The following is a 56621-nucleotide window of genomic DNA, read 5'->3' as shown; positions in this document are numbered from 1 at the left end:
TGGGCTGGGCGGCGATGTTCGGGCACATGTCCGACGTCGGCGGCAAGACGCCGGCGTCGATGCCGACGGATGCCCGCACCATCTTCGAGGAGGGCGTGGTGATCCCGCCCTTCAAGCTGTACAAGAAGGGAGAGCTGGCCGAGGACGCTCTGCGGATCATCCTCAACCAGGTGCGGAAGCCCGACTGGAACCGTGCCGACCTCAACGGGATCGTCGCGGCGTGCCGGACGGCTTCCCGGCGGGTCCAGGAGATGTGCGCCCGGTTCGGGGTGGACACCTACAACTCCGCGCTCGACCAACTCCTGGACCGCAACTACCGGGCGATGAAGACCCTGCTCGCAGCGGTCTTCAGAGAAGGCGAGACGCTGTCGTTCACCGACTACATCTGCGACGACGGCCTCGGCTACGGCCCCTACGAGCTCAGGCTCAGTCTGACCCGTACCGGTGAGAAGGTGCTGCTGGACTTCACCGGCAGCAGCCCGCAGGCGCAGGGCCCGATCAACTACTACATCAACGAGAACCTCGTCCGAATGTTCTTCGGGATCTACATGATCACCGTGGCCGATCCGCAGATCCTCTGGAACGACGGCTTCTATCCGCTGGTCGACGTCACGATCCCCGACGACTCGTTCTGGAAGCCCGCGTACCCGGCCGCCCTCAACGCGCGCAACCACGGCATCGGTCGCGTCTTCGACCTGTTCGGTGGCCTGCTCGGTCAGACGAACCCCGGGCTGCTCAACGCCGCCGGCTTCTCATCGTCGCCGCACTTCATGTATTCGGGCACCTACGGGCCCGGTGAGCGCAAGGGCGAGTGGTTCCAGCTGTACTCGATCGGATTCGGCGGGATTCCCGGCCGGCCGCTGGGGGACGGCCCGGACGGCCACTCACTGTGGCCGTCGTTCGTCAACATCCCGTGCGAGTACCTGGAGTCCTACTACCCCCTGCGGATCGAACGCTGGGAGACCATCGCGGACACCGGTGGCGCCGGGCTCCACCGCGGCGGGAACGGCGTCGACGTGGCGTACCGGTTCCTGGAGGCCGGCACGATCGCGATCCACGACGACCGCTGGCTCACGTACCCGTGGGGGGTCAACGGCGGCGAGCCCGGCGCCCGCGGCCGCAAGTGGCTCGAACGTGCCGACGGCGGCACCGAGATCCTGGGCAGCAAGGTCCACGACGTCCCCGTGGCGCCCGGGGACGTGCTGCACTTCGTCACCTGGGGTGGTGGCGGATGGGGTGACCCGCTCGCCCGCGATCCGGAACTCGTCGGCCTCGAGGTCCGCCGGGGCCTGGTCACCCCCGAAGGCGCCCGCCGCTTCGGCGTCGTCTGCGACGAGGCCGGCACCGTCGACGTCGCGGCCACCGAGGGGGTACGGGCCGAGCTGCGCCACGGACGCCCGGACCCGCTGCCCACGTTCGACATGGGGCCGCCGATGGAGACCATCCTGGAGCGGTGCCTGGAGGAGACCGGTCTTCCTGCTCCTCGCCCGCCTGTCGCCCGATGACCCACGTGTCGGACAGCGGCGACGACGGATTCGGGGGCACGCTCCCGCCCGGTGCCCGTCCCGCCGTGCTCGTCATCGACCTGATGCGGGCCTACTTCGACCCGGCCAGCCCACTGTGCCTGCCGTCCGCGGACTGCCTGCGGTCGGCTGGCCGGGTCATCGCCTCGGCCCGCGACCACCGGGTTCCCGTGCTGCACACCCGAGTCGCGTACGGGCCCGGCGGGGTCGACGGAGGCCTGTTCGTCCGGAAGGTCACCGCCCTTCGGCAACTCTTCTCCGGCGGCGGCGCGATGGGTGAGCTAATGCCGCAGGTCTCCCCCGCCGAGGATGAACTGGTGCTGGTCAAGCAGTACGCCAGCGCCTTCTTCGGCACGTCGCTGGCGTCCACTCTGCGCGCGGAGCGCATCGACACCGTCGTGCTGGTCGGCGTGAGCACGAGCGGTTGCATCCGCGCCACCGCGGTGGACGCGATCCAGCACGGTCTCGTCCCGCTGGTGGTTTCCGAAGCGGTAGCGGACCGCGCCACCGGTCCGCACGAGGCGAGCCTGTATGACCTGCAAGCCAAGTACGCCGAGGTGATCAGCGAGGCCAGGGCCGTCGCGTACCTGTCGGAGGAGCGATGACAACCATGATCGACATCGTCGAGGTCTCGCCCCGCGACGGCCTGCAGAACGAGGCGACGCTGCTCACCACCGGCGACAAGGTAGAACTCGTCGAGCGGGCGGTACGCGCGGGAGCCCGGCGAGTGGAGGTGACCAGCTTCGTCAACCCCGCCCGCGTTCCTCAGATGGCGGATGCGGACGAGTTGATGGCCGCGCTCCCCCGCCACGACGGCGTCCGGTACGCGGGCCTGGTGATGAACCGCCGCGGCCTGGACCGGGCTCTGGCCGCGGGCGTCGACGAGATCAACGTCGTCGTCGTGGCCACGGACACCTTCTGCGGCCGCAACCAGGGCATGACCACCGCCCACGCCTGTGACACGGCCGCAGTACTTGTGCAGGCGGCTCGCGAGGCAGGGGTGTTCACGACGGTGACCGTGGGTGCCTCGTTCGGATGCCCGTTCGAAGGCGAGGTCCCGCCGAACCAGCTGCGGGAGGTACTCACCCGGGTGCGGGATACAGGTCCGGACGAACTGGCCCTCGCCGACACCATCGGAGTGGCCGTACCCTCCGACGTCACCGAACGGCTGACGCTCGCTCGGGAGATCACGCAATCCCGGACACCGCTGCGGCTGCACCTGCACGACACCCGACACACCGGCGTGGCCAACGCGGTCGCGGCAGTCCAAGCGGGCGTCACCACCCTCGACGCCAGCATCGGCGGAACAGGCGGTTGCCCGTTCGCACCGGCGGCGACCGGAAACGTCGCCACCGAGGATCTCGTCTACCTCTTCGACCGCTTGGGGCGGCCCACCGGCCTGAATTTGGAGGAACTCACCTCGGCCGTCTCCTGGCTGGAACGGAGACTCGGCAAGCAACTCCCCGGCGCTCTGCTCCGGGCGGGCGGTTTTCCCACCTGAGCCCGACCTGGACGCCGGAGAGTCTGCCCGGCACATGGCTCGCTGGCCGTCGGCTTCGACCAGCTGAAGCTTCCCTGCCGCGAAGTCGACGATGAGCCCGTCGGTGCCCCGCCCCGCGGCTTTCTCATGTCTGTCCGAAACGTCCAGTGAGGATCAGGGGCATATCAGACGGTCACCTCGCCGCGTACGAGCGCCTTCGCGACGACGGTCCGGAGGATGTCGTTCGTGCCCTCGCCGATGCTCATCAGGATCGAGTCCCGGTAGAGGCGTTCGACCTCGAACTCGGTGGAGTAGCCGTAGCCGCCGTGCACCTTCATCGCGTCGATCGCGGCCTCCAGGGCGACCTCCGAGCAGAACACCTTGGCCATCCCGGTCTGCCCGTCGGCGCGACCGCGCCGGACCGCGTCGGCAGCCCAGTACGCCATCAGGCGGGCGGCCTGGAGCTGGATCGCGATGGTGGCGAGCTTGAGCTGGATCGCCTGGAACTCGGCGATGGGCTTGCCGAACGCCTTGCGCTGCCGGGCGTAGGCCAGCGCCTCGTCGTGGGCGCGCTGCGCGATGCCGACCGACCGGGCGGCGATGTTGACCCGGCCCCACTCCAGGGCGGACAACGCCTGCTTGAGGCCGACGCCCTCGACGCCGCCGAGCAACCGGCCCTTCGGTACCCGCACGTTGTCGAGGAGGATCTCGCAGGACTCGGTGCCCTTGTAGCCGAGCTTCGGGATGTCCCGCAGGACCTGGAAGCCGTCCAGCGTCGCGTCGACGAGCAGCACGCTCATGCCGGTGTGCGTGGGCGTGGCGTGCGGGTCGGTCTTGACCAGCACCGGCAGGGGGTCGGCGTACCGCGCGTTGGTGATCCACATTTTGGTGCCGTTGACGACGTAGTGGTCGCCGTCGAGGCGGGCGGTGGTGCGGATGCCCTGCAGGTCGGTGCCGGCGTCCGGCTCGGTGAGGCCGATGCCGGTCCGCCGGGCGCCGGTGGCGAGGTCGGGCAGGTATGCCTGCTTCTGCTCCTCGGTGCCGTGCACGGCGATCATCCGGCAGGCCAGGGAGTGGCTGCCGAGGATGCCGGCGATGCCCATCCAGCCGCGAGCGAGTTCCTCGAACACCAGCGCGAACGAGACCGGGTCGAGGTCGAGGCCGCCGTACTGTTCCGGCACGGTGATGCCGAACAGCCCCATCTCGGCCATCCCCCGCACGATCTCCGTCGGGTACCGCCCGGTTTGCTCCCACTCGCGCGCGACCGGGATGATCTCCCGGTCGACGAACGTGCGGAGCAGGGCACGGAAGTCCTGTTGCTCCTCGGTGAGCGTGAAGTCCATGGATAGCCTCCGTCAGCGGTGGAAGACCGGCAGCGCCCGGCCGTCGTCGAGGTCGAGCCAACCGACACGGACCGGGTCGCCGATCCGCCAGTCCTGCCCTTCGAGGGTGGACAGCACGACTGGTCCCTCGGCGAGCCGGATCCGTGCGATCGTGTACGGCACGGCAGCCTCCGGCACGGGTGCCCGGTGCACCACGGTGAACGTGTCCACGACGCCGTGGCCGGACGCCTCGACGAACCCGAGATCCACCATCGACGAGCAGGCGGTGCACAGCGCACGCGGCGGATGCTGGACGTGCCCGCAGGACCCGCAGGACTGCAGCGTGTAGCGGTGCTCCCGGGTGGCGTCCCACCAGCCGGCCGTCACGTCGTCGGGCGGCGGTACGTGCATCACCGCACCCCCAGCACGACCGTCGCGTGCGTGGACAGGATCCCGCCGGTGCCGTGCGCCACGGCCACCCGGGCGTCGGGCACCTGCCGGGCTCCCGCCTCGCCGCGCAGTTGGCGGACCGCCTCCACCAACAGCAGCACCCCGTACTGACCGGGATGGCAGTACGACAGGCCGCCGCCGGAGGTGTTCAACGCCAGCTCGCCGCCGGGACGGATCCGGCCGTCCTGGATGAAGTCGAGCACCTCCCCCGGTCCGCAGAAGCCCAGCGCCTCGATGCTGAGCGCGGCGGTGATGGTGAACGAGTCGTAAACCTCCAGCACGTCCACGTCGGAGGGTGTGATGCCGGCCCGGGCGAACGCCTCCCGACCCGACTCGCGCGCACCGGTGACCGTCAGGTCCTCGACGGCGGTCATCGACGTGTTCGTCGACCGTTCGCCGTACCCGAGGACCCGCACCGGCGGGTGCCGCAGGTCGCGGGCCCGGTCGAGCGTGGTGAGCACGACCGCCCCGCCGCCGTCGGTCACCAGGCAGCAGTCGGCGACGGTCAACGGGCTGGAGACCATCGGCGCGGCGAGCACGTCGTCGACGGTCAGCGGCCCGGCGTCGTAGCGGAACGCGGCCGGGTTGAGCAGCGCCCACTGCCTGGCGGCGACCGCGATCTCGGCCAGCTTCTCCCGCGTGCCGCCGTACCGGTGGAAGTACTGTTGCGCCGCCATCGCGTAGTACGACAGCGGGTACAGCGGGCCGTACGGCGCCTCGAACTGGGCCTCCGGGGTGTGCTCCTCGACGATCCCGCCAAGGCTGCGCGAGCGCGCGGAGCGCTGGTTCGACGCGAAGCTGATGACCACGGTGGAAGCCTGGCCGGCGTCGATCGCCTGCGTGGCGCGGGCGACCATCATCTCGGCGGCCGACCCGCCGACGAACGTCGAGTCGACCCAGCGGGGCCGCAGCCCGAGGTACTCGGCGAGCTGTGTGGTGGAGAAGCGGGACACTCCGGTGGTGGCCAGTCCGTCGACGTCGGCGAGGGTGAGCCCGGCGTCGGCGAGCGCCCGTGTGACGGCCTGGGTCTGAAGCGTGAGCGTGGACTTCCCGGTGCTGCCGAGGTCGCACTCGGCCGCACCGACGATCGCAACGCCGGTCACCGGGCGCCCGGCCCGTCGGCCGTGCCCAGCAGCACCGTCGCGTGGGCAGGGCGGGCGGCGGGCCGTTGCGGGCCGTACTCGCTGGCCAGGATCGTGGCGGAGAGGTCCACCCGGATGCGGTCGGCACCGACCTCGACCACCGTGCCCTCGCACCGGACCGTCTCGCCGGCGAACATCAGGTTGCGGAACGTGAACGACAGCTCGTGCACGAAGCAGCGCGGGCCGAGCGTGTCCTGGAGCAGCTCGACGAAGAGCGCCCCGAACACCTGCCCGTCCACGACCGGGCCCGGGACCCGCGCGGCGGCCACGAACTCGGGGTCGAAGTGCAGGCGGTACCAGTCCCAGGTGGCACCGGCGTAGGCGACCATGTCGGTGAGCGTGATGGTGCGCTCCAGCGCGGGCAGCGCATCCCCGACGTTCGGTGGCACCCGGGATGTCATGCGGCACCGTCCAGGCTGACCAGGATGATCGTCTCCTCGTTGACGGCGAGCAGCTCGCCGTCGTGGTTGGTGTACGTCGCGCGCGAGGAGACCACGAGCATGTCCGCGCCGGTGCGGGTCTGCTTCTCGGTCAGGTCGTGGATCTCCCAGGTCGCGGTGATGACGTCGTCGGGGCGTACCCGGCGGTGGAACGTGTAGCTGTTGCCGCCGCGCACCTGGCGGGTGCCGGGGACATCGAGGTGCCAGGAGTGTCCGGCGTAGCCGTCGCCGTCCATCGGGAGGTTCGCGTACTGGTTGGTCTCGCAGATGAGCGTCGGCGGAGCGGTCACGCCCGGCAGGCCCTGCGCGCGGGCGAACCCGGGGTCCGAATACAGCGGGTTGTCGTCACCGATGGCCAGGCCGAAGTACCGGCCGGCCGCGGCGCCGAGCGGTTCCGGCGCGGTGTAGACCTTCCGCGTGCCCAACAGGGCGCGCAGGTCGTCGGTCAGCAGGCTCACGCCGTCTCCTCCGCTCCGCTGATGTTCGGATACACCGCCGTCGGGAATACCTCGAACAGGAACTCGGGGCGCAGCAGGGCCTTGCAGATCGCCCCGGTCGACGCCGGCCAGGGCGCGCTGAGCAGTCGTTCCCGCACGCCGGCCACGCCCCGGTACGCCGGCAGCGCGGACTCGACGCAGTACTCGGTCGTCTCCAGCAGGTGCTCCGGTCCGAGGCCGGCGTGGCGCAGCAGGTGCAGGATCGCGCCGTACGTCGCCTCGGCCTGCGCCACGATGTCGCCGGGGTGCAGGGCCTGCTGCGTCTGCATGTCCAGCGCCGCGAACCCGGACATGTACAGGGTCCGGCCGGCCCTGACCCCGGGGGCGTAGGTGAGCGTGTCGTAGCGCGACCAGCCCGGGTTGACCAGCTCCAACCGGTGCCGGGAGGCGGTGACGTCGATCGCGACGAGGGCGTCCGGGTGGTGCAGCCGGCTCATCAGGATGCCGCCCGCGCCCGGGTAGACACCGGCGCCACCGAGGCGTTCCCTGCGCACCCGGTGCGTACGGCGGTAGACGTCGCGGGTCGCCGGGGTCGAGTAGTCGTAGGTCGTGACCACCGCGTCGAGGGAGAGCCCGGCCGCCTTGAGCAGGTCTCCCGCCCGGTCCAGGCAGTAGGCGTACTGGGCGGCGAAGTCGCCGGGGTGGACCACCGCGCCGGTGGCGTCGAGCGGGAGCATCGTCGGCAGGTACACCGCGCCGTCGTGGCCGGTGCCCACGGTGGCGGCCCGCCAGGTGCCGGCCTGCCGGGGTTCGCTGGCGACCAGCACCTCGCCGCCGCCGCGGACCGCGTGCAGCTCGACCTCCAGCAGCGCGGTACGCCGCACGAGCCGCTCGACGACGACCGTCCGCAGCACGGGCTCGTGGTCGCCGAAGACCTCCCGCCGGACCGCTGCGGCCGCCTCGTACTCGGCGAGCCCGGCGACCGTCACGTTCTCGGTGACCCGGGTGACGTCCTGCGGCCCGAACCCGGCGGCCGCCAGGATCGTCAGCACCTTCTCGTACGCGGTGCGCGCCTGCGCCGCCATGTCCCCGGTGACCGTCATCCTGCCGACGGCCTCGTCGAACGCGGCGGAGGTGTGGCCGGAGGTCCAGGCCGCGTCGCCTTCGGCGAGGCCGAGGCAGAACGTGAAGCCGTCGTACGGGAACCAGCGGAAGGAGGGCGGTTTGATGGCGTGTGGTGTCACGGGCGGTCCCTGCCTGTACCGGCGGCGGCCAGCGCCGCCATGAGCGGTTCGATGGTGTCCAGCTCGTCGAGACGGGACAGCAGGTCGACGACGTCTGTGGTGTCGCCACCGGCGTTGCTGTGGAACTTCGCGACGAGCTGCTCGTCGGTCAGCGGGTTGTCCGGGCCGCCCGCGCTGCGTGGCACGCTGCCGGGAACGGCCGAGCCGTCGACGAGCGTGATGCGGGCGGTGCCGGGCGCGTCGGCTGCGGGGCCGCCGGTGGGGGCAACGTGCCAACGCACCAGCCGGGCAACGCGTTCCACCTCGGGTCGGCCGAGCGAGTCCGGCTCGTACGTTGCGGTGGTCAGGTCACCGTCGACGACGGCGGCGGCGATGCTCCACGGCAGCGAGAACTTCGCCGCGTACGGCGACGCCGGTCGCGCCAGGTCCCGCCGGGTGTCGCAGACCGTGGGCACCGAGTCGGGGTGCACGTCGACGTCGATCGCGGCGACGTCGCCGGAACGGACACCGCCGCGGCGCACCGCGTCGCGGACCGCGTCGATCGCGGCGTGGGAGAGTTGGCACGCCGGGTACGGCTTGATGCCGATCCGGGTGGTCTCCCAGCGTGTGCCGAGCTCGGCGGTGATGGACGCGAGGTCGACCGCGCCGGCGGCCAGTGCGTCGTAGACACCGTGCGGGCCGTCGAGGACGTTCGCCGGGCCGCCGGCCCCGGCCGCGGCCAGCCGGGCGGCGAGGATGCCGGCGTGCCCGGCGAATCCCGGGTGCAGCTGCTTCGTCGAGGCTCCACTGTGCAGGAACGCGAGGAGCCCGCCGGCCTGGCTGCCGGCGATGCCGAGCGCGTCGGTCGTCCGCGCGGCGTCGAGGCCGAGCAGCCGGGACGCGACGATCGCCGAGGAGAACACGCCGGCCACCATCGTGGCGTGCAGCCCGCGGGCGTGGAATCCGTGCGACGCGGCGGCGGCGACCCGGCACACGGTTTCGTAGCCGACGACGGCGGCCTCGATCACGGCCCGGCCAGGCGCGCCGACGTGCTCGCCGACGGCGAACGCGGCCGGCAGCACCACGGCTGTGGCGTGCACGAGGCCGCCAGCGTGGGTGTCGTCGAAGTCCAGTGCGTGCACGAGGGTGCCGTTGGCGAGCGCGGCGGCCGGCGCACCGACCCGGCCCCGCGACCCGATGATCGTCGCCTCCGGAGGCCCGCCGAGTTCCCGGGCGACGACGACGGCCGGTATCGGCGACGGCTCACCGGGCTCCCCCGTCATGGGGCTGGCGCTCAGCCCACCCAGCGCCGTTCCGACCCCGTCGAGCAGGTGCCGCAGCGCTGCGGCCCGGACCGCGGCCGGCACTTCGACGTGGCCCGTGCCCCACTCGGCAAGCTCCTCGGCGATCATCGTGACGTGGCTGTTGTGTCGAGGCTGTCAGGGGTGTCGGGGGTGTCGGGGGTGTTCGCGCCGTGTGCCGGCTCGGCATCGCCGAACGCGCCGGCCGCCCGCAGCGCCACCACCTGAGACGCGTCCAGGCCCAGGATCTCCTCGGTGACGAGTGCGAGGTCCTCGTTGCGCTGCGGTGCCCGGCGGTAGGTGGGCGTCTCGTCGCCGACCCGCACCGGGGACGCGAGCTGCCGTACCTCGCCGTAGCGGGGGTGGTCGGTGGTGACCACGAGGTTCCGGGCGGCGGTGTGCTCGTCCACCAGGGCCGCGCCGACGTCGTTGATCGGGCCGCACGGGATCGACCCGGCGTAGAGCTGCGTGAGCCAGTCGTCGACGGTCTTCTGCCGGAAGATCGCCTCCAACCGGGGCACCAGGTCGGCGCTGTGCTCCCGCCGGCCGGCGAAGGTCGCGTACGGCGAGCCGGCCTCGGCCCACTCCGGGTGGCCGACGATCTGGCACAGCCGGGCCCAGAACTTCTCCTTCGCGCAGCCGACGACCATCCAGCCGTCCTTGGCCTCGAACGCCTGGAACGGCACGAGCGACGGGTGGGCCGAGTGGTGTGTGCGGACCGGCTGGAACCCGGCGTTCAGGTGCCACGTCGCGGGATAGGTCAGCATCGACACCGCGGTGTCGTAGAGGCTGACGTCGCAGTCCATCCCGACGCCGTCGCGGCGGGCGGCGTGCACCCCGGCCAGCAGCGAGATCGCGGCCACGAAGCCGCCCGAGTAGTCCACCAGTGACAGTCCGGACTTGGTGGGCGGTCCATCCGGCTCACCGGTCAGCTCCATCCAGCCGGCGAGACCCTGCAACACGTAGTCGTAGCCGGGTTCCTGCTTGCGGGGCCCGGTCATCCCGAACCCGGTCAGCGACACGCACACGATGCGCGGGTTGAGGTGCTTGAGGTCGTCGTACCGGATGCGCAGTTTCTCCGGCACGTCCCCGCGCAGGTTGGAGTAGACGACGTCGGAGACCGCGACGAGTTGTTCGAAGACGTCGCGCCCGGCGGCGGTGTTCAGGTCGAGGGAGATGCTGCGCTTGTTGCGGTTGAACGTCTCGAAGAAGAGCGAGTCCTCGTCCTCGGCGTACGGCGGCACGTACCGGCCGACGTCGCCGCCGGCCTGCGGGTCCTCGATCTTGATGACCTGGGCGCCGAGGTCGGCCAGGTGCACGCTGCCGAACGGCCCGGCGCCGTACTGCTCGACCGCGATGATGCGCAGGTCCTCCAGCGGTCTCACGTGGTCGCTCCCGTCAGCTCACCGATCAGCGCGATGATCTCGTCCTGGGCCGCGCGGATCTCGACGGCCGGCAGCCCGTGGGTCGGCGGGCTCAGCTTCACGGTGTCGGCGATGCCGTCATAGGCCGCGATCCGGGCGGCGACGTCGTCGTGGGTGCCGGACATGGTGAGCGCGTCGACCATCCGGTCGCTGACGCTGCCCGCGAGGTGGTCCGCTCCGGCACCGGCCCGGAACGCGTCGATGACGGCCTGCTGGTCCTCGGCGAGGCCGTGGAACGCGAAGAAGTCGGCGTAGGTGCGGACCGTGGCGTAGAAGCCGACCACACCGGCGGCGCGGCGGCGGGCGAGCGCGGGGTCGGCGGCCACCGAGCAGCACGCGGAGACGACGACGTCGACGTCGTGGCGCGTTTTGCCGTCCGCGCGGTCGATGCCGAGCGTGAGGTCGGGCAGGATGTGCTCCCGCAGGTACCCCGGTGAGCACAGCTCGTGGCTGATCCAGCCGTCGCCGATCTCGCCGGCCAGCCGGGTCATCAGCGGGCCCATCGCGGCCAGGTACACCGGGATCGGCCGCTCCGGAACGGCGTACGGCCGCTCGTAACCGCGGATGTGCATCGGCTCGAACTCGCCGTCGGCCCGGATCTCGGCGCCGGTGGTGCAGGCGTCCCAGAACAGCCGGATGTTGTGGACCGTCTCGCGCAGGTGACCGACCGGCTTGCCGAACGGCACGTTGTGCCATTGCTCGTTGAGCCGGCGCACCCCGGAGCCGAGGCCGATCACGAACCGGCCGCCGGACAGCTCGTCCAGGTCGAGCGCCTCCAGCGCGGTGATCATCGGGCTGCGGGTGAACGCCAGGATGATCGAGGTGCCGATCCGTGCGGTCGACGTCGCCCCGGCCAGGGCCGCGGCGGTGCCGGTCGCGCTGCGGTGCAGCTCCGAGGCCCACAGCACCTCGGCGCCCGCGCGTTCCGCCCGGCGCCCGGCGTCGGCCAGCTCCGCGAGCGTCTCCCCCCACGGCTGGTACGTGAGCCTCATGCCGTTTCCTTGCTGTCGCCGTCGAGGGAAAGTGGGGACTTCCCCACCGGGAAGAGGTTTTCCAGCTGTTCGGCGCCCCGGCGGTACACATAGAACGTGCGCTTGAAGGAGCAGACCTCGTCGCCGTGCTGGTTCAGCGTGCGGGTGCGCACCGTGACGATGCCGGCATGCGGGCGGGACGCGGACTCGCGCTTCTCCAGCACGAGTGACTCGCTGTAGAGCGTGTCACCGGCGAACACCGGGTGGGTCATCCGGATCTCGTCCCAGCCGAGGTTCGCGAACGCGTTCTGGGTCAGGTCGGTGACGCTCTGCCCGACCGCGATGGCCACCGTGAGTGTCGACACCACGAGCGGCTTGCCGAACTCCGACCGTGCGGCGTACTCGGCGTTGAAGTGCATCTCGTTGGTGTTCATGGTCAGCAGCGTGAACCAGGTGTTGTCGGTCTCCGTGACGGTGCGTCCCAGGGGATGCTGGTAGACGTCTCCGATCTCGAAGTCCTCGAAGAACCGCCCGGTCCAGCCTTGCTTGAGCCCCATCAGCCAATCTCCTTCTGACGACGCGCGAGGTACCCGTCGCGGATCATCCGCTTGAGGATCTTGCCGCTCGGATTACGCGGCAACGCGTCGACGACGTGCCACTCGCGGGGCACCTTGTAGCGCGCCACGTGCTGCCGGACGTGGCCCTCCAGGGCTCCGACGTCGATCCGCGTCCCCGGGCGGCCCACCACGAACGCGGCGATGCGCTCGCCGTACACCTCGTCGGGCACACCGATGACGGCGACCTCGTCGACCGGCTGGTGGCGGGCGATGACCTCCTCGATCTCGCGCGGGAAGATGTTCACCCCGCCCGCGATGATCATGTCGTTCTTTCGATCGAAGATGGTGATGAAGCCCTCCTCATCGCGCACGGCCACGTCGCCGACGGAGAAGAACCCGTCGGCGTCGTATCCGGCCCGGGTGGCCTCCTCGTCGTCGAGGTACCCGGCCAGCAGCAGCGGCGAGCGGGCGAACAGCTCGCCGGGCTCACCCGGGGAGACCTCGTTGCCGTCGTCGTCCTTGAGCCGGATCTCGTTCCAGAACCAGGGATGCCCGACACTGCCGGCCCGTTCCAGGGCGAACTCGGGGCGCAGGTTGGTGACGATGGAGCACTCGGTCGAGCCGTACAGCTCGTGCACGTCGACGCCGGGGAACGCGGCGATCACCCACTCCTTCAGCGCGACCGGCAACGCGGCGGCGTTGAAGTAGAGCGTCCGCAGCGCCGACAGGTCGTACCGGGCGGCCGGCTCCTCGCAGAACCGGCGGAGGTGCTGGGCGTGCGTGGGTACCAGGAACACCGTGGAGGCGCGACTGGAGGCCATCAGGTCCAACAGCCGCTCCGGATCCCAGGTCGGCAGCACGCTGCACGAGCCGCCGAGCATCGGGGCGGTGTAGGCGAACGCGAACCCCGCGCCGTGGTACATCGGTGCGACGGCGATCGTGCTGCGGTTGGGGCCGAGCCCGTAGTCCAGCCCGACTCCGAACGCGGTGAGGACCCGTCCCCGGTGGGTCAGCAGGACGCCCTTGGGCCGCCCGGTCGTGCCGGAGGTGTAGGTGACGCAGAACGGGTCGAGTTCGTCGACGGGGACCTGCGGATCGACCGCGCGGCCCTGTCCCAGGAACGTCTCGTACCGCTGGCCGACCTCGCCGGCGAAGCTGAGCACGAGCGGCAGGTCGTCGAGCAGGCCGTCGACGTTGCCGGCCAGCTCGTCGGCCAGGATGATCCCCCTCGCCCGGGAGTGGGCGAGGATGTAGGCGTTGTCCGAGCTGTTGTTCTTCGTGTTCAACGGCACGGTCGGGATGCCGGCCTTGGCCATCGCCGCCGATATCTCGAAGTACTCGTAGCGGTTGTTGCTCAGCACCGCGATCCGCTCACCGGGGGCGATGCCGTGCGCGAGCGTCGCGGACGCGAGCCGGTTGGAGCGCTCGTCGAGCGCGCCGAACGTCACGGCGTGGTCGCCGTCGACGACCGCGACCCGGCCGGGCGTGGCCCGGCCGAACTCGCGGATCCCGGCGGCCATGTTGAGCTGCACACCCTTCACCCGGTGCCGTCCTTCCTGAGTCGGTCAGAGTCCGTAGCGGGCGAGCACGTCCCGCTTGCCGGGCGTGAGGAACTTGCGGGTCATCCGGGCGGTGGTGAGCCACGCGATCGCGTCGCCGTTGCGGGTGCTCGCCAACATCCGGTCGACCAGGTACGGCGCTACGTCGTCGACGTGGTCGCACAGGATGTTGAGCTGCCGGCGCTGCCGCGCCACCTGCTCCGGTGCGGCGGCGGCTTCGCGCAGCCACCCCTCGGTGATGAGGATGCCGGGGCGGATCTGGCCGATCCGCACGCCGGTACCGGTGACCTCCTTGGCCAGTGCCCGGGTGAAGGAGTCCAGGCCGCGCTTGGTGGCCGAGTAGACCCCCATGCCGGGGCGGATCGCGCCGTCGCTGCCACCGCCGAGCACGTTGAAGACCTGGCCGCCGCCGGTGGCGAGCATGCCGCGGACGGCGACCTGCGACCCGTACACGGTGCCGAGCATGTTCGTGGTGACCATCGTCCGGACGTCCTCCGGCGCGGTGTCAACGATCGGCCGGGTGGTGTTGGCGACACCGGCGTTGTTGATCCACAGGTCGACGCCGCCCAGCGCGTCGACCGCGGCACTCCATATCCGCTCGACCTGCGCGGCGTCGGTGACGTCCGCGGCGATTCCATGGACGGTGGCCGCCGCGGCGGCCTGCGGGCGCAGCCGCGCGACGGCATCGTCCACGGCCGTTCGTGAGCGCCCCGACACGACGACGGAGTGGCCCCGCGAGAGCAGCTCGCGGGCGAGCGCGAAGCCGATCCCCTTGGTGCTGCCGGTGATGACTGCCTTACGCATGACTGCTCCTGCCCACTCAAGTCGGGGGGAAGGAAGGGGCCCTTCCTAACGTCTGGTGTATAGGAAGGGCCCCTTCCTAACGGTCCGGTCAGTCGCCGGCCAACCGGGCGACCGCGTCGGCCAGCGGCACCACGTCGGCATACTTGGCGTCGAGGTCGAAGAGGTTGGCCTCGTGCGGCCCTGGATCGCGGTCGGCGCACGCCTCGCGCACCACCATCGGACGGAACCCGTGTTGCAGGGCGTCGACCGCCGACGCGCGGACGCAGCCGCTGGTGGAGAAGCCGCCGAGCACCACCGTGTCGACGCCGGCCGCGGTGAGCCAGGCGGCCAGCGCGGTGCCGGCGAAGGCGCTGGCGTAGTGCTTGTAGACGATGTATTCGCCCCGGGCGGGCGTCAATTGGGCCGGGAAGTCGCCGAGCGGGTTGCCGGCGGCGAACGCGGCCAGCGCCGGCACCTTCGCGGCGAACAGGGGCGCCTCTGCGCAGGACTCGTCGACGTACCGCACCGCGGTGAAGGCCACCGGGACCCGGGCCGCGCGGGCCGCCGCCACCATCTCGGCCATCGCGGCCAGCGCGGCCTGCGCGTCGGCCAGGAACAACGGCGACGAGGGTACGGCGTACGCGGCGACCGGGTCGACCAGCACGAGCGCGGGCCGGGTGCCCCAGCCGAGGCGGCGGGCGAAACCGGCGGTCGTGTAGTCGGCATCGAGCGTGCCGGTCCCCAGGACCCTGGCGTCGGAGCGTGCCCCATTCATTCGACGCATCGTATGCGCTGGATACACCGTTTCGCTAGGGGGAACATTGCGGGAGGACGGGCTTGCCGTGCCCGTGGAAACAGTGTTTCCATTGCAGCCATGCTGGTCCCGGACGGCATCGATCTCACCATCGCCGGCTGCCGGGCGCCCCGGCACCTCCGGCCGGGGGCGCCGCCCGCAAACGCCGCCGGGAAGACCCTGAAACGCGAAGTGAGGAGCAGCGGGTGCGAGCGCACGTCGAACTGATTCACGAGAATGACTACATCTGGCACGTCGGGGAGCTGCCGCACGGCGAGGGCGGGGCCCGCGAACGTCGACTATCGGTGGACGAGGAGGACGGGTCGTCCTCGCTGTCGCTGAGCTTCGACAGCGACTGGGGGCGCGGGCCGGGCGTGCCGCACGCCGACACGGAGTTCTACGTGCAGTCCGGCTCGCTGAACTACGGCGGTCAGGAGATCGGCCCCGGCGGCTACCTGCAGGTGCCGCGGGGCGTGCCGATGGACTGGATCAAGATCCGCGAGGGCTCGTCGGTGCTGCACTGGCGCGAGTACGGCGACTGCGGTTTCGACGTCGAGAAGGCACAGTGGAATCCGGCCTCAGCACGGTGGGAGACCGCCGTCGGCGAGGTGACGGTGGTGGATTCCAACGACATGGAGTGGACCGCCGCCCCGACGGTCGGGCCGATCACCCCGCTCTACATCAAGTTGCTGCACCGCGACCCGGTGACCAACTTCTACACCCGGCTGATCCGGGCCCACAAGGGCTGGAGCGACCACCGGCTGGCCCATCACCCCTGCTACGAGGAGTTCTACACGCTCGGCGGGAAGATGGCGTACAACTTCGGCGACATCGACGAGGGCACCTACTGCTTCCGGCCGGCCGGGGTGAAGCACGGCCACTTCGTGGCCGAGACCGACATCGACTGGATCATCCGATCGGACGGCGAGCTGATCAACTGGTACACCACCGACGAGTGGGTCAAGTGGGGTGGCACGGCGACCAATTACCACGAACACGACGAGGCGCCGGTCATCTCCAGCCTGCCGGTGCGGTCCCGTTCGCGCGGCCCCTGGTCCGGCGACGGGATGTGATGGCGACGGGGTGTGACGTGGCCACGACCACCGCCGCGTCACACCCGGTCACACCTAGCGGGTGACGTACACCCCCTGCGGCACTCCGGTGACCGCGCCGTCGCGATATGCGACGTGCCCGCGGACCACCGTCACAACCGGCCAGCCGCGGACCTTGCGCCCCTCGAACGGACAGTGGTCCTGCCCGGACAGCAGCAGGTCGGTCGTCACCTCCCGCTCCAGGTCAGGGTCGACGATCGCGAGGTCGGCGTCCGCGCCCACCACGAGGTTGCCCTTGCGCCCCCACAGGCCGTACGCCCGCGCGGGGTTCGCCGAGGCCAGCTCCGCGATCCGGGCCGGCGACAGCCCACGCTTGTGCATCCCCTCGCTGATCAGCAGCGGGTAGAGCAGCGCGGTGCCGCCGAAGCCGGGCAGGGCCGGCCAGAGCGCGTCGCCCTTGTGCTCCTCGGTGCAGCACGCGTGGTCGGAGGCCACCCAGTCGACCGAACCGTCGAGCACGCCGGCCCACAACGCCTCGGTGTCGGCCACCGTGCGGATCGGGGGGTTCACCTTGCCGCCCAGCCCGGTCAACGCGTCGTAGGACAGGCAGAGGTGGTGCAGGGTGACCTCGGTCCGGATGTCGGCGCCGGGCAGCGCGGCGCGGGCCGCCCGGGCCGCGTCCAGCGCGTCGGCCGAGGACAGGTGCAGCAGGTTGACCGGGCAGCCGGTGGCGCCGGCCAGGGTGGTGGCCTCGCCGATGGCGACCCGCTCGGTGAGCGGCGGGCGGGCGTCGGAGTATGCCTTGAGGGTCTGCGGGTCACCGGCTGCCCGGACCCGGTCGATGAACAGCCGCATCAGCTCGGACTGCTCGCAGTGCAGCGACAGCGACACGCGCCGGTCCGGGCCGTTGGCCGCCGCGACCGCCTCCATGATCTGGTAAAGGTGCCCCAGGTCGTATTCGTCGCTCATCGTGAAGGACTTGGCGTCGCGGGAGTCCGCGCTGAGGTTGAAGCCCTTGTAGAACATGTAGTACTTGAACGACGACACCCCATGCTCGCCGACCAGTGTGGGCACCTCGCCGACCTGCGCGGTGTCCATCGGCGCGAGGTGGAAGCCGTAGTCGGTGTAGGCGCGCCCGCCCACGGCCGCGAGCACCTCCGGGAAGATGTCGGCGTACGCGCCGGTGCGGTTGAGGTAGTGCTGCCCGGTCCGGAAGTAGGACAGCACCGTGGTCGCCCCGCCGACCAGGGAGGAGCGGGTCTCCTCGGCGGCGTCCTCGGCGAGCGACCGGTAGATGCCCAGGTGGTAGTGCGCGTCCACCGCCCCGGGGAAGACCAGCCTGGCGTCGGCGTCGAGCACCTCGGCGGCGTCGGCCGGGTCGAGGTCGGCCCCGATGGCGGCGATCCGGCCGTCACGGGTGGCGAGATCAGCCCGGATCGTTCCCACGTACGGCAGCACCAGCGTGCCGCCCTTGACCAGCAGGTCGTAACGCGCCACCGCGCACCCCCTTCACCTTGTGCGTTTCGGACAATGTAACGGGGTTTCCATTATGGATAAAGCCCGGTTAGATTGGCGTCCAAACCTCGATCGGTCCCCGCGGAGGTCCCGTGCCCGGTGCACTGAACGCGTGGACCGGGCGTCCGCCCGGTTCCGACAACCAGTCCGTGTACGGCGACCAGCTCGGCCTCAGCGCCGACGAGCTCGCCGACCTGCAATCGAGAGGCGTGATCTGAGTGGGCCCACCCACCGCTGGACCGCAACCCGACCTCGACCCCGGCGCCACCGCTCTGTGGCCGGCGCTGGCCGGGGCCCGGATCATCGACCTGGCCCACCCGATGCGCCGGGGAATGCCCCAGTCACCGAACCACCCGCCGTTCCGGATGGTGATCGAGCGCCGCCACGGCGACCTGGTGCGCGCCGACGGCGGCAGTGCCGCCAACGAGGTCATCATCACCGGCGGGCACGTCGGTACCCACGTCGACGCGCTGGCCCACGTCTCGCAGGACGGATTCGTGCACGCCGGCCGGCCGGCCGGGGCAGCGCAGTCCCACGAAGGCTTCGCGGAGCTGGGCATCGAGACGTTCGATCCGTACGTCGGACGGGCCGTGCTGCTCGACGTCGCCGCCGTGCACTCCACCGCCGTGCTGCCGGCGGGTTACGAGATCACTCCGGACGACCTGGAGCGGGCCGCCGGGCACATTCGGATCGCGCCGGGCGACGCGGTCCTGGTCGGCACCGGATGGTCGCGACGGTGGGGCGACGGTGCGGCGTTCGTCGGGCTCGCCGACGGGGTTCCCGGCCCCGGGGTGGCCGCCGCCCGCTGGCTCGCCGAGCGCGCCCCCAGGGTGGTCGGCGGCGAGACGATCGCCTTCGAGCACCTCGCGCCCGGACGAGGCCACGCCACCCTGCCGGTGCACCGGATCCTGCTGGTGGAGCACGGGATCAACATCGTGGAGACGATGAACCTGGCCCCGCTGCTGGACACCGGAGCCCGGGAGTTCCTGTTCGTGCTCAACCCGCTGCCCATCGTCGGGGCCACCGGCGCCCCGGTCCGCCCGTTGGCGGTCCTGCCGTGACGGCGGGCGAAAGCACGGCCGGGACCACGGCCGCGCCGGGCGACGAGCCCACGCTCAGCGCCCGGCTGGCGCGCTTCGCGGTCGACTGCCGCGACCACGGGGTGCCCGACGTCGTCCGCGCCGACATCCCCGGCCGGGTGTTGGACATCCTGGGGCTGGCCCTGGCCGCGCACGCCGACCCGGGGGCCGACGCCGCAGCGGCCGCGCTGCGCTCCGTGCGGCGCTGGGGCGGCATCGGCGAGGCTACCGTCATCGGCTCCGGCGACCGGCTGCCCGCCCCGGCCGCCGCGCTGGTCAACGGGGTGCTGGCCCACTCGCTGGACTTCGACGACACACACCTGCCCTCGGTGTTGCACCCGAGCGCCAGCGTCGTACCGGCCGCGCTCGCCGCCGCGGAGGCGGTCGGGAGCGGTGCGGCTGTCGACGGCGCGGCCCTGGTCCCGGCGGTGGCAGCCGGGATCGAGATCACCAACCGGCTCGGCATGGCAGGCTACCTGCCCGACACCGGGGTCAACGTCTACTTCGAGCGGGGCCAGCACGCCACCTCGATCTGCGGCACGATCGGCGCGGCCGTCGCGGCCGGCCTGCTCTACGGCCTGGATGCCGCGGGCATCGGCCATGCCATCGGGATCGCCGCGAGCATGGGCGCCGGCATCCTGGAGGCCAACCGCACCGGCGGCTCGGTCAAGCAGGCCCACTGCGGCTGGGCCGCCCACGCCGGGGTGAGCGCGGCGGTGCTGGCGGCCGACGGGCTGACCGGGCCACCGACCGTGCTGGAGGGACGGTTCGGTTTCTTCACCGCGCACACCGGCGACTTCACCGCCGACGCGCTGCTGCGCGGGCTGGGCACCGACTGGGAGGTGCTGCGCACCGTCTACAAGCCGTACCCGTCGAATCACTTCACCCACCCCGGCGTCGACTGTGCCCTGGCGCTGCGGGCTGGCGGGCTCGACCCGGCCGACGTCGCCGAGATCGAGCTGGGGGTGGCCGCCCCGGTACTGCGTACCATCGCCGAACCCACCGCCGAGAAGACCCGCCCGCGCAGCGCGTACCACGCGAAGTTCTCCGGCCCGTACACGATCGCGGCGGCGCTGCTCGGCGGTGGCGGCCTGGGGCTGTCGCTCGACGACTTCGTCGGCGAGCTGCCGGCCGACCGGCTGGCGCTGGCGGCCCGCGTCCGGTGCGTGGCCGACCCCCGGGCGTCGGAGCTGTTCCCGCGTGCGTTCGCGGCGGTGCTGCGGGTGCGGACCCGCGGTGGAGCCCTCCTGGAGCACCGGGTCGACTCGTCGCGCGGCGGGCCACAGCATCCGTTGAGCGCGGCCGATCTGGCGACGAAGTTCCAGCTCAACGCCGAGCGGGCGGTTCCACCGGCGCGGATCGCCGCGCTGCGCGACGCCGTGCTCGGCACCGGGGTGACGCCATCGGCGCTACTCGCGCTGACCGCGCCGGCTCGCTGAGGCCGGACCCGGCCGGCCATGCCCACCGCCGCACCCACACCGACGCCGCGCCGGGAATGCGCGGGCGCCTACACCGCCAGGGCGAGCAGTCGCCGGGCGGAGCGGACCACCGCCTCGTCCACCAGCCGGCCCCGCGCGTCGAGGCAGACTCCCACGCCGTCGCGGACCGCCGCGTCGAAGCGGGCCACCAGGTCAGCCGCCGCCGCCACCTCGTCCGGTGTCGGGGTGAATGCCTCGTTGACCACCGCGATCTGCGCCGGATGAATGCAGGCCCGGCCGACGAAGCCGATCCGTCGCAGCGCGATCGTCGACGCGCGCAGCGCGACCAGGTCCCGGAAGTCGGTGCTGACCGGTGCCACCGGTGGCTCGATGCCGACCGCCGCGCTGGCCAGCACCACCTGCGAGCGGACGAAGAGCAGTTCCCGCTCGTCCGGCCCGAGCGTGACACCGAGGTCGGCGCGCAGGTCCGCCTCGCCGAGTTGCAGCCGCCGTACACGGGGTGCGCGGGCGATGTCGAGGACCGCGACCACGGCCGCCGCCGACTCCAGCAGCGGCACCACGGGGGTCGTGCCCACCGGCGACTCGGCCGCCGACTCGACCGCGCCGAGCACCTCGTCGAGGGCTGCCAGTTCGGCGGCGGACTCGGCCTTCGCCACACAGAGCCCGGCGAGCCCCGGCCCCACGACGGCCGCCGCGTCGACGTGGCCCAACTGGCCCGGGTTGATCCGCACCCACCAGGCGACCCCGGGTGGTGCGGAGCGCAGGAAGGCGGCGACCGCCGAGCGGGCGGCGCCCTTGCCGGCCGGCGGCACCGCGTCCTCCAGGTCGATGATCACCGCGTCTGCGCCGCGCCGCGCCGCCTTGGCCAGCTTGTCGGGCGCGTCCCCGGGCACGTACAGGTACGACCTCAACGGCTTCGGGCCCTTCCGTTCGACAACGCCCCGGCGATGCGGCCATTGTTTCGACTGCGAATACAGTGTTTCCATTAGGGCTCGAGACGTCAAGGAGGCTTCATGGGACCGCACCTGCACGGCTGGTGGATTCTGCTGCACATCGTGCTCTTCGTCTTCTGGCTGGGCGGGGATCTCGGAGTCTTCTGGTCGAGCCGGTTCGTCCTCAAGCCCGATCTCACCCCGGCCGCCCGGGCCACCGCACTGAAGATCATGGGCGGGCTCGACCTGGGGCCCAAGATCTGCCTGGTGCTCTTCCTGCCCAGCGGCGTCACGCTGATGGCGCTGGACCCGCACGGCGCGCAGGTCTTCGGCATCAACCCGTTCGGCTGGCCGATCGTCGCGCTGCTCTGGGTGTTCGCGGCGGGGTGGCTGGCCGCAACGATCTCCGACCATCACCGCCCGGGCCACCACCGGTGGGTGCGCCGGGCGGACTGGACGGTCCGGATAGTGCTGATCGCCGGGCTGGCCGGGACCGCGCTCTACACGCTCTTCGCCGCCGCACCGTTCGGTGTGGACACCAACCCGAAGTGGCTGGGCGGCAAGATCCTGCTCTACAGCGTCGCGATCGCCTGCGGACTGGGCATCCGGCTCACCCTGCGCCCGTTCGGACCGGCCTTCGGCACCCTGATGACGACCGGCTCCACACCGGAGGTGGAGCGCACGATGCGGCGGGCGATCGACGGCTGCCTACCCTACGTGTGGGGCATCTGGGGCAGCGTGCTCGCGGCCGCGGCGCTCGGCGTGCTGAAGCCGCTCGCGGCGCTGTGACCCGGGCAGGTCGGTCAGGCGCCGCTGTAGCCGAGCTGAGCGGAGATCCGGCCGGTCGCCTCCAGTAGCGACTTCGCCAGCTCGGGCGAGTCCGGCTTGAACCGCCCCACCGGCCCGGCCACGCTGACGACCGCCACCACGTGCCCGTCGTGGTCGTGGACCGGCGCCGCGATCGACGTCGCGCCGGGCTGGCGTTCGCCGCGCGAGGTGGCATAGCCGCGTTTGCGGATGGCCGCCATCTCTTTGCGCAGCTTCGCAGGGTCGGTGATGGTGCGGTCGGTGACCTCGACGAGCCGGTGCCGCTCCAGGTAGGCGTCGAACTCGTCCTCGGCGACGAAGGCCAGGAACGCCTTGGACGAACTGCCGGCGTGCAGCGGGTACGGAATGCCGATGTTGACGTCGAGCCGCAACTCGTGCTCGGGCACCACCTGGTCGACATACAGCCGGGTGTCGCCCCGGCGCAGCGACAGCGTGGCGGTCTCGCCCGTCTGGGCCGCCAGCGCGCGCAGCTCCGGGCCGGCCATCGCGCGCAGATCGGTGCGGGCCAGGTAGGCCCGGCCGAGCGTGACGGCCGCGTGGCCCAGTGCGTACCGACGGGTGCTCGGGTCGACAATGATCAGATCCCGGCTGCGCAGCGCCGTGAGGATGCGGTGCACGGCGGCCTTGGTCAGGCCCAGCGCGGTCGCGATCTCGGTGACGCCCAGGTCCGGTCGCCCGCTGCGCCCGAAGTAGAGCAGCACGTCCATCGCCCGCTCGACCGCCGCGATCGAGCGGGACTGGCCGTCGCCGTCCTCCGCAACGGCCGGTGCCGTCGCCGCGGATGTCCGACTGGTCATGGGTGAGCCTCCACAGCACTGTTCGTTTTTGTCCGGTCCCCAGAGCAGTGTAGGTCGCGCCATTCCACCTAGCGAAACGGCGTGTCCGGAGTGTCGCCGGCCGGCCGGACCAAAGAACGGTTGACACGGGACACCACCCCTCGTTACGTTTCTGGTAACGGCGTTTCCTGATGCGAAACGGAGAGCCTGTCAGTGTCGGTCGAAAGCATCACGTTCCGCTCGGCCCTCGCCCAATGGCCCAGTGGCGTCGCTGTCGTGACCACGGTCGTCGACGGCCGACCACACGGCATGACGGCGAGCTCGTTCTCCTCGGTCAGCCTCAACCCGCCGCTGGTCTCCATCTGCCTGGGCGTCCACCTTCCCAGCCACGCCCTGGTGGAGCGGGCCGGGGTCTTCGCGATCAGCTTCCTCGGCAAGGGCCAGGCCGGCATCGGCCAGCGTTTCGCCGGCATGCGCCCCGAGATCACCGACCGCTTCGCCGGGCTGGACTGGACGCACGCCGAGACCGGCTGCCCGGTCCTGGTCAACTCGACCGCCTGGCTGGACTGCCGGGTCGTGCACGCCTACCCCGGCGGTGACCACACGATCTTCGTCGGGGAGGTGCTCGCCGCCAGCACCCCCCGGGTCGGCGCCCCGTTGCTGTTCCACTCCAGCGTGTGGAGCCAGCTCGCCGACCCGCTGCCGGAGAGCATCGACATCGCGATCGGGGGCCGGCTCTCCCGCCCGCGCGCGAAAACCCTGGCGATGGCCGGCTTCACGGTTCGGGCAACACCCGGCCCGATGATCGCCGACGCCTTCCGGGCCGGCGGCGAGGAGGCCACCCTCGCCGAACTGGACCAACTGCTGCGTGCCGGGCACACCGCCGTCACCCTGGTCGAAGCGGCCGACGCCAGCCCGGTGCAGGTGCGGGCAGTGCTCGCCGACGCCACCGTGCGCGCCCGCCGCGCCTCACTTCGGGTGCGACTGCGGACCCAGCGCGGGCTCGGCCTGGTCAACGCCATGGTCGCGATGAAGAGCGGGGTCACCGGCTTCGACACCACCCTCAGCGGGCGAGCGGGTGCCCTGCGCACCCGCGACCTGGTCTTTCTCGCCCGTCAACTCGGGGTGTCCTGTCCCCGGCTCCCCGCCACCAAACCAGAGGAGTGACCCACATGTCCACCGGCGGACGGCTCATCGACGACCTCACCCCGGCTGAGCAGGATCGCGCGGCCCGGGTGGAGAAGGTGCTGCCCGCGCTGCGGGCCGCCGCCGCGCAGGCCGACGCCGACGGGGTGTTCCCCGCCGCGCACGTCGCGCTGCTGCGCGATGCCGGGCTGCTCGGCCTGGTGGTTCCGCAGGAGTACGGCGGCCTCGGCGGCGGCCTGCGCGACCTCGCCGCCGCCACCTTCGCGATGGGCAGCGCGTGCCCGTCGACGGCGTTGGCCTTCTTCTTCCACAACACCAGCGCCTCCCGGGGCATGCTGCCGCTGGAGGCGATCGAACGCGGCCTCTTCGACGACGACGACGTCCCCGCCGTGCGGGCCTTCGCCGAGAAGGTGCTGACCCGGATGGCCGGTGGGGTGTGGCTGGCCAACTTCGCCAGCGAGGCGGTGAAGAGCTCGTCGGCCAACATCGCCATCTCCACCACCGCCACCCCAGCCAGTCGCGACGGCGTCGACGGCTGGTCGCTGCACGGCGAGAAGTCGTTCGGCTGCGCCACCGGCGTCGCCGACACCTACCTGGTCACCGCCCGGCTCGCCGGGCACGAGACGGCGGACGGGCTGGCACTGTTCCTGGTCCCCCGCGATGCCGCCGGGGTCGCCTCACGCCCGAACTGGGACGGCATTGGCATGCGCGGCTCGGCCAACCGCGGCATCCGGCTCGACGACGTCTTCATCCCGGCCGACGAGGCGCTCACCGTGCCCGGCGCGTTCGTGAAGATGTTGCAGTGCAGCCGGGGCAGCTTCGTCGGCAACCAGCTGGCCATCACGGCGGTCTACGTCGGCGCGGCGCAGAGCGTCTACGACGACACGCTCACCAGGCTCACCCAGAAGACCTTCGCCGACACCGGTCGGCCGATTGCGGAGAGCCCCATGCACCAGGTGATCATCGGCAACATGACGGAACGGTTGGAGACGGCGTACCTCTGGCTGCGCCGCCAGTTGCTGCTGGAGACCAGTGAGCCGCCGCTGCGCCCGCACGCCGAGGTCTACCGGCAGTGGCGGTTGGCCAAGGGCTCGATCTGCGAGGCGTGCTTCGACGTGGCGGTCGGCGCGCTCAAGGCGTCCGGCACGTCCGGTGCCACCATGAACGGGTCCGTCGGCCGGGCGCTGCGCGATCTGGCGATGGGGCTGGTGATGACGTTCCCGCCGGAGCGCGGCCGGTTGGAGGCGGCCGGCATGGTCACCAGCGACCGGTCCAACGACCTGTTCGTGGCGGTGGCCGGGTGACCGGGCACCAGCAGCCGGACCTGCCCGATCTCGCCGACCTGGTCGGCGGGGTCTGGACGCCCAGCGACGCACCGCTCGGGTTCGACCTGGAGGATCCGGCGACCGGGGCGGTGCGGCGGCCCGCCGCCGGCACGCCGCCGGACCGGATCGCCGCCGCCGTCGCCGCCGCCTCGACGGCGCACGAGGCCGGGAGCTGGGCCGCGCTGCCGGCCTCAGCTCGGGCCGACGTGCTGGACGGCGTCGCCGAGGCGGTCGAGGGCGTCGCGGCCGAGATCTGCGCGCAGGAGTCGGCGACCACCGGCGTGCCGATCCGGCAGACCACACCGCTGGGCGTGATCCTCGGCGGTGCGTTCCGGCTCGCCGCCGCCCAGCTACGGCAGGGCCCGCAGAGCCAGGAGTTCCACCGCGAGGACGGCCGGGTCGTGCACGCCGAACGGCTGCCCTGGGGTCCGGCCGTCTGCGTGGTGCCGTGGAACGCGCCCGCGCCGATGGCCGCGCACAAGGTCGCGAACGCGCTCGCCGCCGGCTGCCCCACGATCCTCAAGCCCAGCGAGTACGCCCCGCACGGCAGCCAACGGCTCGCCGGCGTCATCGGGGCCGTGCTCGCCGCCTCCGGCGTACCGGCCGGGGTGTTCCAGCTCGTGCACGGCGGGGCCGAGGCCGGCGCGGCCCTGGTCGGCGATCCCCGGATCCGGGCGGTCTCCTTCACCGGCGGGCTCTCCGCCGGGCGGGCGGTCGCGGCGGCCTGCGCCTACGACATCAAGCCGGTGCAGCTCGAACTCGGCGGCAACAACCCGCTGGTCGTGCTCCCCGACGCCGACATCGCCGACGTCGCCCGGGCCGCGGTCGACCTGCTCAGCACGCTCAACGGCCAGTGGTGCCGGGCGCTGGGCCGGCTGATCGTGCCCGCCGAGCAGCACGACGAGATCGTCGGCGCGATCGCCGACCGGCTCGCCGGCCTGGTCGCCGGCGCGCCGCTGGACCCCGCGACCGACCTCGGTCCGCTGGTGCACTCCCGGCACCTGGCCCGGGTGTTGGCCGCCCGCGACGACCTGCTGGCCCACGGCGGGACCGCGGTCACCGGCACCACGCTGCCGGCCGCCGGACCGCTGGCCGGCGGGAACTTCCTCGCCCCGACGCTGGTCACCGGCGTCGCCGCGGCGCACACCGGCGACGAGATCTTCGGACCGGTGGCGGCGGTGCACCCGTACGACACCCTCGATGAGGCGGTGGCGCTGGCCAACGGCACGCCGTACGGGCTGGAGGCGTACGTGCTCGGCGCGGACGAGGAGGCGGCGCTGGCCGTGGCCCGCCGAATCCGGGCCGGCGAGGTCAAGGTCAACGGCTCCTCGGTGCTCAGCCTGCACCTGTTCAGCCCGCGCCCGGCGTTCGGGCTGTCCGGGTACGGCGAGGAGGGCACCGCCGAGACGCTGCGGTTCTTCACCAACCCGAGGGTGGTCGGCGTCGAGGGCGGCTTCGCGCTGCACGGCCGGCCATGAACCCGGGCGACACCGTCCCGTCGACTGATGCGCCCCCGGTCGTGCCCGACGGCACGGCGCCCGTACGCCCGGCCGACGTGCTGCGGACGCTGGTGGGCGGCGGCTCGCTGGTGCACGCCCCCGGCGTACACGACCCGCTCACCGCCGCGCTGGCCGCCGAGGCCGGACACCGCGTCGTGCACCTGTCCGGTGCGGTCTGCGCCGCAGTCGAGCTGGGCCTTCCCGACCTGGGATACCTGCACGGCACACACGTCGCGGAGCGGGCCGCGCGGCTGGTCCCGGCGCTGGCCGGCGTGCCGCTGATCGCCGACGCGGACACCGGCTACGGCAATCCGCTGCACGCGGTCTGGACCGCCCAGCGGTACGCGGCGGCCGGCGTCGCCGGGCTGCACCTGGAGGACCAGGTCAGCCCGAAGCGCTGCGGCCACCTGGCCGGCAAGGAGCTGTTGGACATCGCGGGTGCGACGGCGAAGATCCGGGCGATCGCCGAGACGGGCACCGGCCTGGTCCTGATCGCCCGCACCGACGCCTACTCGGTGGCCGGCCTCGACGAGGCGATCGAGCGGGCCGGCCAGTTCGCCGACGCCGGCGCCGACGCGGTCTTCCTGGAGGGTGTGGACACCGCCGAGGAGTTGGCGGCGGTGCATACCGCGCTGCCCGGCGTACCCCTGGTGGTGAATCGCTCGGAGGCGGCTGGTGTGCGCGCCTTCCCGCCCGACGACGCGCTCGGCACGCTCGGGGTCCGGGTCGTGCTGCACCCGGTCGCGCCGATGCTGGCCGCGCTGCGCGCGGCTGCCGCCGCCTACGCCGCGATCGGCCGGGACGGTCACGCCGACGCGGTGCCCCGGCTCGCCTGGTCGTCGTTCACCGCGCTGGTCGGCCAGGACGAGGCGCTGACTCTCGATCGGAGGTACGCCTGATGCACGTGCTGATCGCCGGAGCGGGGCCGGTCGGGCTGACCGCTGCGCTCGCGCTGGCCCGCCGGGGCTGCGAGGTGACAGTGCTGGAGGCCGGTGACGACCTCGCCGCCGAGTCCCGTGCCTCCACGTTCCACCCGCCGACGCTGGAGATGCTCGAGGCGTTGGGGGTCGGCGCGGACCTGTTGGCGCGCGGGCTGGTGGCGTCGACGTTCGCCTACCGGGATCGCCGGGAGGGACTGATCGCGGAGCTGGACCTCTCGGTGCTCGCCGAGGACACCCCGTACCCGTACCGGGTGCAGTGCGAGCAGTCCAAGCTGTGCGTGATCCTGCTGGCGCACCTGGCCGGGCAACCGACGGCCCGGGTCCGCTTCGGTTGGCCTGTCGACTCGGTACGACAGGCCGCGGATCAGACCGACGGCGGTGTGGTCGCGGTCGCCGAGGACGGCCGGGAGGTGGCCGGCGACTGGATGATCGCGGCCGACGGCGCCAGTTCGGCGGTACGGCGGGCGCTGGAGTTGCCGTTCGACGGGATCACCTACCCCGAACGGTTCCTGGTGGCCTCCACCGACGAGGACCTGCCAGTGCTGCTCGGCCCGCTGGCGTACGTCAACTACGTCTTCGACCCGGTCGAGTGGTCGGTGCTGCTGCGCACGCCGGACCACTGGCGGGTGCTGCTGCCCACCCCCGAGGACACCTCTGACGCGCACGAGCTGGGCCGGCTCGACGGGCGGCTGCGGGCGATCGCCGATCCGGGCCGGCCGTGGCGGGTGGCGCACGCCAGTTTGTACCGGGTGCACCAGCGGGTCGCCGCGGCGTTCCGGCAGGGGCGGGTGCTGCTGGCCGGCGACGCCGCGCACGTCAACAACCCGCTCGGCGGGCTGGGCATGAACTCGGGCATCCACGACGCGGTCGCCTACGCGGAGGTGCTGGCCTCGGGCAGCGTGGCACCGGACGGCGGGGAGCTGGACCGGGCGGTGACGGCGGTGGCCGACGAGCGGCGCCGGATCGCCCTGACGTACGTGCAGGAGGTCTCCGACCAGAACTACCGCCGGATGCGGGTCACCGATCCGCAGCTGCGCTCCGCGCATCTGGCCGGCCTGCGCGCGCTGGCCGAGGATCCGGCGGCCGCCCGGGCGTATCTGCTGCGCAGCTCCATGATCGCCTCGCTGCGCCCCGACGCCGGGCAGCCGGTGGCGCGGGCATGACGGTGCCAGGCGACGGCCCGGTGATCGAGCGGGAGAACCCGTCCAGGGTCACCGAGCTGGTCGGCACGGTCGGTGTGAGCGGGCCCGAGCGGGTGGACGCCCTGGTACGCCGGGCCGACGCCGCGCAGCGGGGCTGGGCGGTCACCGGCATCGCGCGGCGGCTCGCCGCGCTGGCCGCCGGCGCCGACGCGATCGCCCGACGGTGCGAGGCGCTGGCCGAGCTGCTGGCCCGGGAGTCGGGCAAGGTGCTCGCGGACTGCCGCGGCGAGGTCGGGTTCGCCGCCACGTACCTGCGCTGGGTCGTCGAGCACGCCCCGGCGGCGTACGCGGAGCGGGAGATCGACGACGCGGCCGGCCGGCTCCTACGGCTGCCCCGGCCCTACGGGGTCGTCGCCGCGATCACGCCGTGGAACGCGCCGATCATCCTCACCGTGCTCAAGGTGGCCCCGGCCCTCGCCGCCGGCAACGCGGTGGTGGTCAAGCCCTCGCCGCTGGCCCCGCTGGCGGTCTCGGAGGCGCTGCGCCTGCTCGCCGGGGCGTTGCCGGACGGGACGCTGGCGGTCGTCCACGGCGACGCCGCAGCCGGAGCGGCGCTGGTCGGGCACCCGCTGGTGCGCAAGGTGGCGTTCACCGGCGGCGGTGTGGCGGCCCGGCAGGTGGCAGCGACGGCGGCCACCCAGACCACGCCGGTCGTGCTGGAGCTGGGCGGCAACGACGCGGCGATCTTCCTGCCCGACGCCGACCTGGGCGCCGAGCCGATGCGCCGGCTGGTCCTGGCGAGTTTCGCCACCAGTGGCCAGGTGTGTATGGCGGCGAAGCGGCTGTACGTGCACCGCAGCCGCCGCGACGATTTCGTGGCGGCGTACCGGTCCGCCGCAGCGGAGGTGCTGCGCGCCGGTGATGCGCTCACGCCCGGGGTGAGCATGGGCCCGGTCGTATCGGCGGGCGCCGCCGCCCGGATCGAGCGGATCGTGGCCGCGGCCGTTGACCGGGGAGCCACCGCGCTGCCGCTGGGCACCGTCGACGGCGGCACCGACCTGGCCGGCGGGTACTTCGTGACCCCGACACTCGTGCTGGATGCACCGGACGACGCCGAGGTGGTCGCCGGGGAGCAGTTCGGGCCGACGGTGCCGCTGTTGCTCTACGACGACGAGGAGGAACTGCTGGCCCGGGTCAACGCCGACGAGCTGGGCCTGGGCGGCTCCGTCTGGTCGGCCGACGAGGAGCGGGCGTTCGCGCTGGCCCGCCGGGTCGAGGCGGGCTTCGTCTTCGTCAACACGCACAACCGCACCGGGCTGTCGCTGCGGGCGCCGTTCGGTGGGGTGAAGCGCTCTGGCTACGGCCGCGAGTACGCCGAGGAGGGGCTGGCCGAGTACGCGCAGACCTGCGTCGTGCACGCCCCCGGCCCGTTCCGGCCCGGTGGTGCCGGGCTGGCCGCCAACGCGTACCCGGGCTGAGGCCGGGCCGCGTCGGGCGGGCCCTGTTTTCAGTAGTCGACGACGACGCGGGCCGCGAGGCGCGGCTTGAGCCAGCCCGCCACCTCCAGGTGGGCGGGGTGGGCCTGGTAGGCGCGCAACGCGTCCGCGTCGGTGTGTGTGCTGATCATGCACAGGTCGTAGGAGACCGCGGTCCGCAGCGTGTCCAGGGCGACCGTCAGCGTCGCGATCTCATCAATTGTGTTGGCCAGACCTTCCAGCAACGACTTCGCCTTGGCAGCATCGGCCGAATCGGCGAACTTCATCAGTACCACGTGCGTAAACACCTGTTCGTCCCCCTGTTCCCCAGCGTCGCCCGAGTGTATGTTCTGGAAACAGCGTTTCGCTAGGGGAACCGGAGCGGGCATGACCATCAGGGTTGCCGCCGTACAGTTCGAGGCCGGCCAGGACATCGATGCCAACCTGGCCACCTGCCTGCGCCTGGTCGCCGACGCCGCCGGACAGGGCGCGCAGCTCGTGGTGCTGCCCGAGTTCTGCAACCACCTGGCCTGGTACACCGACCGCGCCCAGGCACACGCCCTGGCCACCCGGCCGGGCGACACGTTCCTCACCGCGATCTCGGCGAGCGCCGCCGAGCACCGGATGTACATCAAAATCAACGTCACGCACGCCTACCCCGACGGGCGCACCGGCGGCACCAACTTCCTCTTCGGACCGGACGGGGCGGTGCTCGGCAGCTGCGACAAGCAGGTCCTGATGGGCGCCGAGAACGACCACCTCGACCCGGCGACCGAGGTCGGACCGGTGCTCGACACCCCGATCGGCCGGATCGGCATGTACGCCTGCATGGAGGGCGTCATTCCCGAGGTCACCCGCGGGCTCGTGCTGCGCGGCGCGCAGGTGCTGCTGAACAGCCTGAACTCGTTCGCCACGGATGAGGCCGCGCTGCACATCCCGGTGCGGGCCGCGGAGAACCGGGCCTGGGTGATCGCCGCCAACAAGGTCGGCCCGCTGCTGCCCGCCGAGCACCTGCCGGCCATGAGCCGCGGCCTCGGCGTGCCGGAGCAGTGGCTGCACGGGGCCGGCGAGTCGCAGATCGTCGCACCGGACGGCACGGTGGTGGCCAGGGGCCCGCGCACCGGGGAGGCCGTCGTCATCGCCGACATCGCTCCGGAACGCGCCGACGACAAGCACCGCCCGGACGGCACCGACATCCGCACGGCCCGCCGACCGGAGCTCTACGGCCCACTCGGGGGCACACCGACCGGTCGCCGCCGGCCGCCCGGCGCGTCGAGGCTGCCGGTCGCCGTGGTCCGGCCGCGGGACCCCGGCCAGGCGGCCGACCTGCTCGGCAAGGCGGTCGCCGAGGGCGCGCTGCTCGGCGTGCTCGCCGAGAACGCCCTCGGCGCGCACGCCGGGCCGGCCGACGTGGCCGCGGCGCTGGCACCGGCACTGCGCGGCACCGACGCGTACGCCGTCGCCACCGCCCGTGGCGCCGACGGCCCGGTCGGGCTACTCATCGGCCCGTCCGGCGTGATCGGCGAGCAGCCACAACTGCATCGGGCCGGCGCGGCCCGCGACGCCGAGCGGCCCGGCGACGCGCTGCGCACCTTCGACCTGCCCTGGGGGCGGCTGGCGATCGTGGTGGGCGACGACGCGATCTTCCCGGAGATGTTCCGGCTCGCCGCGCTCGCCGACGCGGATGTGGTCGCCGTGCCGTTCACTCCGCGCGAGCCCTGGGAGCTGGCGCTGGGCCTGCCGGAGCGGGCCGCCGAGAACCGGCTCAACGTGATCGCCGCCGGGCCCCTCGGCACAGGCGCCGCGGTCTTCGCGCTCAGCGCCGACTTCACCCTCTGGACCACCTGGTCCGGACCGTTCACCGGCCGGATCAGCAGCCCGCTGCGCACCGACATCGCCGCCGACCGGCCCGTCGCGCATGCCGTGGTGGCCCCGGTGCAGGCGGCGAACCGGCTCGTCTCCCGCCGCACCGACCTCGTCGACGGCCGCCCGTGGCGGCTCGTCCAAGCCCTCACCGAAAGGCGCTGACCCGTGGCTGACACCTTGAAACATGTCGAGGACATGCTCGACGACTCCCCCACGGTCGACGTCCACGAGACGTTCCACCAGTACCAGGTGCTCCTGGACGAGCTGAAGGCCAAGATCGACGCACGGTTCGAGCTGACCCGCGACCCGTCCACCGAGCCGCTGGAGCACTACGGGGACTACCCGAACGGGCCGGGCGGCTCGCTCGCCGCGTACACCGGGCCCGAGGTCGACTGGCTCGTGCACTCCTGGCTGGGCAACCCGGCGGCCAGCTTCGCCAACCTGCACCTCACGTGCTGGCTGGGCCCGCAGGTCAGGGTGCCGCACCTGGGGTTGGCCCTGCTGGTCTGGCCCGGTGGCTGGTTCTACGTCGACTCGGTACCCCGGGTCAACATGGTCGAGGACGGCGACTACTACGACCGGTACTACGAGCCGGTCAACGAGGAGTGGCTGCAGCTGCGCGACGACCCGGCGTTCGACTACTTCGTCAGCCGGGCCGGGTTCATCCGGGCCAGCCTGTCGCCGACGGCGCACTGCTACTCCTTCGACCGCAGCCCGGAGAACATCGAGAAGGTCAGCCAGCTGACCCACGCCCACGTCGACCGTTGGCTGCGCTGGGTCGACGAGGCCGAGCCCGTGCCGGCCGAGGAGCGGGCCGCGCTCGCCGAGACCGACCTGCGGATCCGCCGCAACATCACCGACCGCGACCCGGCGAACGTGATGGGCGTGCGCTACTTCGGCGAGGAGACCACCAACCGTCTCGTCCGTGCGCTCTGGGGCGGCGACCGCGAACTCCCCCGGCCGTCGGCATGAGCGATCCGCGGCGAAGTGGTGTCCGGTCGCTCTGGTGGGCCGCACGCGTCCCCGGTGCACCAGCCCCGTTCGACACCGCACACCTGCGGGTCTACTACCCGGCGCGGCCCACCGGCTCGGACGCCGAGCGGCTCAGCGGGGTGCTGGCAGCCGATCCGACCGGGGCGCCGTACCCGGTGGTCCTGCTGGTCTCCGGGGTCAACGTCGGGCAGGACACCTACCGCTGGCTGGCGGTGGAGCTGGCCGCCCGTGGCGTCGTCGCGGTGACCTACGACTGGGTCGGGGTGCTCTTCGCCGGCCTGCACGGGATCACGCCGGGCGTCGACCTGGACGCGGCCCGGCCGGACGGCTACGGCAGCCGGCCGACGAGCCCGTCGCTGCGCCCGGTGCTCGACGCGCTGACGCAGCTCACCGGACCGCTCGACGGGTTGCTCGATCTCGACCGGGTGGCGCTGGTGGGCCACTCGGCCGGCGGCACGGTGGTGCTGCAGTCGGCGCGGTTCCTGCCCGAGGTCCGTGCGGTGGCCACCTACGGGGCGCACACCATGGTGGCGACCATGCTCGGCTGGCCGGCCGGCACCGTGCTGCCGGCTCAGGTGAACTGCCCGGTCATGCTGCTCGCCGGCAGCAACGACGGGGTGATCAACGGCTCCGCCGACCGGTACGGCGAGGACGCGGCCACCCGCGCCGACCCGATCACCCGCACCTTCGACGAGGCGCTGCCCGACGCCGGCGGCACCAACCTGCTGGTGCGGCTGGCCGGCGCCAACCACTTCGGCATCGTGCACCCGCTCGATCCCACCTCGGCGCGCGCCTTCCTCGACGAGGAGGCGACCGCCGAGCCAGAAGCCACCCGCGCGCTCCTGGTCGACCTGCTGTCCGGGTTCCTCGCCGTCCACCTTCGCGGCGAACCGGCCGACGGCTTCGACCGATTGCTGGCACAGCTCGGCACCACCTCTTCGATCGCCTCGTTCCGTCGGAGGTAAGCCACCATGCTCAAGAACTTCTGGTACGCGGTCGAGTTCTCCGACCGGGTCACCACCAAGCCGGCCCGGATCACCGTGCTCGGCCAGTACCTGGCCCTCTACCGCACCCCGCGCGGGCGCGTGGTGGCCCTGTCCGACCTGTGCGTGCACCGGGGCGCGGCGCTCTCCGGCGGCTCGACGGCCGGCGAGAACATCGTCTGCCCGTATCACGGCTGGGAGTTCGAGCCGGGTGGGGCGTGCACGAAGATCCCGGCGAACCAGCCCGGCCGGGGCATCCCGAACAAGGCCCGGGTCGACTCGTACCCCGTGCAGGAGCGCTATGGCTTCGTCTGGGTCTTCATGGGCGACCTGCCCGAGGCCGAGCGGCCGCCGATCCCGGTCTGGCCGGAGTTCGACAACCTGGTGGAGAACGGCGGCAAGTTCCGCGCGGTGACCGGCGAGTTCCTGTGGAAGGCCAACTACGAGCGGATCCTGGAGAACGGCTGCGACATCGCGCACGCGCCCTTCGTGCACGGCGGCGCATTCGGCAACCCGCAGAAGCCCGAGGTTCCCGAGTACGAGCTCGAATTGCCCGACGAGTGGTCGGCGTACGCCACGGTCAGCCTGCACCCGCCGCGCTCCAAGGGCCTCTGGTCGCTGGTCAACCGCAACAACGCGGACCTGGCCAACCGCCCGCCGGTGGTCACCTCGGCCGGTTGGATGCTGCCCAACATGATCAAGCTGCACGTCCGGCTGCCGATCGGTGAGCTGATCATCTACGACACCAACATCCCGGTGGACGAGACGACCACGCTGGTCAAGTGGGTCGCGCTGCGCACCTTCTTCACCGGGGCGTGGGCCAACCGCAACGCCGTGCAGCGCGTCCTCAAGATTTTCTACCAGGACGCCGAGGTGGTGAACAACGTCCGCCCCGAGCTGCTCCCGTTCGACCTCGGTGCGGAACTGCACGTCAAGAGCGACCTCATCGCTGTGCACTACCGGCGGCGCCGCCAGGAGCTGGCCGAACGAGGCTGGATGCTCTCCGACGCCGACCGGATCACGGGCGACGTGCCGCGCCGGGAGGCGACCGTCATCCCCTCGCCGGCCCGCCGGGAGAACCCGGAGCTGGCCCGTGCCTGGGTGCACAAGGCCAAGGGCGACCACCCGACCGTGGCGGAGGCGCAGCGGATCGGGCTCAAGCGCATCACCGAGGAGGAGGGCGCCGACGCCGCCGCAGGAGCGCAGGCGCAGGCGAGCCCCGAACCGACCAACGGCGCGACGACGAAGGAGCAGGCATGAGCCTCCCGCTGGAACTCTGCGAGAACGCGGTGGCCCATCTGACCGCCCGGCATCCGCTCACCACGGTCATCGACGAGCCGCTGAGCAGCCCGATGTCGCCCGACCCGGTGGGTTCGCTGCGGGTCTGGAAGGGCGCACCGGGCCAGCCGGTGGCCAAGGTGGTCTACGTCGGGCTGGTCGTCCCGATGATCCGCCTCGACAGCCACATGGTCTTCGCCTTCACCGCCGCCGACAGCGCGGTCCCGCACTTCACGCTGGATTCGGTGTACGGCGGCGACTACTACGCGTACCACCTCGACCTGATTCCCCGGGCCGAGCTGAGCAGCCACCTGCCCTACATGGACGCGGCGTACCAGCCACTCACCGAGGTCTTCACCGAGGCCAGCGCGATGGACGGGCTGAGCCGGGCCGACATCGGGCCGCGCCAGTACGCGCTGATGTCGCCGTGGATGCTTGTCGGCCGGGCCACCGAGGAGGCGTTCCGGAAGATCGGGGCCGCCGCCACCGCGTACGCCGAGCACTGGTCGACGCTGGTGACCGACGGCCTGCCGGCCGACGTGCTGGCTGGCCTGGCCGACACCGACCTGGCCGCCCGGGACACCGCCGTGCGCGTCAACCTGTTCAGCCCCGATGTCGACCCGGTCTGGGCCCGGGTCACCCGGCTGATCGGCGAGCCGGCAACCGACCGGATCCGGGCGGAGCTGATCAGCAATGAGTGAACCCGCACCGGCGGCCGCCGAACCGAGCGAGTGGCAGCAGCGGATCGCCGGCGAATGGCACGGTCGGCCGTCGCTGTTCACCGCCACCGGCGTTTGGCAGGGCTACGAGGAGATCCACCGCTCGTCGGTCTACGCCGACGGCGTCACCACGTACTACATGGACGGCGGGCTGGTCGGCGGGGGCGAGTTGGCTGGGCGCTACCGCCTGGGCGCGCCCTTCGCCTTCGGCGTCATCGACTCCGACGCCGACCGGGTCTACACCGGCCCCGACTTCTTCGGCACCGGCCAGCCGTACGGGTCCTTCGTGGACTCGCACTACTACGGCCCCGGCTGGCAGGTCGACCTGAACACCTGGAACCAGGTGCTGCCCGACGGCGAGACTCAGGTCTACTCGTCGATGCTCTACCAGGGCTGGGCGGTCGTGGGCTGCTTCAACGGCGTCTACACCCGCAGCTTCGACCACGACACCAACCCGGACACCCGGGAGCGGGTGGCGCGGTTCCTGTCCGCCGAGGAGCGGCGCGGTCCGGTGCCGTACATCCTGCCGACCAAGCAGGCCGGCGCGTTCACCGGCAGCTGCGAGCTGTGGGGCGCCGACCAGAAGCTGCGCGGCGAGGTCGCCGTGCGGCTCGGCCTGGAGCCGATCGACCTGCTCCGCACCCGCCGGGTGGTGAGCTGGGCCGGTGCCGGGCTGGACCGGCGGTACACGGTCGAGCAGCGCCGCGACGGCGACCGGCTCTTCTTCGAGGGCCCCGACGCCTGGGGCAACGCCCAGGGCTTCGGCCGGGCCAGCTACCCGTCCTGGCACTTCCACGCCGATGGCGGCGACGTGTGGAAGGTCAAGGGACGCGAGTTCGCCATCGACGCCGAGCCGGGCATGTCCGCCGGGGGGCGCCTCGCCGTGGTGTACGAGCTGTTCCGGGGCAACGTGCTGGACAGCGTCCTGCACGGCCTGCTCACCTGGGAGCCGGCCAGATGACCGCGGTGGTGGTGACCGGCGGCACCCGCGGGATCGGTGCCGGCCTGGTACGCGCGCTGCTGGCCCGCGGTGCCCGGGTCGCGTTCTGCGGACGCAGCGCGGAGTCAGTGGACACGGCCCTCGCCGCACTGCGCTCCGACGCCTCGGTGCCGGCCGGCGCCGAGGTGATCGGGGTGCGCGCGGACGTCACCGACCGCGCCGACGTGTCCGCACTGTGGTCGGCCGCCGCCGAGGCGTTCGGCGGCGTCGACATCTGGATCAACAACGCGGGCACGAACCATGCCCGCCGCCCGGTGTGGGAGCTGGCACCGGCGGAGCTGGACGGGGTGCTCGCGGCGAACCTCGGCGGGGTGGCCCGGGCCAGCGCGGTGGTGCTCGCCGCGATGATCGAGCAGGGCCGCGGCGCGCTGTGGAACATGGAGGGCTTCGGCTCCAACGGCCAGGCCCGGCCGGGGCTGACCGGGTACGGGGCATCGAAGCGCGCGGTCACCTACCTGACCGACGGGCTGGCCAAGGAGCTCGCCGCAGCCGGGGTCGGCGACAGGGTCACCGTGCACCACCTCTCCCCCGGCATCGTCGTGACCGACCTGCTCACCCACGACTACCCGCCGGACGAACTGGCGAAGGCCAAGAAGATCTTCAACATCCTCGGTGACCGGGTCGAGACGGTCACCCCGTGGCTGGCCGACCGGGTCCTCGCCGGGGGCCGCAACGGCAGCCGGGCCGCCTGGCTGACCAGCCGCAAGGCCGCCGCTCGGTTCGCCGTCGCCGGCTTCCGCAAGCGCGACCTCTTCGGCGACTCCGTCGGCGGCCCCGCCGTGACCCGGCGCGAGCACCTGTCGTGAACGGCAGCGACTACACCGTCGTCCTCGCGCTGGAGGACTTCGTGCCGACCGGTCTGGCGCTGGTCGGGTTCTGGATCCTCGCCGGGCTCTCCGCTCGGGTCGTGCCGCGGGTGGGCCCGGTCGCCCACGTCAGCGCCGTCCTGATCGGCCTCGGCGGCCTGGCCAAGTCGACCTGGAAGCTGCTGCTGGCCGGGTTCTCGATCGACCTGCCCTGGCTGGAGGCGGCGCTGTTCCCGCTGATGGCGGTCGGCGCGGTCGGGCTGATCTGGGGCCTGGCGAGCGCATTGCGCGGGCGCAGCCTGCCGTGGTGGCCGTTCGCCGCCGTGCTGGCCGTGACCGCCGGCGTGGCCGCCGCGTACGTCATCTTCGCCCCCATCTTCGCCCTCGCGACCACGGGCGTGACCACCATCAGCGTCCTGGCCGCGATCATCGCCGGCCGGCGGCGTGCCTGGGCCGCGGTGACGCTCTACGTCGCCGGGCTGGCCTGCGTGTTGCTGCTGGTGCCGCTGCGCAACCATCCCGATCACGAAACCCTGGCCATGCAGTGGGTGGAGCAGGGCACCAACACCCTCGGCCAGGCGGCGATGCTGGCCGCGGCGTGGCTGACCGTGCGCGCGCACCACCGGGCCTCGACCACGTCCCACCCGACCCCCGCCCAGGAAGGAGTCGTCCGCTCATGACCGACGCGCTTGGCTGGCGCCGCAAGTTCGGCGTCATCGCCCCGTCGACAAACACCATCGTGGAGCCGGACTTCTACCGGATGACCGTGCCCGGTGTGACCGCGCACTTCTCCCGGATCCACATCCGCGACCAGGACCTCTCCAGCGACGGCAACTTCGAGAACCTCCTGACCCAGATCCGCGACGAGATCGGCGGGGCCTGCGAGCGGGTGCTGACCTGCGAGCCCGACTACATGGTGATGGGCATGTCCGCCGAGACGTTCTGGGGCGGCGTCGAGGGCAACCGGCAGTTCGTCGCCCAGATCAAGGCGATCACCGGGCTGGAGGTGGCGACCGGCGCGGAGGCGTGTGAGCGGGCACTGCGCCTCTACGGCGCGCGCCGTATCGGCGTGGTGACGCCGTACCAACCGATCGGCGACACGAACGTCGTGCAGTTCTTCTCCGAAATCGGTTTCGAGGTGGCCGCGATCGAGGGGCTCAAGTGCCCGACTGCGGTCTCCATCGCCCACGTCACCGAGGACGAGTTGCGCCGGGCGCTGCTGGCCGTGGACGGCCCGGACGTGGACGCCCTGGTCCAGTGCGGCACCAACCTGTCGATGGTCGGGCTGGCCGACGAGGCCGAACGCTGGCTCGGTAAGCCGGTGATCGCCATCAACGCGGCGACCTGGTGGATGGCGCTGCGCGAGAACGGGATCACCGACAAGGTGTACGGCGCCGGTTCCCTGCTGCGCGAGTACTGACACCGGCGCGGTCGGCGATATGGGCAACGGCGCGGGCCGGGGATGTTTCCCGGCCCGCGCCGTTTGCTGGCTCAGCTCCGCAGGGTGCGGCGATGCCTCGGCAGCACCACGACCAGGCCGACACCGAGCATGAGCACCGCGCTCGACCAGAGCAGCAGCAGCGCCGTCACGCCCCCCTCGCCCGTGGTCGGCAGCGACCCTCCGCCATCGCCATTTCCACCGCCATCGCCCTCGTCGTCGGTCGCGGCCCGCGCCTTCACCGTGAACTTGGCGACGATCGACGTGTCCTTCGGCCCGGTGACCGGGTCGGCGCCCGCGTTGCACTCGGTGTCGACCTGCGGGTGGTCGAAGACGATGTTGGTGACCGTCAGCGACACCAGCCCCGCCTGGGAGGTGGTGTAGGTCCCGGTCAGCGTCGCGCCAGGCAGGATGGCGTTGGCGTCGATCGCGCCGTACGCCGAGCCTTGCAGGTTGACCGTACCGCTGCCCACCCCGCCGACCTTGACGGTCGCCTTGGGCACCAGATCGCCGGCACCGACCGGCACCGGTCCGCTCTTCGGGCCGGCCGAGAACTTCAGGCTCACCGTCCCTTGGCGCCCCGCCCAGGGTTGCTGGGCGACATGCTCAGCGTGTGCGTGGCGGTCCACGACGAGAGGCTGCTCAGCGTCTTGCAGTTCAGCTTCACGCTCTTCGGGCCGAACGGCTGGGCGGGCGTGTCGACCTCGTCGGTCGCGGTCGGCGCCGGGGCGTTCGTCGTGGGCGCCGGGGCGTTCGTCGTGGGCGGCGGCAGCGACGGTGACGGCGACGCGGAGGTGGACGGACTCGGCGGTGGGGTCGCGGTGCCGGTACCGCCGACGGTGAAGCTCTCCACGATGGAGGTCGGCGCCGGTGCCGCCTTGTGGTCGCGGTCGCCGGCCGCCGAGCAGTGCGTCGTCGCCGAGGCGTTGGTGAACGTGACCCGCCCGACGGTGAGCGTCGCCGCTCCGGCGGCGGCGGCGAAGTAGGTGCCGGTAGCGGTGATCGGGCCGAGCGGCGCTTCCGGGGCGACGGCCCCGGCCGGGTACGAGGACATCCGCAGCGTCGTGCTGCCGGAGAGGGAGCCACCCAGGACCAGCGTGACGTTCACCGGCACGTCACCGGCGTTCAGCCCCACCGGCCCGTTGTCGGGGCCGGTCTTCGCCGTGAGCGTGACGGTCACCGTGTCGCCGACCTTCGGTGCGGCCGGTGACTGGGTCAGGGTGAAGGTGTCCTGCCAGACCGTCGGTGAGCTGCCGGTGCCGGCGTCGTTGAAGTAGAGCCGGCAGCCCAGCGTCCCGGCCGTGGGGCCGACCGCCGCGGCCGGCAGCGTCGCCCGGGCGGGGGCCGCCGCCGGGATCGCGAGTAGCAGCAGCAGCGGCGCCAGGACGAGCGCGAGCGCTGCCACCCGGACGGGTTGACGACGTCGGGTCATTGGGTCCTCCGGTTCCGGTAGGGCATCAGCACGAGCAGGCCGATGCAGAGCAACAGCAGGCCGGAGCTGACCAGCACGGTGACCGCGTACCGGTCCGGGCCGGCGCTAACCGGGTTGGCGTTGACCAGCGTTGGGGTCGACGTGCCGGCGGCGCCCGCCGGCCCGGTCGAGGGTGCCGTGGTCGCTTCCGGTGTGGCCGCCGGCGCTGAGGGCGCGACGGGGGTCGCGGATGGGGTTGCCGGTGCGGGCTGCTGCGCAGGCTTCTTGCCGAACGTCAACGCCACGGAGACCTTGTTGGCCTCGACCTGGTCGGCGTTTCCGCTCGTGGGCAGGATCTGCGCCGCGACCACGCACTCCCGCTTGGTGCAGTCGAACGCGCCGAACTTCTGGGCCAGCCTCAGGGTGACAGTGGGCAGCTTCCCGCTGCCGTCGGCGTTGACAAACGCGGCGCCGCCGGCGAGGTTGCAGTCGGTCGGGCCCTTGAATCCGGCCACGCACTGACCGACGGCGATCTGCTTCAGGTCCGGGGTGAAGCCCGAACCGTTGACGACGACCTGCTGCTTGTCCGACAGCCCGGTGGTCACGCTGACGGTAAGGGTCGGCGCGGCGAACGCGGCCGGGGGTGCCCCCACGACGGCGAGGCCGCTGCTGGTGGCGAGCAGGGCGGCGAGCGCGAGCGCCCGGCGGCGGAAGGTTCGCACGGCGATCTCCTGACAGGTTCGGCGCGGGCCGGCATGGGCACGGGCCGGGACGACGCGGACAGCGCTCACGACGGCACCGCCGCACGCTGGGCGGGCGCGCCGGAGCGGTTGACGGCGGCGTGGTCGGTACCGAGGTAGGAGCGGACCACGTCGGGGTGGGTGCGGACCTCCTGCGGGGTGCCGTCGGCGATGACCCGGCCGCCGTCCATCGCGACCAGCCGGTCGGCGAGCCGGGCGAGCAGCGGCAGGTCGTGCTCGATGATGACCATGGTGACGCCGAGCTCGTCGTGGATCCGGCGCAGCACCTCGCCCAGCGCGACGCCGTCGGTCTGGGACACCCCCGACGAGGGCTCGTCGAGCAGCAGCAGCGCCGGCTCCAGCGCCAGCAGGCAGGTGATCTCGACGATCCGACGGGTACCGGTGGACAGTTCCCCGACCAACCGATCGGCGAGCGGTGCCAGGCCCATCAGCGTGACGAGTTCCTCGGCCCGGCGGCGCTTGGCCCGGTCCGGGCCGCCTGCACCGAGAGCCGCGGCGAAGAGGCTCGTCGGCGCGGTGCGTTCACCGGCCACCATGACGGTCTCCAGCACCGTCATGGTGGCGAAGAGCCGTGCGTCCTGGAACGAGCGCACCAGCCCGAGACCGGCCCGTCGCTGCGGCGACAGCCCGGTGACCGGGCGGCCGGCGAACAGGACCGCGCCCCGGTCCGGGCGGGTGAAGCCTGCGATGATTTCGAACAGCGTGGTCTTGCCGGCACCGTTCGGGCCGATGATGCCGACCACCTCGCCGGCGGTGACGTCGAGGCTGGCGCCGGCAACGGCCCGCACGCCGCCGAAGGAGCGGGCCACCTCCCGCACCGAGAGCAGCGGCTCGCCGGTCGCCGCCGGTCGCAGCGGGACGGTGCGCGGCGGCAGCGTGATCGCGCCACCAGAGCTGGGGGCCTGCGCCGGCCCGGCCATCTCATCGGTGGCGGACGGTACCGGTGCGTCGCGGCCGCGGGCGATCAGCCGGGCGATCCGGTCACGCAGCCACAGCACCGGCCCGCCGAGCCCGGCCGGCAGTGCGATCACCACGACCAGCCAGACCAGGGTCAGCGCGGCCTGACCGATGATGTCCAGTTCCAGGAATCCGGGTACGCCGACGATCAGGAACGCCCCGAGCAGCGGGCCGCCCAGCAGCGTGATCCCGCCGACCACTACGGTGGCGACGACGTCGATGCTGGCCGAGGCTGGGAACGTGTTCACGGTGAGCTGGGTCTGCCCGTGGCCGATCACCGCCCCGCCGAGACCGGCGAGCGCGCCCGCGACCGCGTACGCCTGCAGGACCCGCACCGGCACCGCGACGGTGAACGCGCGGGCGGCGTCGGCGTTGTCGCGCAGCGCCACCAGGATCCGCCCGAAGGCACCGGCGCGCAGGTTGGCGGTGACCCACAGTCCGAGCAGCAGCGCCACCAGCGCGAACAGGTAGTAGTCGGTGGCCAGGTCGAAGGTGTGACCGAGGATGCGTGGCTTGGGCACCTGCGCGCCATCGCCCAGCAGCCAACCCTGCCGCAGCAGGAACGTGCTGGTGGCCAGCGCGAAGGCGAGCGTGGTGACGGCGAGGGCGAGCCCGCGCAGGCGCAGCGCCGGCACGCCGACCGCGACTGCGGCCAGCGCCGCCGCCGCGCAGCCGGCGAGGATCCCCAGGAACAGGTTGCCGGTCCGCACGGAAACCTGCACCGACACCGCGGCGCCGATGCCGGCGAACGCGAATTGGCCCAGGGACAGCTCGCCGGCCACGCCGGTAACCAGCCCGATCGACAGGCCGACCAGGGTGAAGCCGATGATCGCGATGAGCACCGAGGCGGTCTCATTGCTGATCACGAAGGCCAGCACGGCGGCGACGGTGAAGCCCACCCCGGCGACGACCCGGCCCAGGTTGCGCAGCAGCCAGACCCGCTGGTACGCGGCGGGCAGCGGCGGCGCGCCGATCCGGCCCCAGCCGCCGTCCTCGCCGTCGCGGCGCGCGCGGACCGGCTGGGCCAGCAGCGCGACCAGGATGACCGCGACCAGGGCCAGCTCGACGAGGCCGCCGCTGGACTGGCCGGACAGCAGGATCTGCTCCCCCACCCCGATGCCCAGCGAGGCGCCGAACGCGATCGGGACGGAGGAGAACCGGGCGATCACCGCGCCGGCGAGGCCCCGCACCAGCAGGGCCGGGCCGAGCGACTCAATCGACTGGGTGCCCTGGGTCGGCGCCATGAGGATCGCCGAGAAGGCGGCCACAGCACCGGCGATCGACCAGGCCAGGGTCGCCATCCGGGCCGCGGTGACGCCGTTGAGGGTGGCCGCGTCGGGGGCATCGGCGGCGGCCCGGATCGCCAGCCCGAACCGGCTGCGCTTGAGGAACATGGCGAGCCCGACCAGCAGCACGGGAGTGAGCAGCAGCATCGCGGTGAACGCCGGGCCGACCGGGGTATTGCCGATGGTGAACGACGGCATGCCGGGCGGCGCCGGGAACGCCGGGCCGCTGGCCCCCGAGCTGTTCACCAGCAGGGCGAGCACGAGCACGAACTGGGACAGCCCGAGGGTGGCGATCATGCCGATCACCCGGGGCCGGTGCCGCAGTCGGCGGACCACGCTCAGCTCGATCGCGCCGGAGACCGCGGCGGCGGCGAGCATACCGACCGGCAGGGCCAGCCAGTACGGCAGCACCCCGTCACCGACCAGCCGGCCGAGCACGGCGGCGCCGAACACCCCGACCGCGCCGTGTGCGAAGTTGACGAACCGGCTGGACCGGTAGACCAGCACCAGCCCGACCGCCAGCAGCCCGTACGTGAGGCCGGTGAACAGGCCCAGCACGATGCGGTCCGGGCCGAAGTCGAAACCGCCGATCATCGGATCACCGCCCCGTCCACCGGGGTGGCCTCCGACGCGGGCGCGGCCTGCGCCTGGAGCGCGGGCTCGGTGTCCGGTGCCCCGAGCGCGGCCTCGGCATCCTCAGCCGGCGCGTGGCCGCCGAGCATCAGGGCCCGGACCAGGTCCGGCCGACCGGCCAGTTCGCCCGCGGTGTGCTCGGCGACCATTGCACCCTTCTCCATGAAATAGATCCGGTCGGCCAGCGACAGCGCGACGTTTACCGACTGCTCCACCACCAGCAGCGAGGTGCCCAGCGCGTTGAGCCGGCGCAGCATCTCCAGCAGGCCGCCGACCACGACCGGGGCCAGGCCGAGCGACAGCTCGTCGACCAGCAGCATCCGAGGGCGCTGGATCAGCGTCTTGGCGAGCACGAGCAACTGCCGCTCGCCGCCCGACAGGGTGGCGGCGACCTGGTCGCGCCGCTCATAGAGGCGGGGGAAGACGGCGAACGCCCCGTCGATCCCCCGGTGCACCGCGTCGGCGCGCCGACCCAGCGCATAGCCGTGCATGCGCAGGTTCTCGGTGACGGTGAGCGAGCCGAACACCGACTGCCCGACCACTGTGGACAGCCCGAGCTCGATTCGGCGGGGCGCGGTCAGCGCGGTCACGTCGACCCCGCCGAGCCGGACCGCCCCGGTGGCGGGGCGGTGCAGCCCGGAGAGCACCCGCAGCAAAGTGGTCTTGCCGACCCCGTTCGGGCCGCAGATCGCCACCATCTCGCCGTCGTCGACGCGTACGGCCACGTCGTAGAGCACCTGGACCGGACCGTACGCCGCGTCGATCCCGGAGCAGGAGAGAGCGGCCGGACGCGCGCCGCTGTGCCGTAGCCGGGCGACCTCCGCCTCGTCGGCGAGCACCCGGGCCAGCCGCTCGGCGTCGGCCGCGGCGGTGCGCCGGAGCCGCCGGGCGTAGCCGGCGCCGACCAGCACCGACGCCGCGACCACCGCCAACGCCGGACCGGCGCCGTACCGGGCATTGAGCAGGGCGAGCAGGCCGGCGCCGCCCAGGCCACCGGCCAGGGACAGCACCGACGCCGCCGCCGCGAACGCGGGGCGGGCGTCCGGATGGAGCACCTCGGCGGCGACGCGCTCGCCCGAGACGGCGAGCGCGACCAGCGCACCGACGGTGACGGCCAGGCCCGACGCGAACAGCACGACACCGCCCGCGCCGGGGGCGGGCCCGACGAGCAGTGCGCCGGCGGCGACGAGCAGCCCGGCCGGGGCGGCGGCGACGGCAAGGCGCCGCGCCCGCTCGCCGCGCAGCAGCACCGCGAGCGCGGCCCCGGCGAGCAGCGCGTCGCCGACCACACCGACGGCGCCGCGTGGACCGAGGCCGAACTCGGCGCGCAGCACGTCTGCGGCGAAGATCAGCGCGCCGGGCACGACCAGGCCGAGGCCGGACTGGGCCAGCACGGCGACACGCGCGGTGGGTGGGCGGGTGGCGTTGTCGAACAGGGGGCGCAGCGCCGGTGGCCAGCCGACGTCGCCCGGCAGTTCCGCGGCGGTCACCCCGGCCAGCGCGCCGAGCGCCGCGAGGACGCCGGCCGCCGCCCAGTGGTAACCGGCGCCACCGCCGGTACCGCCAGCGAGCAACGCGGCCAGGCCGAGCCCGTTCAGCAGCCCCACGTGCCAGTACCGCAGGGTCGCCGTCGCGGCGGCGACCGCGCGGCCAGCCACCACCAGGACGGCCCAGGGCAGCCCCAGCGCGGTGAGCGCGAACAGTCCCGGCATCGGTGCGGCGACGTTGACCACCAGCAGCAGCGCTGCGCCCAGCCCGACACCGGCGAGCAGCGCGGCGCGTACCGAGTGGCGGTGCGGCACCCGCTGCACGACCGCGACGGTCGCGGCCGCGCCGACCACCGCGGCGGCGATCACCGCGGCCAGCACGCTGGTCAGGTCGACACCGAGCCCCCGGGCGAGCCCCGCGGCGCCGAACAACGGCACCCCGGTCAGGAGCCCGCCGGCCGTACCCGCGCCCCAGCCCGCGCTGCGGGAACGCCATGTTCCCGCAGCATCGTGGGCGTTCTCCGGCCCGACGCTGGGGCGGGTGTTGTCATCGGGTCGCAAAGGACACGTCCTCCCCGCGGTAGGTGAAGCAGGCGCAGCCACTGTCGTAGCCGAACGCCCGGTAGCCGTTCGAGGCGGCGAACCGGCCCGGGCCGAGCCGCCCGGAGAATCCCGTCGCCGGCTGGAACGGCGTGTCGAGCCTGCCCACGGCCGTCAGCCACCGATGCGCGTTGAGGTCCGCGCCGAGGTTCTTCGCGCCGGCCTGCAACAGCAGGATCGCGTCGCAGTACGGGAAGGCCACGCGTGCGTTCTCGCGGGTGCCGAACGACTCACCCCCCGCGGCGAAGATGCCCAGGCAGGTGCGTTCGGCGTCGGTGGCGGGGAAGGCGTACTCCCGGTCGGCGACGTCCTGGCTGGGGTTGAAGCCGATGCCCACCGCCCCGGTCAGAGCCTCGCGCGGAATGATGTCCGGGTTGCCGATCAGGAAGCTGGGATTGTCGTAGCTGGAGATGCCGTACCGGGCGGTGAAGCCCTGCGCGGAGGCGGAGGTGAGGAAGAAGGAGGCCAGCCGGGTCCCGCCGAGGAAGAAGACCCGCTCGACGCGCTTGGCCCGCAGGTCGACGGCGGCCTGGTTGAGCCCGGTGTTGAGGGTGCCCAGGTCGGTGGAGTCGATCCAGGCCACGGTCGGGGTGATTTCCCGCTGCTTCAGGTACGGCACCACGTGCTGCTCGTACATCGCGCGGTTGGCCGGTGCGTCGACCGCGACGATGCCCGCCTGCCGGGCCCCGTCGAAGAAGCCCTGCGCGGCCAGCGCCGGCAGGTACGCGCGCACGAAGTCGTCGTACAGGGGGTAGGCCGGGGTGAACAGGTACGGAGCGAGCCGCTGGTTCGTCGCCTGGTCGATGGTGATCAGGGTGGCGTCCAGCACCAGGGTGCGCCGCTGGGCGTAGCAGGGGCGGGCGTTGGCCTGCAACTGACCGGTGAGCACGACCGCGAACGCCCGGTCGTCCTGGGTGATCTGGTTGCAGAGCTTCTCCTCGGTGGCCGGTGAGTCGTCGCTCGCCTCGAAGTTGCGGAAGACCGCCCGCATCCGTCGGCCGGCGATGCCGCCGTTGGCGTTGACGTGGCTCTCCAGCGCCCGCATCTGGCGCACCGGGTCGCCGGCCGAGGCGGTGTTGAACCCGGTCAGGTTCGCCGTCTTGGTGAGGTCGGTGCCGACGAAGACGACGGTGACCGTGTCGGCGGTGACGCCGGGCCCGACGCCGGTGCCGTCCGCGCCGCCCGCGCCGGGCAGCACCGCGCCGCAGCCGACGAAGGCGAGCAGCGCGGCGACGGTGGCGATGGCCGCCCGTACCGTCAGGGCCCGGTCCCAGCCGGTGGTGTGGGTGCCAGGATCGCGGCTCATCGAGGGCTCCCGAGGTAGGTGTCGAGCGCGGCCAGATCGATCACGGCGGCGGCGCTCTGGTTGCCGGCGCGTGCTCCGGCCGGCGTGGCCGCGCCTGGGCGGGCGGCGAGTACCGCGTCGAGGGCGGTGAGGTCGATGACCGCGGTGCCGGCGGCCTCGGTGCCGGATCCGTTCGGCAGTCCGGCATCGCCGAGCAGGTCCCGCAGCGCGGCGACGCTCAGGTGGGCGTTGGCCCGTCGACGTAGCCGGCCGGCGCCGGGAGCGTCGTCGAAGACGAGGTACGCCCCGAGCGAGCTGACCCGCACGACGGACGGCAGCAGCGTGCCGGCCGGGGCGGCGGCCATCGCGGGCAGCGGCGGGCGGTGGCGGCGGTTGGCGATGCGCCGGGTGATGCCCACGACGATCAGCGCCCCGCCGAGCAGGTGCACCAGGAACAGGGCCCACGGGTACGTCCGGAGCGTCACCTCGGCCGGGCCGAACCCGCCCAGGTCGGCCTGCACGGTGTACCGGCCGAACGCGGCGAACGGGGTGGTGACGGGCACCCGGTAGGTGCGTGTCTCGCCCGGTTGGACGCCGCCGGCACCGGGTGTGCTGATCCTGTCGCCGCCGCCGTCGCGGCCGATCCGGACGTTGAGGGGCGGGTTGGGCAGCGGGTGCGGCCCGGGGTTGCGCACGGTGTAGACGAGGGTCCGGGTCGCGGCGGCGCCGAACAGACTTCGCCAGCCCGGTCGGCCGGCGATCTTCGCCTCGACCAGGTCGAGGCGGACCGGGGCGGCCGAGACGGTGGGGGTCTCCCCCATGGTGTGCCCCGTGAGTTCCAGCGGCGCGTCGACCTGGCCGCGCCCGGTGCCGCCGACCAGCGTGGCGTGCACGACGCACGGGCAGGGCACCGGCGGGGTGCCGAGCACGAGTTGCACCGCGAAGGTGCCGTCCGGGCGCACCGGAACGGCCAGGGCGGCCCGTGTGTCGCAGGAGGCCGAACCGCCGATGGCGAGTTGCCCGCAGGTAACGAGCTGCACCAGTGCGCCGCCGGGCCAGCCCGTGCCGTTCACCCCGAGCCGGTCGCCCGGTGCCGCCGCCGGGGCGGCAAGGGTGAGTCCCTCGGCTGCCCACGCCGGCCCGGTGGGCAGTGCCAGCCCGATGACCAGCCCGCAGACGACGGCGGTCAGGGTACGTCCGATCCTCGTCATCCGACCTCCGCATGCGCGCGGACGCGTCGCACGCCCCGGGGGCGGGCCACCTGGGCGCGGCGGTGCCTGCGCCAGGCCACGACTGCGGCGGCGATCAGCGCGGCGAGTGCGGCGACGCCGGTCCAGGAGACGACGACGGTACGGGTGGTCCGCACCGTGAGCACGCCGCCGTCGGCCTTCGCCGTCACGGTGGCGGTGACGAGGTCGACCGGCCACAGCCCGGTGAACCGGGTACGCATCCGCGACTCGGCGCCCGGAACCAGGTCGAGCTGTGGGGTGGCGCCACGCTGGTGGATCCGGTGTCCGAACATGCCGGAGGCGGTGACCGTGATGGTGGGGGCGAGGCGCAGGTTGCCGGTGTTGGCCAAGGTGTATTCCAGGGCACCGTCGACCGGTGTGGGCAGCCAGGGCGTCGGGTGGTCCAGATCCAGGTCGGCGAGGTTGAGGCCGGGCATCTCCGGCCCGGCGATCCGCAGGTAGATGCGGGCGCCGACGGCCCGCTGCACCGCGACGGCGACGCCGTTGTGCTCGCTCCGACCGCCCGGGACGGACTCCATCGCGACGATGCCGCCGATGTGGTCGCCGGGGCTGGCGTTCGTCGGGATCGTGATGGTGAACGGGATGTCGGCCTGCGCCTTGGGCGGGAGCACCACGGTGCCGGCGCCGACCACCGTCCACACCCCGATGTCCGACTGCTTCTCGGTGAGCTGGCGCAGCGCGAACCCGCCGTCGCGCGCGGTGTTGTAGGCGTCCGCGCCGTACACGGTGAAGGTGCGCTCGGTGTCGGTGCGGTTGATCACTCGCACCGAGTCGGTGAGGGTCCGGCCGGCGGGTGACTCGAGGAAGAAGTAGAGCCGGGGGGTGGGCCCGGCGTTGGCCGGCGGGGTGGGCACGACGGCCCACTCGCCGTTGTCCGCCGCGACGGCCGGCCCGATCGGGACGACGGTCAGCGCGACGGCGGCGGCAGCGGCGGCGAGGGCTGCCGCGCCGGTGCGGAGGCGGCGTGGCCAGAGGGGGTGACGCACGCGGTTCCACCCTTCGACTGGTTGGTGTGGGGGCGGCCGGCTCGGCCGACCGCCCCCACCTCGAGGCGTCCTCAGCTCAGGGTGAGGGTGAGGGTCGCGGCGTAGGTGCCGGCGAGTTGGTTCGCCGGCACGGAGAGGGTCAGCCCGGCTGAGGCGTCGAAGCTGCCGCCCGTACCGGTGGCGCTGGTCGGTGCGGAGCAGAGCGTCGCCGCGTCGACCGTGCCCGGGGTGCCGGCCACCGCAGTGACCGCGTTTGTCGCGCCGGCGGTGCCGACGCAGGCCGGTGTCCAGGACAGGTTGCTCTTGGCGATGGTTCCGCCCGGGGTGCCGGTGAAGTCGGTGACCGTGCCGACGAGGCTCCACCCGAAGGTGCTGCCCCGGTGGTCGGTCACCGTGACGGTCGACAGGTTGCCCGTCGCCGTCTGTACGCTGCCGCCGACGGTGACGCCGGAGAGCGGGATGTTGCCGGTGCCGGGGGCGCGAGCCATCGACAGGTTTCCGGCGGTCACGGTCTCCGACAGGTTGTACGACAGGGTGCAGTTGCCGGTCGTGGCCGAGCCGGTCTTGGCGGTGCACGAGTCAGCCGACCCGGTCCAGGCGGAGATTGCGAACAGGGCGCCGGACTGCGCGCCGATGTACGCGGTGGTGCTGTCCGTGACGGTGAAGGTGGCGTTGATCCCACCGGTGGCGCCGGCCGTGGCCGTCGTTGCCGGGTCGCTCGTCGCGGGCGGCGGCGGGGCGCCGGTGAGCGCCTTGTAGCCGCCGATCGTGACGGTGCCGCCCGGGTTCCAGTTGGTGCCGGTGACCGTCACCACGGTGCCGGAGCCGCCACCGCTGGGGGTGATCGCGATGCTCGGCGAGCCGAGGATCGTGATCGGGACGGAGACCGTGTTGGTACCGTCCGAGACCGCCACGGTACGTGCTCCCGTGGTGGCGCCGCTGGGCACCGTGAGCGTGCCGGTGCCGGCGCCGGCGGCGTCGGTCGTGCCCGTGCCGGCGCCTTCGGCCGTTCCGGTGCCGTCGGCCGCGCGCAGTGTTGCGGTCAGGGCGGTGGACGGCGCGAGACCGGTCACCGCGTAGTTGATGACGTTGCCGGCCCGGGCAGCCCCGGTCACGGTCTGGCCGGTCACCGAGGTGACCGAGACCGTGCCGCCGAAGACGGTGAAGCTCTCCACGATGGGTGTCGGGACCGGTGCTGCCTTGTGGTCCCGGTCGCCCGCGGCGGAGCAGTACGTCTTGGCGATCGGGTTGTTGAGGATCACCCGGTTGACGGTGAGCGTCGCGGCTCCAGTCGCTCCGGCCACATAGGTGCCGGTGGCGGTGATCGGGCCGGTGGGGGTGTTGCCGGGGATCGGACCGGCGGGGTAGTTGGTCTGCTGGAGGGTGACCGGGCCGCTCTGCGAGCCACCCAGCGCCGCCTCCACGACGATCGGCACATCACCGGGGTTGATCGCGACCGGGCCGTTGTTCGGACCGGTCGCCGCGGTGAAGGTCACCGTCACGGTCTGACCCGGGCTCGGCGTCGCCGGCGTCTGAGTGAGCCCGAACGAGTCGGCCCAGTTCGTCGGCGAGCTGCCGGTACCGGCGTCGTTGAAGTACAGCCGGCATCCCAGGTTGCCCGGGGTGGGGCCGTACGCCTGCGCGGGGGACACGCAGACCGCGGTCGCGGCGGCGACCAACGCCGCCACGCCCACCGCTGTTGCCGTAGTTCTGAGCAATCCCATTGCGGTCCCGCTCTCCTTCCTGTGGGGAACGGTGCACCCCTTGCTGCTGTTTCGCTAGCGGAAACAGCAGTTTCCAAAATTGGATAGGTTCATAAAGGCAGCCAGCCAGCCCTCCTGTCAATAGCCCGACAGGCGATTTGACGCCGGCCAATGTGATCGACTCGGGCGGACCACCGCAGCGCCGGCGGCGGGTTCCTCGGCACGGCCTTGGCAGGGGCCCCGAGATGGGGCAGAGTGTGGAAACGGTGTTTCCATGAGGAGGTCCAGGTGCGTTACGTGATCATCGGGTGCGGCAACGTCGGCATGGAGCTGGCCCGTCGTTGGGTCTCGGCCGGCCACCAGGTGATCGGCACCACCACCTCCTCTGAACGGGTGCCCGAGCTGGCCCCCGTCTGCACCGAGGTGGCGATCCTCCGTGGCAGCGACCGTCCGGCCGTCGAGCGGGTCACCCGGGACGCCGACGCGGTCGTGCTCACCGTGAGCCCGCGCATCGCCCGAGCCTTCGACGCCGACCAGCGCGTCGCCGAGTACGCCGACACGCTCACCGCGTCCGCGCGCACCGCCGCCGCCGTGCATCCCCGGGTGGTCTTCACCAGTTCGGTGTCGGTCTACGGTGCCGGCCATGGCGCGCTGGTCGACGAGGCCACCCCGGTCACCGACGACCCGGACGCTTCCCCCCGCAACTTCGTCGCCGCCGAGGCAGCCGTGCTGGCCGCCCCGCGCGGCGCCGCGCTGCGGATCCCCGACGTGTACGGGCATCCGCGCGACCTCGACTATCCGACCCGGGTGAAGCTGGCCCACGAGATGCTCGGCGGCAGCGTGCCGTTCTCGGCCGAGGCCTTGCACTACCGCATCGACTACCGCGACGCCGCCGCCGCGCTCGACTTCGTGGTGACCCGCGACCTCACGGGCGTGTTCAACGCGGTACCGGACGCGGTCGTGCCGCAGACCAACCAGGCCGTCCTCGACGAACTCTGCGCCGCCGGGGGCTGGCCCGCGCTGACCTACCGGGGTGAGATCAGGACCCCGTTCGTGCCGATCAGCTCCGGCAAGCTACGCGCGGAGGGCTTCGCCTTCGCGCACTGACTCGGCCCGGAACCTCTGTCCGCTCTGGACTGTCCGGCCGATACCGGCTCAGCCGGCGGTCCCCGCGAGCCGACGCCCGACCAGCCGACCGAAGGCCATGGCCGGCGTCAGGCACATGCCGGAGCAGAACGCGTTGCCATTGACAGCGGCGGAGCCGATCACCTCACCGACGGCGTACAGACCGGGGATCGTCGTGCCGTCCGCACGGCGGACCCGCAGCAGCTCGTCCACGTCCAGGCCGGCGAACGTGATCAGGGTGACCGGATGGTTCTCCAGCGCGTAGAACGGCGGCTCGACGATCGGCGCCGGCAGGTACGTTCGGCCAAAGTCGACATCCCGGCCGTCGGCGACGAACCCGTTGTAGCGGGCCACCGTGGCCGACAGCCCCGCCGGGTCGATGCCGGCCACCCCGGCGAGCTCCGCCAGCCCGGACGCCCGGTGCACGCCGCGGCGCCGGCCGCACTGGGCGTCCAGCTCGGCCGCGCTCCAGCCGTGCACCATCGGGTACGACTCGCGTAGGGCCTGGGCGTCGAAGACCGTCCAGAAGGTCATCCGGTCGACAGTGGTCAGCACCCGCTCCTTGTGGTCGATGCTGGGCTCATCCTCGGCGATCCAGCGACTTCCGGCGCGGTCGACGTAGATCTCCCAGGGCGGCCGCTCCGGCGCCACCAGGTGCGGCCGGTGCGCCCAGTCGACCCGAAGGTCGCCGTCGACCGGGGGCAGCCCGCCGAAGGTGGGGATGTAGCGGCCCAGGCCCTGCAGGCCGGCGCCGACCGACCGGCCCATGAGCAGGCCGTCGCCGGTCGAGGTGGGTGCCGCCGAGGTGGTCAGCGGCGCGCCCTCCAGCTCGGCGAACAGCTCCGGCGCGTACCCGAATCCGCCGGTGGCGAGCACGACGGCGGGTGCCCGCCACCGCGCGCCGTCGGCGGTGGCCACCCCGACCACCGCGCCGCCCTCGGTCAGCAGTTCGGTGACGCGCACCTCGCAGCGCAGATCGATGCGGCCGGCGGCCCGATGCGCGTCGAGCATCGGGCGCAGCACGGCCAGAATGGCCGGACCGCCGGGGACGGTGGTGGCGTGGACGGTCCGCGGCGTGCGGTATGGCTCGTGCCCGTACACGATGCGGGGCGTACCCGGATCGACGGTGAGCCCGGCGGCGAGCAGCCACTCCAGCACCGCCGGCTGTTCGCGCAGCGTCAGCCGGGTCAGGTCGGCCCGCGCGGCGCCCCGGCTGATCCGCCAGACGTCGTCGAAGTGCCGCTCGGGGTCGTCGCTGATGCCCCGCTCATGCTGCAGCGAGAAGCCGCCGGCGGACAGGTGCCCGCCCGAGTACGGCAGGGCGCCCCCAACGTCCGGCGCCTTCTCCAACAGCAGCACGGTGCCGCCCGCGTCGGCGGCGGCGATGGCACAGGCCAGGCCACCCGGCCCGGCGCCCACAACGATCGTGGTTGGCACACCCACCTCCGGCACTCCCGTTGTGTTTCCCTGGAAGTGACAGTGTTTCCATAAGTTCGGACGCCGTCAAACGTCCTGGGCGAGCCGTTCGGCAGTGATCGTGGGCTACTTGTGCACAATCCCGAGGTGCCGTAGCGCTGACATCGAGCAGTTTTCAGTCCACCGGGTGGTTGGGGATCCTCGATCGGACGGCCAGGCCGTACAGGCAGGCCAGCCCGGCCAGGATGCCGAACAGGACGAACGGGCCGGCGGGGCGCCAGTTGTCGTACAGGGTGCCACCGGCGGCGAACGCGATCATGATGCCGATGCCACCGCTGAGCGCGAACGTTCCGATGACCGAGCCCCGGGTACGGCTGGGAGCCTGTTCGGCGATCAGCACCTGACTGGAGATGACGGCGCTGACCTGGCCGAGCCCGATCAGCGCGGCGACGGCGTAGCCGAGCGGGCTGAACGGGTCCCCGACGAAGATCGTGGCGGTGTAGCCGAGGGCGGCGGTCCCCAGGGAGATCAGCACCGCGTCGGTGCGGGACAGCCGGTCGGCGATGATGCCGATGGCCGGTGCCCCGATCAGCGCAATGCCGTTGGCCACTCCCAGCAACAGACCTGCCTTGGCCAGCGCCTCGGCCTCGCTGAGCCCGAGGTGCTGGGTGCCGTACTGCTGTGCCCAGAGGGTGAGGTAGGCGCCGACGAGCGCCAGGTCAGCTCGGGCGACGAAGGCGCTGAGGTAGGCGAAGGAGACGCCGGGGCGCCGGATTTCGGCTACGCCCTCGCGCAGCAGCCTGGGGATCGGGATGTGCTCGGAGTGCGTTGTCGCCAGCCCGCCCCGGAGGGTGAGCCGCATCAGGATCGCGGTGAGCAGGGCCAGCCCGCCGACGATGAGGTAGGTCGCCCGCAGCGCGGCGATCGCGTCCATCCCGATGCCCTCGAAGATGTCGGGCAGTTTGATCAGCACGAAGAACGTGACGAGCGCGCCGAGACCGTTGCAGAAACCGAGAATGCCGTTGGCTCTGCCGCGGGTGCTGTCCCGGACATAGTCGGCGACCACGGCCGTGAGCATCACGGTGACCATCGCCACGCCGACGGCCGCGACGCCCCGGGCCAGGTAGTAGGGCAGGACCGAGCCGAGGAACGGTGCCATGCCGACGCCGAGGCCGAGCAGGATGTAGCCGCCGACCACGATCGGGCGCCGTCCGAGGCGGTCGGACCAGGCACCGGCCAGGCCGACCGCCGCGATCAGGACGATTTCGCTGATCAGCCCAGCGGTGCCCACGATCGAACCCTGCTCCCCCTTGGGCACACCCAGGACGGAGGTGAGTAGTGCCGTCTGCGCGGCCGGGATGAACGTGAACGTCATGATCGACGTCAGCGCCAGCCAGTAGTACCCGCTGATGTTGGTCCGGGTAGTGCCCGGTGAGAGCTGGAGTGGCCCGAACGTGGTGGTCTGCTCGCCGGCCTCCGGCGCGGCGGCGGTGTCTTCCTGGCTGCGATGCACGCTGGCCCCCTGCCCCGTGGTGGCATGGATGGAAACGCTGTTTCCACACACTAGCGGGTCAGGGCCCGGACGTGATGGCGTCGGTGCGGCGCATTTCTCGCCGCCCGGTCCCGGTCCGGCGCACGGTGCCCGTCCATCCCGACGAGCCGATCCGCCCGCCCGGGGACGCCGCCACTGACCCTGCACGAGCGCAACTACCAGTCCCGCTCCCGGATCAGACACTGTCCGCGCGTCTGGCGCACTAGCTCGCGGCCGAGCAGGTGGTCGCCGACGTGGTGAGAGCCTTCGATACCAGATACGGCATGCCACTGACGGTGAGTCTTCTCCACACGCCCGTCGGCAGCGAATACGTGCCGGGCACCAACACCATCGTCCTGTCCCCGAAGTACGCCACGCCAGAGTTCGTCGCCGTCGCGGACAAGCTGATCCTGTACCGGTTGGAACGCCCGCGACAAGTGGGTGGTCTCCAAGGAGATCTAAAGTAGACGGCGCATCAACCCACTCGGTTGGGGGTCGACATCCGGTCGGCCCGCACCCCGGCGCACTGCGGGCATCGACGAATCGATGCACT

The 56621-nt window shown here is 72.5% G+C and carries 53 protein-coding genes (1 of these 53 running past the window's edge); 25 read left to right on the top strand and 28 right to left on the bottom strand.

The features are described 5' to 3' along the window. The 3 genes in view from ACLQ23_RS28240 to ACLQ23_RS28230 are tightly spaced (each overlapping or abutting the next) and all read left to right on the top strand, a layout consistent with a single transcriptional unit that may run on beyond the window. Window positions 1–1505 carry the 3' portion of a hydantoinase B/oxoprolinase family protein gene (locus tag ACLQ23_RS28240; RefSeq protein WP_355597626.1) on the top strand. Its footprint begins 367 nt before the window's first position, so the window shows 1505 of its 1872 coding nt (coding positions 368–1872); the start codon falls outside the window, past its left edge; it ends in the stop codon at window positions 1503–1505. Next, window positions 1502–2128 carry an isochorismatase family protein gene (locus ACLQ23_RS28235; protein WP_355597628.1) on the top strand — a complete coding sequence of 209 codons (627 nt, stop codon included), beginning with the start codon at window positions 1502–1504 and terminating at the stop codon, window positions 2126–2128. The genes ACLQ23_RS28240 and ACLQ23_RS28235 overlap by 4 nt, the downstream gene beginning before the upstream one ends. Then, window positions 2125–3024 (top strand): hydroxymethylglutaryl-CoA lyase, encoded by a 900-nt coding sequence (locus ACLQ23_RS28230; protein ID WP_355597630.1) that lies wholly within the window; start codon window positions 2125–2127, stop codon window positions 3022–3024. Before ACLQ23_RS28235 ends, ACLQ23_RS28230 begins: the two co-directional genes overlap by 4 nt. Window positions 3025–3188: 164 nt before the next feature. Here the strand turns inward: ACLQ23_RS28230 and ACLQ23_RS28225 are convergent, their stop codons facing one another. The 13 genes from ACLQ23_RS28225 to ACLQ23_RS28165 all read right to left on the bottom strand — a co-directional run bounded on the left by ACLQ23_RS28225 (window position 3189) and on the right by ACLQ23_RS28165 (window position 15387). Then, on the bottom strand, window positions 3189–4346 hold the full coding sequence (locus ACLQ23_RS28225; protein ID WP_355597632.1) for an acyl-CoA dehydrogenase family protein: 1158 nt from the start codon (window positions 4344–4346) through the stop codon (window positions 3189–3191). Between the two features lie 12 nt (window positions 4347–4358). Next, entirely contained in the window at window positions 4359–4736 is a 378-nt protein-coding gene (locus tag ACLQ23_RS28220; protein WP_355597634.1) for a Zn-ribbon domain-containing OB-fold protein, read from the bottom strand. Continuing rightward, window positions 4736–5878, bottom strand: a complete 1143-nt coding sequence (locus ACLQ23_RS28215) for an acetyl-CoA acetyltransferase (protein ID WP_355597636.1) — start codon at window positions 5876–5878, stop codon at window positions 4736–4738. Before ACLQ23_RS28215 ends, ACLQ23_RS28220 begins: the two co-directional genes overlap by 1 nt. Continuing rightward, window positions 5875–6318, bottom strand: a complete 444-nt coding sequence (locus ACLQ23_RS28210; protein ID WP_355597638.1) for a MaoC/PaaZ C-terminal domain-containing protein — start codon at window positions 6316–6318, stop codon at window positions 5875–5877. The genes ACLQ23_RS28215 and ACLQ23_RS28210 overlap by 4 nt, the downstream gene beginning before the upstream one ends. Further along, complete coding sequence (locus ACLQ23_RS28205) at window positions 6315–6815, bottom strand: FAS1-like dehydratase domain-containing protein (protein WP_355597640.1); 501 nt, start codon at window positions 6813–6815, stop codon at window positions 6315–6317. Before ACLQ23_RS28205 ends, ACLQ23_RS28210 begins: the two co-directional genes overlap by 4 nt. Further along, on the bottom strand, window positions 6812–8038 hold the full coding sequence (locus tag ACLQ23_RS28200; protein ID WP_355597642.1) for a RidA family protein: 1227 nt from the start codon (window positions 8036–8038) through the stop codon (window positions 6812–6814). Before ACLQ23_RS28200 ends, ACLQ23_RS28205 begins: the two co-directional genes overlap by 4 nt. After that, window positions 8035–9429, bottom strand: coding sequence for an MmgE/PrpD family protein (locus ACLQ23_RS28195; RefSeq protein WP_425736003.1), 1395 nt, complete (start codon window positions 9427–9429; stop codon window positions 8035–8037). The genes ACLQ23_RS28200 and ACLQ23_RS28195 overlap by 4 nt, the downstream gene beginning before the upstream one ends. After that, on the bottom strand, window positions 9426–10703 hold the full coding sequence (locus tag ACLQ23_RS28190) for a CaiB/BaiF CoA transferase family protein (RefSeq protein WP_355597646.1): 1278 nt from the start codon (window positions 10701–10703) through the stop codon (window positions 9426–9428). The genes ACLQ23_RS28195 and ACLQ23_RS28190 overlap by 4 nt, the downstream gene beginning before the upstream one ends. Beyond that, a complete protein-coding gene (locus ACLQ23_RS28185; RefSeq protein ID WP_355597648.1) occupies window positions 10700–11734 on the bottom strand; it encodes an LLM class flavin-dependent oxidoreductase in 1035 nt (344 codons plus the stop codon). Before ACLQ23_RS28185 ends, ACLQ23_RS28190 begins: the two co-directional genes overlap by 4 nt. Beyond that, window positions 11731–12270, bottom strand: coding sequence for a MaoC family dehydratase (locus ACLQ23_RS28180; RefSeq protein WP_088947019.1), 540 nt, complete (start codon window positions 12268–12270; stop codon window positions 11731–11733). The genes ACLQ23_RS28185 and ACLQ23_RS28180 overlap by 4 nt, the downstream gene beginning before the upstream one ends. After that, window positions 12270–13811: a class I adenylate-forming enzyme family protein gene (locus tag ACLQ23_RS28175; RefSeq protein ID WP_355597650.1), complete on the bottom strand. Its 1542-nt coding sequence runs from the start codon at window positions 13809–13811 to the stop codon at window positions 12270–12272. Before ACLQ23_RS28175 ends, ACLQ23_RS28180 begins: the two co-directional genes overlap by 1 nt. Window positions 13812–13835: 24 nt before the next feature. Continuing rightward, window positions 13836–14633 carry an SDR family oxidoreductase gene (locus ACLQ23_RS28170; protein ID WP_355597652.1) on the bottom strand — a complete coding sequence of 266 codons (798 nt, stop codon included), beginning with the start codon at window positions 14631–14633 and terminating at the stop codon, window positions 13836–13838. Window positions 14634–14721: 88 nt separating this feature from the next. Further along, entirely contained in the window at window positions 14722–15387 is a 666-nt protein-coding gene (locus tag ACLQ23_RS28165) for an isochorismatase family protein (protein WP_355597654.1), read from the bottom strand. Between the two features lie 224 nt (window positions 15388–15611). On the opposite strand from ACLQ23_RS28165, the gene ACLQ23_RS28160 reads away from it, so the two are divergent. After that, entirely contained in the window at window positions 15612–16478 is an 867-nt protein-coding gene (locus tag ACLQ23_RS28160; protein WP_355597656.1) for a DUF4437 domain-containing protein, read from the top strand. Between the two features lie 54 nt (window positions 16479–16532). Here the strand turns inward: ACLQ23_RS28160 and ACLQ23_RS28155 are convergent, their stop codons facing one another. Beyond that, entirely contained in the window at window positions 16533–17954 is a 1422-nt protein-coding gene (locus ACLQ23_RS28155; protein ID WP_355628155.1) for a dihydroorotase, read from the bottom strand. A 110-nt stretch (window positions 17955–18064) separates the two neighbouring features. Here ACLQ23_RS28155 and ACLQ23_RS28150 point away from each other — a divergent pair, with 110 nt between their 5' ends. Genes ACLQ23_RS28150 through ACLQ23_RS28140 form a run of 3 tightly spaced genes read left to right on the top strand, consistent with a single transcriptional unit; the run spans window position 18065 to window position 20490 of the window. Then, the gene (locus tag ACLQ23_RS28150; protein WP_425881361.1) at window positions 18065–18190 is read left to right on the top strand and encodes a hypothetical protein; all 126 of its coding nucleotides are present in this window, start codon (window positions 18065–18067) and stop codon (window positions 18188–18190) included. After that, window positions 18191–19033, top strand: coding sequence for a cyclase family protein (locus ACLQ23_RS28145; RefSeq protein WP_355597662.1), 843 nt, complete (start codon window positions 18191–18193; stop codon window positions 19031–19033). It abuts the gene before it with no gap. Continuing rightward, entirely contained in the window at window positions 19030–20490 is a 1461-nt protein-coding gene (locus tag ACLQ23_RS28140; RefSeq protein WP_355597664.1) for an MmgE/PrpD family protein, read from the top strand. Before ACLQ23_RS28145 ends, ACLQ23_RS28140 begins: the two co-directional genes overlap by 4 nt. A 68-nt stretch (window positions 20491–20558) precedes the next feature. Here the strand turns inward: ACLQ23_RS28140 and ACLQ23_RS28135 are convergent, their stop codons facing one another. Then, entirely contained in the window at window positions 20559–21401 is an 843-nt protein-coding gene (locus ACLQ23_RS28135) for an HpcH/HpaI aldolase/citrate lyase family protein (protein ID WP_355628158.1), read from the bottom strand. A 102-nt stretch (window positions 21402–21503) separates the two neighbouring features. On the opposite strand from ACLQ23_RS28135, the gene ACLQ23_RS28130 reads away from it, so the two are divergent. Further along, the gene (locus ACLQ23_RS28130; RefSeq protein WP_355597668.1) at window positions 21504–22211 is read left to right on the top strand and encodes a hypothetical protein; all 708 of its coding nucleotides are present in this window, start codon (window positions 21504–21506) and stop codon (window positions 22209–22211) included. Between the two features lie 14 nt (window positions 22212–22225). Here the strand turns inward: ACLQ23_RS28130 and ACLQ23_RS28125 are convergent, their stop codons facing one another. Beyond that, on the bottom strand, window positions 22226–23047 hold the full coding sequence (locus ACLQ23_RS28125; protein ID WP_355597670.1) for an IclR family transcriptional regulator: 822 nt from the start codon (window positions 23045–23047) through the stop codon (window positions 22226–22228). Between the two features lie 192 nt (window positions 23048–23239). Between ACLQ23_RS28125 and ACLQ23_RS28120 the strand changes: the two genes are divergently transcribed. Genes ACLQ23_RS28120 through ACLQ23_RS28095 form a run of 6 tightly spaced genes read left to right on the top strand, consistent with a single transcriptional unit; the run spans window position 23240 to window position 30557 of the window. Next, window positions 23240–24193 (top strand): flavin reductase, encoded by a 954-nt coding sequence (locus ACLQ23_RS28120; RefSeq protein WP_355597672.1) that lies wholly within the window; start codon window positions 23240–23242, stop codon window positions 24191–24193. Between the two features lie 5 nt (window positions 24194–24198). Beyond that, window positions 24199–25476: an acyl-CoA dehydrogenase family protein gene (locus ACLQ23_RS28115; protein ID WP_355597674.1), complete on the top strand. Its 1278-nt coding sequence runs from the start codon at window positions 24199–24201 to the stop codon at window positions 25474–25476. Beyond that, the gene (locus ACLQ23_RS28110) at window positions 25473–26975 is read left to right on the top strand and encodes an aldehyde dehydrogenase family protein (protein ID WP_425881360.1); all 1503 of its coding nucleotides are present in this window, start codon (window positions 25473–25475) and stop codon (window positions 26973–26975) included. Before ACLQ23_RS28115 ends, ACLQ23_RS28110 begins: the two co-directional genes overlap by 4 nt. Window positions 26976–27016: 41 nt before the next feature. Further along, window positions 27017–27895: an isocitrate lyase/PEP mutase family protein gene (locus tag ACLQ23_RS28105; RefSeq protein ID WP_425881359.1), complete on the top strand. Its 879-nt coding sequence runs from the start codon at window positions 27017–27019 to the stop codon at window positions 27893–27895. Then, window positions 27895–29100, top strand: a complete 1206-nt coding sequence (locus ACLQ23_RS28100) for an FAD-dependent oxidoreductase (RefSeq protein WP_355597680.1) — start codon at window positions 27895–27897, stop codon at window positions 29098–29100. Before ACLQ23_RS28105 ends, ACLQ23_RS28100 begins: the two co-directional genes overlap by 1 nt. Then, a complete protein-coding gene (locus ACLQ23_RS28095; protein WP_425881358.1) occupies window positions 29097–30557 on the top strand; it encodes an aldehyde dehydrogenase family protein in 1461 nt (486 codons plus the stop codon). The genes ACLQ23_RS28100 and ACLQ23_RS28095 overlap by 4 nt, the downstream gene beginning before the upstream one ends. A gap of 29 nt (window positions 30558–30586) precedes the next feature. On the opposite strand, the gene ACLQ23_RS28090 is transcribed toward ACLQ23_RS28095, so the two are convergent. Next, window positions 30587–30862, bottom strand: coding sequence for a Dabb family protein (locus tag ACLQ23_RS28090; protein ID WP_355597684.1), 276 nt, complete (start codon window positions 30860–30862; stop codon window positions 30587–30589). Window positions 30863–30941: 79 nt separating this feature from the next. Between ACLQ23_RS28090 and ACLQ23_RS28085 the strand changes: the two genes are divergently transcribed. The 9 genes from ACLQ23_RS28085 to ACLQ23_RS28045 are packed head-to-tail and all read left to right on the top strand — an operon-like array spanning window position 30942 to window position 39619. Further along, window positions 30942–32582 carry a nitrilase-related carbon-nitrogen hydrolase gene (locus ACLQ23_RS28085; RefSeq protein WP_425736005.1) on the top strand — a complete coding sequence of 547 codons (1641 nt, stop codon included), beginning with the start codon at window positions 30942–30944 and terminating at the stop codon, window positions 32580–32582. A 3-nt stretch (window positions 32583–32585) separates the two neighbouring features. Continuing rightward, entirely contained in the window at window positions 32586–33392 is an 807-nt protein-coding gene (locus ACLQ23_RS28080; protein ID WP_355597688.1) for an oxidoreductase, read from the top strand. Further along, a complete protein-coding gene (locus ACLQ23_RS28075; RefSeq protein WP_355597690.1) occupies window positions 33389–34378 on the top strand; it encodes an alpha/beta hydrolase family protein in 990 nt (329 codons plus the stop codon). The genes ACLQ23_RS28080 and ACLQ23_RS28075 overlap by 4 nt, the downstream gene beginning before the upstream one ends. 6 nt (window positions 34379–34384) lie before the next feature. Beyond that, window positions 34385–35656, top strand: a complete 1272-nt coding sequence (locus ACLQ23_RS28070) for an aromatic ring-hydroxylating dioxygenase subunit alpha (RefSeq protein ID WP_355597692.1) — start codon at window positions 34385–34387, stop codon at window positions 35654–35656. Continuing rightward, on the top strand, window positions 35653–36375 hold the full coding sequence (locus ACLQ23_RS28065; protein ID WP_355597694.1) for a hypothetical protein: 723 nt from the start codon (window positions 35653–35655) through the stop codon (window positions 36373–36375). Before ACLQ23_RS28070 ends, ACLQ23_RS28065 begins: the two co-directional genes overlap by 4 nt. Beyond that, window positions 36368–37354: a hypothetical protein gene (locus ACLQ23_RS28060; protein WP_355597696.1), complete on the top strand. Its 987-nt coding sequence runs from the start codon at window positions 36368–36370 to the stop codon at window positions 37352–37354. Before ACLQ23_RS28065 ends, ACLQ23_RS28060 begins: the two co-directional genes overlap by 8 nt. Next, entirely contained in the window at window positions 37351–38199 is an 849-nt protein-coding gene (locus tag ACLQ23_RS28055) for an SDR family NAD(P)-dependent oxidoreductase (protein ID WP_355597698.1), read from the top strand. The genes ACLQ23_RS28060 and ACLQ23_RS28055 overlap by 4 nt, the downstream gene beginning before the upstream one ends. Next, window positions 38196–38879, top strand: coding sequence for a hypothetical protein (locus tag ACLQ23_RS28050; protein ID WP_355597700.1), 684 nt, complete (start codon window positions 38196–38198; stop codon window positions 38877–38879). Before ACLQ23_RS28055 ends, ACLQ23_RS28050 begins: the two co-directional genes overlap by 4 nt. Beyond that, window positions 38876–39619: a maleate cis-trans isomerase family protein gene (locus ACLQ23_RS28045; RefSeq protein WP_355597702.1), complete on the top strand. Its 744-nt coding sequence runs from the start codon at window positions 38876–38878 to the stop codon at window positions 39617–39619. Before ACLQ23_RS28050 ends, ACLQ23_RS28045 begins: the two co-directional genes overlap by 4 nt. Window positions 39620–39690: 71 nt before the next feature. Here the strand turns inward: ACLQ23_RS28045 and ACLQ23_RS28040 are convergent, their stop codons facing one another. The 9 genes from ACLQ23_RS28040 to ACLQ23_RS28000 all read right to left on the bottom strand — a co-directional run bounded on the left by ACLQ23_RS28040 (window position 39691) and on the right by ACLQ23_RS28000 (window position 52017). Beyond that, entirely contained in the window at window positions 39691–40203 is a 513-nt protein-coding gene (locus ACLQ23_RS28040) for a hypothetical protein (RefSeq protein ID WP_425881357.1), read from the bottom strand. Beyond that, complete coding sequence (locus tag ACLQ23_RS28035; RefSeq protein ID WP_425881356.1) at window positions 40200–41069, bottom strand: hypothetical protein; 870 nt, start codon at window positions 41067–41069, stop codon at window positions 40200–40202. Before ACLQ23_RS28035 ends, ACLQ23_RS28040 begins: the two co-directional genes overlap by 4 nt. Next, the gene (locus tag ACLQ23_RS28030; protein WP_425736006.1) at window positions 41066–41770 is read right to left on the bottom strand and encodes a neocarzinostatin apoprotein domain-containing protein; all 705 of its coding nucleotides are present in this window, start codon (window positions 41768–41770) and stop codon (window positions 41066–41068) included. The genes ACLQ23_RS28035 and ACLQ23_RS28030 overlap by 4 nt, the downstream gene beginning before the upstream one ends. A gap of 65 nt (window positions 41771–41835) precedes the next feature. After that, window positions 41836–44646, bottom strand: a complete 2811-nt coding sequence (locus tag ACLQ23_RS28025; RefSeq protein WP_355597708.1) for an ABC transporter permease subunit — start codon at window positions 44644–44646, stop codon at window positions 41836–41838. After that, window positions 44643–46733: an ABC transporter ATP-binding protein gene (locus ACLQ23_RS28020; protein WP_355597710.1), complete on the bottom strand. Its 2091-nt coding sequence runs from the start codon at window positions 46731–46733 to the stop codon at window positions 44643–44645. The genes ACLQ23_RS28025 and ACLQ23_RS28020 overlap by 4 nt, the downstream gene beginning before the upstream one ends. Beyond that, the gene (locus tag ACLQ23_RS28015) at window positions 46720–48078 is read right to left on the bottom strand and encodes an ABC transporter substrate-binding protein (RefSeq protein WP_355597712.1); all 1359 of its coding nucleotides are present in this window, start codon (window positions 48076–48078) and stop codon (window positions 46720–46722) included. Before ACLQ23_RS28015 ends, ACLQ23_RS28020 begins: the two co-directional genes overlap by 14 nt. Then, window positions 48075–49268, bottom strand: coding sequence for a hypothetical protein (locus ACLQ23_RS28010; protein ID WP_355597714.1), 1194 nt, complete (start codon window positions 49266–49268; stop codon window positions 48075–48077). The genes ACLQ23_RS28015 and ACLQ23_RS28010 overlap by 4 nt, the downstream gene beginning before the upstream one ends. Then, complete coding sequence (locus ACLQ23_RS28005) at window positions 49265–50293, bottom strand: WxL protein peptidoglycan domain-containing protein (protein ID WP_355597716.1); 1029 nt, start codon at window positions 50291–50293, stop codon at window positions 49265–49267. The genes ACLQ23_RS28010 and ACLQ23_RS28005 overlap by 4 nt, the downstream gene beginning before the upstream one ends. Window positions 50294–50364: 71 nt before the next feature. Next, window positions 50365–52017 carry a hypothetical protein gene (locus tag ACLQ23_RS28000; RefSeq protein WP_355597718.1) on the bottom strand — a complete coding sequence of 551 codons (1653 nt, stop codon included), beginning with the start codon at window positions 52015–52017 and terminating at the stop codon, window positions 50365–50367. Window positions 52018–52284: 267 nt separating this feature from the next. Here ACLQ23_RS28000 and ACLQ23_RS27995 point away from each other — a divergent pair, with 267 nt between their 5' ends. Next, the gene (locus tag ACLQ23_RS27995) at window positions 52285–53103 is read left to right on the top strand and encodes an NAD(P)-binding domain-containing protein (RefSeq protein WP_355597720.1); all 819 of its coding nucleotides are present in this window, start codon (window positions 52285–52287) and stop codon (window positions 53101–53103) included. Between the two features lie 48 nt (window positions 53104–53151). Here the strand turns inward: ACLQ23_RS27995 and ACLQ23_RS27990 are convergent, their stop codons facing one another. Next, window positions 53152–54558: an FAD-dependent oxidoreductase gene (locus tag ACLQ23_RS27990; protein WP_355597722.1), complete on the bottom strand. Its 1407-nt coding sequence runs from the start codon at window positions 54556–54558 to the stop codon at window positions 53152–53154. A 154-nt stretch (window positions 54559–54712) separates the two neighbouring features. Continuing rightward, on the bottom strand, window positions 54713–56050 hold the full coding sequence (locus tag ACLQ23_RS27985; RefSeq protein ID WP_355597724.1) for an MFS transporter: 1338 nt from the start codon (window positions 56048–56050) through the stop codon (window positions 54713–54715). A gap of 314 nt (window positions 56051–56364) precedes the next feature. Here ACLQ23_RS27985 and ACLQ23_RS27980 point away from each other — a divergent pair, with 314 nt between their 5' ends. Continuing rightward, on the top strand, window positions 56365–56535 hold the full coding sequence (locus tag ACLQ23_RS27980) for a hypothetical protein (RefSeq protein WP_425736009.1): 171 nt from the start codon (window positions 56365–56367) through the stop codon (window positions 56533–56535). Window positions 56536–56621 lie beyond the last annotated feature (86 nt).

It is taken from the genome of Micromonospora sp. DT41 (assembly GCF_049841715.1).
Classification (GTDB): Bacteria; Actinomycetota; Actinomycetes; order Mycobacteriales; family Micromonosporaceae; genus Micromonospora; species Micromonospora profundi.
Note: the sequence above shows the minus strand (reverse complement) of the source record. Positions and strands in the feature narration are given on the sequence as shown.

Bases quoted from the DNA above. Each gene is read 5' to 3' on its own strand.
- ACLQ23_RS28235 (WP_355597628.1), top strand. From the start codon at position 1,502: ATGACCCACGTGTCGGACAGCGGCGACGACGGATTCGGGGGCACGCTC.
- ACLQ23_RS28230 (WP_355597630.1), top strand. From the start codon at position 2,125: ATGACAACCATGATCGACATCGTCGAGGTCTCGCCCCGCGACGGCCTG.
- ACLQ23_RS28225 (WP_355597632.1), bottom strand. From the start codon at position 4,346: ATGGACTTCACGCTCACCGAGGAGCAACAGGACTTCCGTGCCCTGCTC.
- ACLQ23_RS28220 (WP_355597634.1), bottom strand. From the start codon at position 4,736: ATGCACGTACCGCCGCCCGACGACGTGACGGCCGGCTGGTGGGACGCC.
- ACLQ23_RS28210 (WP_355597638.1), bottom strand. From the start codon at position 6,318: ATGACATCCCGGGTGCCACCGAACGTCGGGGATGCGCTGCCCGCGCTG.
- ACLQ23_RS28195 (WP_425736003.1), bottom strand. From the start codon at position 9,429: ATGATCGCCGAGGAGCTTGCCGAGTGGGGCACGGGCCACGTCGAAGTG.
- ACLQ23_RS28185 (WP_355597648.1), bottom strand. From the start codon at position 11,734: ATGAGGCTCACGTACCAGCCGTGGGGGGAGACGCTCGCGGAGCTGGCC.
- ACLQ23_RS28180 (WP_088947019.1), bottom strand. From the start codon at position 12,270: ATGGGGCTCAAGCAAGGCTGGACCGGGCGGTTCTTCGAGGACTTCGAG.
- ACLQ23_RS28170 (WP_355597652.1), bottom strand. From the start codon at position 14,633: ATGCGTAAGGCAGTCATCACCGGCAGCACCAAGGGGATCGGCTTCGCG.
- ACLQ23_RS28165 (WP_355597654.1), bottom strand. From the start codon at position 15,387: ATGAATGGGGCACGCTCCGACGCCAGGGTCCTGGGGACCGGCACGCTC.
- ACLQ23_RS28130 (WP_355597668.1), top strand. From the start codon at position 21,504: ATGGGACCGCACCTGCACGGCTGGTGGATTCTGCTGCACATCGTGCTC.
- ACLQ23_RS28125 (WP_355597670.1), bottom strand. From the start codon at position 23,047: ATGACCAGTCGGACATCCGCGGCGACGGCACCGGCCGTTGCGGAGGAC.
- ACLQ23_RS28115 (WP_355597674.1), top strand. From the start codon at position 24,199: ATGTCCACCGGCGGACGGCTCATCGACGACCTCACCCCGGCTGAGCAG.
- ACLQ23_RS28100 (WP_355597680.1), top strand. From the start codon at position 27,895: ATGCACGTGCTGATCGCCGGAGCGGGGCCGGTCGGGCTGACCGCTGCG.
- ACLQ23_RS28095 (WP_425881358.1), top strand. From the start codon at position 29,097: ATGACGGTGCCAGGCGACGGCCCGGTGATCGAGCGGGAGAACCCGTCC.
- ACLQ23_RS28085 (WP_425736005.1), top strand. From the start codon at position 30,942: ATGACCATCAGGGTTGCCGCCGTACAGTTCGAGGCCGGCCAGGACATC.
- ACLQ23_RS28075 (WP_355597690.1), top strand. From the start codon at position 33,389: ATGAGCGATCCGCGGCGAAGTGGTGTCCGGTCGCTCTGGTGGGCCGCA.
- ACLQ23_RS28070 (WP_355597692.1), top strand. From the start codon at position 34,385: ATGCTCAAGAACTTCTGGTACGCGGTCGAGTTCTCCGACCGGGTCACC.
- ACLQ23_RS28065 (WP_355597694.1), top strand. From the start codon at position 35,653: ATGAGCCTCCCGCTGGAACTCTGCGAGAACGCGGTGGCCCATCTGACC.
- ACLQ23_RS28060 (WP_355597696.1), top strand. From the start codon at position 36,368: ATGAGTGAACCCGCACCGGCGGCCGCCGAACCGAGCGAGTGGCAGCAG.
- ACLQ23_RS28055 (WP_355597698.1), top strand. From the start codon at position 37,351: ATGACCGCGGTGGTGGTGACCGGCGGCACCCGCGGGATCGGTGCCGGC.
- ACLQ23_RS28045 (WP_355597702.1), top strand. From the start codon at position 38,876: ATGACCGACGCGCTTGGCTGGCGCCGCAAGTTCGGCGTCATCGCCCCG.
- ACLQ23_RS28035 (WP_425881356.1), bottom strand. From the start codon at position 41,069: ATGACCCGACGTCGTCAACCCGTCCGGGTGGCAGCGCTCGCGCTCGTC.
- ACLQ23_RS28025 (WP_355597708.1), bottom strand. From the start codon at position 44,646: ATGATCGGCGGTTTCGACTTCGGCCCGGACCGCATCGTGCTGGGCCTG.
- ACLQ23_RS28015 (WP_355597712.1), bottom strand. From the start codon at position 48,078: ATGAGCCGCGATCCTGGCACCCACACCACCGGCTGGGACCGGGCCCTG.
- ACLQ23_RS28010 (WP_355597714.1), bottom strand. From the start codon at position 49,268: ATGACGAGGATCGGACGTACCCTGACCGCCGTCGTCTGCGGGCTGGTC.
- ACLQ23_RS28000 (WP_355597718.1), bottom strand. From the start codon at position 52,017: ATGGGATTGCTCAGAACTACGGCAACAGCGGTGGGCGTGGCGGCGTTG.